The 45568-nt window shown below is 74.5% G+C and carries 35 protein-coding genes and 1 pseudogene; 19 read left to right on the forward strand and 17 right to left on the reverse strand.

Translation table 11 applies throughout. The annotated features are described in order from the left end of the window. Nucleotides 1–1027 (forward strand): annotated as a pseudogene (locus tag Sru01_RS16555) (hypothetical protein); the annotation flags it as partial. After that, complete coding sequence (locus Sru01_RS16560) at nucleotides 1024–1890, forward strand: hypothetical protein (RefSeq protein WP_203985712.1); 867 nt, start codon at nucleotides 1024–1026, stop codon at nucleotides 1888–1890. The pseudogene Sru01_RS16555 and the gene Sru01_RS16560, both read left to right, overlap by 4 nt. A 37-nt stretch (nucleotides 1891–1927) precedes the next feature. Here the strand turns inward: Sru01_RS16560 and Sru01_RS16565 are convergent, their stop codons facing one another. Together Sru01_RS16565 and eccD are read right to left on the reverse strand one after the other, a co-directional pair. Further along, nucleotides 1928–2371 (reverse strand): YbaB/EbfC family nucleoid-associated protein, encoded by a 444-nt coding sequence (locus Sru01_RS16565; protein ID WP_203985715.1) that lies wholly within the window; start codon nucleotides 2369–2371, stop codon nucleotides 1928–1930. A gap of 106 nt (nucleotides 2372–2477) precedes the next feature. Next, complete coding sequence (gene eccD / locus Sru01_RS16570; RefSeq protein ID WP_203985718.1) at nucleotides 2478–3950, reverse strand: type VII secretion integral membrane protein EccD; 1473 nt, start codon at nucleotides 3948–3950, stop codon at nucleotides 2478–2480. A 244-nt stretch (nucleotides 3951–4194) separates the two neighbouring features. Between eccD and eccCa the strand changes: the two genes are divergently transcribed. From eccCa to Sru01_RS16615, 9 genes are all read left to right on the forward strand, one after another. Next, nucleotides 4195–8178 (forward strand): type VII secretion protein EccCa, encoded by a 3984-nt coding sequence (eccCa, locus tag Sru01_RS16575; RefSeq protein ID WP_203985721.1) that lies wholly within the window; start codon nucleotides 4195–4197, stop codon nucleotides 8176–8178. Between the two features lie 141 nt (nucleotides 8179–8319). Beyond that, nucleotides 8320–8646 carry a hypothetical protein gene (locus Sru01_RS16580; RefSeq protein ID WP_203985724.1) on the forward strand — a complete coding sequence of 109 codons (327 nt, stop codon included), beginning with the start codon at nucleotides 8320–8322 and terminating at the stop codon, nucleotides 8644–8646. Then, on the forward strand, nucleotides 8643–9776 hold the full coding sequence (locus Sru01_RS16585; RefSeq protein WP_203985727.1) for a bifunctional WXG100 family type VII secretion target/C40 family peptidase: 1134 nt from the start codon (nucleotides 8643–8645) through the stop codon (nucleotides 9774–9776). The genes Sru01_RS16580 and Sru01_RS16585 overlap by 4 nt, the downstream gene beginning before the upstream one ends. Before the next feature lie 225 nt (nucleotides 9777–10001). Continuing rightward, nucleotides 10002–10370, forward strand: coding sequence for a hypothetical protein (locus tag Sru01_RS16590; protein WP_203985729.1), 369 nt, complete (start codon nucleotides 10002–10004; stop codon nucleotides 10368–10370). Next, a complete protein-coding gene (locus Sru01_RS16595) occupies nucleotides 10367–11332 on the forward strand; it encodes a WXG100-like domain-containing protein (RefSeq protein WP_203985732.1) in 966 nt (321 codons plus the stop codon). The genes Sru01_RS16590 and Sru01_RS16595 overlap by 4 nt, the downstream gene beginning before the upstream one ends. Before the next feature lie 1123 nt (nucleotides 11333–12455). Continuing rightward, nucleotides 12456–12740, forward strand: coding sequence for a WXG100 family type VII secretion target (locus Sru01_RS36590; protein WP_203985735.1), 285 nt, complete (start codon nucleotides 12456–12458; stop codon nucleotides 12738–12740). Nucleotides 12741–12980: 240 nt separating this feature from the next. Continuing rightward, nucleotides 12981–13697, forward strand: coding sequence for a hypothetical protein (locus tag Sru01_RS16605; protein ID WP_203985738.1), 717 nt, complete (start codon nucleotides 12981–12983; stop codon nucleotides 13695–13697). Between the two features lie 23 nt (nucleotides 13698–13720). Then, a complete protein-coding gene (locus Sru01_RS16610) occupies nucleotides 13721–14101 on the forward strand; it encodes a YbaB/EbfC family nucleoid-associated protein (RefSeq protein ID WP_203985741.1) in 381 nt (126 codons plus the stop codon). Nucleotides 14102–14103: 2 nt separating this feature from the next. Then, entirely contained in the window at nucleotides 14104–14658 is a 555-nt protein-coding gene (locus Sru01_RS16615; protein WP_203985744.1) for a YbaB/EbfC family nucleoid-associated protein, read from the forward strand. Here Sru01_RS16615 and Sru01_RS16620 read toward each other — a convergent pair. The 8 genes from Sru01_RS16620 to mycP all read right to left on the reverse strand — a co-directional run bounded on the left by Sru01_RS16620 (nucleotide 14637) and on the right by mycP (nucleotide 33069). Beyond that, nucleotides 14637–15260 carry a hypothetical protein gene (locus Sru01_RS16620; protein WP_203985747.1) on the reverse strand — a complete coding sequence of 208 codons (624 nt, stop codon included), beginning with the start codon at nucleotides 15258–15260 and terminating at the stop codon, nucleotides 14637–14639. The two genes, Sru01_RS16615 and Sru01_RS16620, sit on opposite strands and share 22 nt — an antisense overlap. Before the next feature lie 40 nt (nucleotides 15261–15300). After that, on the reverse strand, nucleotides 15301–15843 hold the full coding sequence (locus Sru01_RS16625; RefSeq protein ID WP_203985750.1) for a hypothetical protein: 543 nt from the start codon (nucleotides 15841–15843) through the stop codon (nucleotides 15301–15303). Continuing rightward, on the reverse strand, nucleotides 15840–26912 hold the full coding sequence (locus Sru01_RS16630) for a hypothetical protein (protein ID WP_203985753.1): 11073 nt from the start codon (nucleotides 26910–26912) through the stop codon (nucleotides 15840–15842). Before Sru01_RS16630 ends, Sru01_RS16625 begins: the two co-directional genes overlap by 4 nt. Nucleotides 26913–26978: 66 nt before the next feature. Next, entirely contained in the window at nucleotides 26979–27308 is a 330-nt protein-coding gene (locus Sru01_RS16635; protein ID WP_203985758.1) for a hypothetical protein, read from the reverse strand. Continuing rightward, on the reverse strand, nucleotides 27301–27723 hold the full coding sequence (locus tag Sru01_RS16640; protein ID WP_203985761.1) for a YbaB/EbfC family nucleoid-associated protein: 423 nt from the start codon (nucleotides 27721–27723) through the stop codon (nucleotides 27301–27303). Before Sru01_RS16640 ends, Sru01_RS16635 begins: the two co-directional genes overlap by 8 nt. 173 nt (nucleotides 27724–27896) lie before the next feature. Next, nucleotides 27897–29285: an SseB family protein gene (locus tag Sru01_RS35670; protein ID WP_239137491.1), complete on the reverse strand. Its 1389-nt coding sequence runs from the start codon at nucleotides 29283–29285 to the stop codon at nucleotides 27897–27899. A gap of 222 nt (nucleotides 29286–29507) precedes the next feature. Continuing rightward, nucleotides 29508–31691, reverse strand: coding sequence for a serine/threonine protein kinase (locus tag Sru01_RS16655; protein WP_239137492.1), 2184 nt, complete (start codon nucleotides 31689–31691; stop codon nucleotides 29508–29510). Nucleotides 31692–31890: 199 nt separating this feature from the next. Beyond that, a complete protein-coding gene (mycP, locus tag Sru01_RS16660; protein WP_203985767.1) occupies nucleotides 31891–33069 on the reverse strand; it encodes a type VII secretion-associated serine protease mycosin in 1179 nt (392 codons plus the stop codon). A 277-nt stretch (nucleotides 33070–33346) separates the two neighbouring features. Between mycP and Sru01_RS16665 the strand changes: the two genes are divergently transcribed. From Sru01_RS16665 to era, 3 genes are all read left to right on the forward strand, one after another. Beyond that, nucleotides 33347–34000 carry a hypothetical protein gene (locus tag Sru01_RS16665; protein WP_203985770.1) on the forward strand — a complete coding sequence of 218 codons (654 nt, stop codon included), beginning with the start codon at nucleotides 33347–33349 and terminating at the stop codon, nucleotides 33998–34000. Between the two features lie 100 nt (nucleotides 34001–34100). Beyond that, nucleotides 34101–34439: a cytidine deaminase-like protein gene (locus Sru01_RS16670; RefSeq protein WP_203985774.1), complete on the forward strand. Its 339-nt coding sequence runs from the start codon at nucleotides 34101–34103 to the stop codon at nucleotides 34437–34439. A 9-nt stretch (nucleotides 34440–34448) separates the two neighbouring features. Then, the gene (gene era / locus Sru01_RS16675) at nucleotides 34449–35369 is read left to right on the forward strand and encodes a GTPase Era (protein WP_203985777.1); all 921 of its coding nucleotides are present in this window, start codon (nucleotides 34449–34451) and stop codon (nucleotides 35367–35369) included. On the opposite strand, the gene Sru01_RS16680 is transcribed toward era, so the two are convergent. From Sru01_RS16680 to Sru01_RS16705, 6 genes are read right to left on the reverse strand one after another with little or no spacing between them, the layout of a single operon-like run. Continuing rightward, nucleotides 35360–36214: an urease accessory protein UreD gene (locus Sru01_RS16680; RefSeq protein ID WP_239137493.1), complete on the reverse strand. Its 855-nt coding sequence runs from the start codon at nucleotides 36212–36214 to the stop codon at nucleotides 35360–35362. The genes era and Sru01_RS16680 overlap by 10 nt on opposite strands. Nucleotides 36215–36224: 10 nt before the next feature. Further along, nucleotides 36225–36968: an urease accessory protein UreG gene (ureG, locus tag Sru01_RS16685; protein WP_203985780.1), complete on the reverse strand. Its 744-nt coding sequence runs from the start codon at nucleotides 36966–36968 to the stop codon at nucleotides 36225–36227. After that, entirely contained in the window at nucleotides 36958–37635 is a 678-nt protein-coding gene (locus Sru01_RS16690) for an urease accessory protein UreF (RefSeq protein WP_203985784.1), read from the reverse strand. The genes ureG and Sru01_RS16690 overlap by 11 nt, the downstream gene beginning before the upstream one ends. Beyond that, nucleotides 37635–39359 carry an urease subunit alpha gene (locus Sru01_RS16695; protein WP_203985787.1) on the reverse strand — a complete coding sequence of 575 codons (1725 nt, stop codon included), beginning with the start codon at nucleotides 39357–39359 and terminating at the stop codon, nucleotides 37635–37637. Before Sru01_RS16695 ends, Sru01_RS16690 begins: the two co-directional genes overlap by 1 nt. Next, a complete protein-coding gene (locus tag Sru01_RS16700; RefSeq protein WP_307812037.1) occupies nucleotides 39352–39756 on the reverse strand; it encodes an urease subunit beta in 405 nt (134 codons plus the stop codon). Before Sru01_RS16700 ends, Sru01_RS16695 begins: the two co-directional genes overlap by 8 nt. Next, on the reverse strand, nucleotides 39753–40055 hold the full coding sequence (locus tag Sru01_RS16705) for an urease subunit gamma (protein ID WP_203985790.1): 303 nt from the start codon (nucleotides 40053–40055) through the stop codon (nucleotides 39753–39755). The genes Sru01_RS16700 and Sru01_RS16705 overlap by 4 nt, the downstream gene beginning before the upstream one ends. 265 nt (nucleotides 40056–40320) lie before the next feature. On the opposite strand from Sru01_RS16705, the gene urtA reads away from it, so the two are divergent. The 5 genes from urtA (at nucleotide 40321) to urtE (ending at nucleotide 45124) form a co-directional block, all read left to right on the forward strand. Continuing rightward, nucleotides 40321–41553: an urea ABC transporter substrate-binding protein gene (gene urtA / locus Sru01_RS16710; protein ID WP_203985793.1), complete on the forward strand. Its 1233-nt coding sequence runs from the start codon at nucleotides 40321–40323 to the stop codon at nucleotides 41551–41553. 76 nt (nucleotides 41554–41629) lie between these two features. Next, a complete protein-coding gene (gene urtB / locus Sru01_RS16715; protein WP_203985796.1) occupies nucleotides 41630–42496 on the forward strand; it encodes an urea ABC transporter permease subunit UrtB in 867 nt (288 codons plus the stop codon). Beyond that, nucleotides 42493–43614, forward strand: coding sequence for an urea ABC transporter permease subunit UrtC (gene urtC / locus Sru01_RS16720; RefSeq protein ID WP_203985798.1), 1122 nt, complete (start codon nucleotides 42493–42495; stop codon nucleotides 43612–43614). Before urtB ends, urtC begins: the two co-directional genes overlap by 4 nt. After that, the gene (urtD, locus tag Sru01_RS16725; protein ID WP_203985801.1) at nucleotides 43611–44432 is read left to right on the forward strand and encodes an urea ABC transporter ATP-binding protein UrtD; all 822 of its coding nucleotides are present in this window, start codon (nucleotides 43611–43613) and stop codon (nucleotides 44430–44432) included. Before urtC ends, urtD begins: the two co-directional genes overlap by 4 nt. Continuing rightward, a complete protein-coding gene (gene urtE, locus Sru01_RS16730; RefSeq protein WP_203985804.1) occupies nucleotides 44432–45124 on the forward strand; it encodes an urea ABC transporter ATP-binding subunit UrtE in 693 nt (230 codons plus the stop codon). Before urtD ends, urtE begins: the two co-directional genes overlap by 1 nt. A gap of 15 nt (nucleotides 45125–45139) precedes the next feature. Here urtE and Sru01_RS16735 read toward each other — a convergent pair. Next, a partial coding sequence (locus Sru01_RS16735) for a cbb3-type cytochrome c oxidase subunit I (RefSeq protein WP_203985806.1) occupies nucleotides 45140–45568 on the reverse strand: 429 nt, incomplete at its 5' end.

Genomic DNA, 45568 nt, shown 5'->3' on the forward strand with positions numbered 1-45568 from the left:
AGATCATCGGCCGGGGCCGGAGGGGAATGTCGAGCCGATGGGACCGCCCGACCCGTTCTCCGGCGGGCCGTTCGTGGTGCCCGACAACCGGCCGTGGCCGGACGGCGGCGCCGATCCGACGTTCCCGGTGGCCGGGCCGCCGCCGGTCATGACCGAGCCGGTGGTCCCGGAGCCTGACCGGCCGGAGCCCGACGTCCCGCCGCATCCCACGCCCACCGTGCCGGAGTCGCCGGATCCGACGACGCCGGACATTCCCGAGATCCCGCCCGTGGGCCCGGTCCAGCCGACCCCGGTTCCGACGCCACCGGTGGACCCGTATCCGGATCCGACGGTCCCGTCTCCGGATCCGTCCGGCGGGCTCCCGACGGTCCCGTCTCCGGATCCGTCCGGCGGGCTCCCGACGATCCCCTCGCCGGGGCCGTCCGGCCCGGCGACCCCGATCCCCGATCCGTCCGGGCAGTTGCCCACCACGCCGCCCGGTTCGGCGGTGCCGGCCCCCGGAATGGGACTGCCGGCCTCCCCGGCCGTCCCGGCCCCGTCGTTCCCGCCGGCGCCCGGCCCCGCGACTCCGAGTCCCGCTCTGCCGTCCCTCCCGTCCGTCTCGCCCTCGAACTCCGGCGCCGGGTCGCCCACCTACTCCGGCGGCGATGCCGGGCAGCGCGGCGGCACCATCGCACAGCCCCCGGCCGCCCCACCGTCGCAGCCGCGGAAGACCCGCGAGGTGAAGCACGACGCGGTCCTCAAGCTGGGCAACGACATCGAGATCGGACCCGGGACGCGGGCGGAGCGACTGAAGCAGATGCCGGGTGAGAACCGGCTCGAGTGGGGGGTCTGCGGAATCGTCGGGCTCGGTATCCCGGGGGCGAACAACCAGGTCTGCACCTCCTCCGCGAGTTACCTTGCCGCGCTACGGGACAGGTGCAGCGCCCTGTCCGGCCTGGTGAGGACAGCCGGCGAAAAGTGGAAGCTCACCGAGGGTGACATGGTGGAACAGGCCAACGGCATCGGAGCGAGGGTGCCGCGATGAGTTACGAAAGTGGCCCGTGGCTGTACGCGGGGGGTTATGCGGGCGCGTCGTTCTTCGCCATCACCGTCAATCCGGTGCTCGGGATGGCCATTCTGGGCGCGATCGCCAGCATCACGTCCCGGCCCGACCACATGCACGAAGCCGGTGAGAAATGGCAGGCGATCGCCAATGAGATCGACGGTGTCACCGCGGATTTCGCCAAGCTGACCCGCGAGTTCCCGCTGAGCAACTGGACGGCGGAGGACAAGCAAGCACTGGACGCGACACTCGAGGCGCTCAAGCAGAACACCGCCGAAGGGCGGAACCTGCATACCGATGCGGCCGGCACGATGCACGGGCTGGCCAAGCTCTCTTACGTCGGCGCCGTGGTGTCCGCCTCGATCGGCGGCGTGCTGGGCGCGCTGGCGGTGGCCGCTCTTGTCCCGTACACCCGGCCTGCGGCGCAGGCGGCGGGCGTGACCATCGGCCAGGCGGTCCAGCGGGTCATGCTGACCATCGTCAAGAGGAAGGTTGTGGCGGCGGGTGCCGCTGCGGCCGTGCTCGGACTGGTCTACACGTGGAACCAGAGCAAGCAGGGCGAACTTACCGGCCCCGGCACGCAGGTCAAGACCGCCGCGACCGGTCTTCAGCAGGTGGGCCTGCAGTTGTCCAACCTGCCGGCGACCGGAGCTGCGGCGCCTCCGGTGACCAGCGACCCGGGCGGGACGGCCAACCCCGCAGGCGGCGCCACGCCGACCCCGGGCGCCACGCCTGCCCCGGGCACCACGCCGACTCCGGGCAGTACGCCTGCCCCGGGCACCACGCCGAGTCCTGGCCTTGGGCCGGGTTCGAGCCCTTCACCGACCCCCGCCGCGGAGGCCTGACCGCCGGCTGCTCGGTCCGGCGGTTCAGGCCCGCGGGTCAGAGTTCCAGGCGGCGGCGGATGCGGTCCAGGTCGGCCATCACCTCGTCGTAGGTGCGGTCGTAGGCCGCCTCGGCCTGCTTGACCTGGGCGAGCGCGGCCTCGGGGTCGTTGAGCAGCTTCATCGGGTTGTCCTCGGCGCCGAACATCTCGTCCATGAGCGCGCTGGTCTGGTTCGTCAGGTCGGCGGCGGCGTCCTGGACGACGGTCTTGATCAGCTCGGCGAGGTCGGTGGAGGCCATCCGCATGACCCGGGGGTTGAGTTCCAGCTCGTGCAGACCCTGGCCGGTGTACTCCACCTTGACCATGCCGTCCTTGTCCTCGGCCCGGCCGATGAGCTCGCCGGTGCGCTGCTGGAGCTCCTCCACCCGGGCGAGCTGTCGCTGGGCGTTCTCCATCAGCTTTTCCACGTCGAATTCGGCGAACTCGCCGTACTGCGTCATGTGCCTTGTCCCCCTTCGCGCCCCACCGATGACGATCAGCACTCTAATATCCCGCCGCAGCCGGCGACGGCCACTGAATCGGGAAAGGCGCGATTTATCCGGCGAGTTACCCGGCGAGCCCGCGGACCCACGAGTAGACGTCCAGCACGCCCAGGGCCAGCGGGAACAGGCCCACGATCAGCAGGAACTCCAGGATGTCCCCGGCGCGCCCCCAGAACGGCGTCGGCGTGCTCTGCGGCAGGGAGACGGCCAGCCCGGCGGCCACCGCGGCGAGCGCGGCGAGCGCGGCGGCGGCCACCAGCGCGATCGCCGGGCCGGTCAGGGCCAGCGCGACCAGGAAGGCGGCCAGCCCGGCGACCCCGGCGCCGGTCAGCCACAGCCGCTGGCCGACACCGAGGAAGACCCGGGCGCGCAGCAGCAGCGCCAGGGCCAGCACGATCTGCAGCGCGACGCCTACCGGGCCGCGCGCGCCGAGCAGGAACAACTCGGCCCCCACCGCGACCAGCCCGACCGCGGCGGCCAGCCCGGTGGCGAACCGCTCGGCGACCAGGGCCCGCTGCTTGATCTCGTCTCCGTTGATCTGCTGCTCGTCGGCGCGCAGCTCCTCGGCGCTGCGCGGGGCGGACGGCAGCGGCAGCCGGGCCAGCCGGAAGGACAGCATCGGCACCAGCGGGGTGCAGGAGAGCACGATCGCGATGACCAGGCCGGCGACCCCGGCGGGCGGCGCTCCCCAGATCATGACGCCGGCCGCGCCGGCCGCGCCGGCCATGGACGCGACCATGACCCCGAAGAAGTTCGGCAGTCCCTCGGCGATGGTCCAGCCGGCCACCGTGGCGGCCATCGCGGTCATGGCGAACCCGGCGAGCAGGCCGGGCGCCCCGAAGCCGGTCACCCAGGTGTCCTTGGCGGGGGCCAGCAGCCCGCACAGGAAGGCGAAGGGCAGCGCGGCGTACCCCAGGGCCGCGCCGGCACCGGCGTCGCCGAAGGCGCGCGACAGCGCGGCGCCGGCCGACAGCACGATCAGGGCGAGCAGCCCGGCGACGATGGTGGCCGCCCGCCACGGCGGTCCGGCGACGGCGATCGCCACCGCGCCGGCGGCGAGCAGCGCGACCGCCGCCCCGAGGCCGGCCGCCCGGGTGTGCCGGGCCGCCCAGCGGCCCTTGGCCTCCTTGATCCCGGTGGCGATGGTGTCGGCCACGTCGTCGAAGACGGCCTCGGGCAGCTCGGAGGGGCGCGGCAGCAGGTAGAGCACCTCGCCGTCGCGTACGTCGAGGGCGTTCAGCCCGGCGTCCAGGTCCAGCGCCCGGCCGCCCACGCGCTGCAGCGACCAGCCGGTGGTGAACACCGCCTCGTCGCCGCTCTCCCCGGCCGCCGCGAGCAGGTTGGGCAGCACGTGGGAGAGCGGCAGGTCGGAGGGGATGGCGAGGTCGATCCGCTTGTGCGGGGTGACGATGGTGACGCGGGTCATCGCCACGGCGGCGCCCGGGGAGCGCAGGATCGCGGTCCGCGGGGCGCCGCCGGCCGGGTCCAGGGCCGCGCCCGGACCGGCCGCGCGCGGGCCCGCCGGGTTCAGGGTCACGCCGCCTCCTGGTGTGGTCACGCGGGTATCACGCGAATACCGTAGCGGCCGCCGATCGGGCAGGCGCGCGGCGATGTCGAGATGACGAGAAGAATTTCGCTTTCGCGTAGTTCCTCCCGACCGGTGATCGGCTTCGCTACGGTGGGGGCATCGGTGCGGTTCCTCCGGACCGGGGGCCGTGGCCAGGGGACCGCGGGACGCAATGGGGGAGCCGTGTGCACGACATCTGCGTGATGGAGCGACGGTGGGCATAGTCGTGGTCCGGCGGCCCGAGCGGCGGCCGCCTCCGGCACCGCCGCGCGGCGAGATCCTCCTGGAGTCGCCGCCGGAGATCCCGGAGACCACATCTGGGGGGTTCACCCAGATCCTTACCTTCATGCCCATGGTGGCGGGCGGGGCCGCGATGGGCCTGATGTTCACCGCGGGCGGCAATACCAACCCGATCATGTACGTGGCCAGCGGCATGTTCGCCTTCTCCATGGTCGGCATGAGCCTCAGCCAGCTCGGCCGGGCGGCCGGGGAACGCAAGACGCGGCTGAACGGCCAGCGCCGTGACTACTTCCGCTACCTGTCCCAGACCCGCCGCAAGGTGCGCCGGGCGGCCCGCCAGCAGCGGGAGGCGCTGCACTGGAACGGCCCCGACCCCGAGACGCTGTGGTCGGTCGTCCCCGGCCCGCGCCTGTGGGAACGGCGCCCGCGCGACGGCGACTTCGCCACCGTCCGGGTCGGCACCGGCACCCAGCGCCTGGCGGTGCAGCTCATCCCGCCGGAGTCCAAGCCGGTGGAGGACCTGGACGCCATGTCCGCCGCGGCGCTGCGCAGGTTCGTCCGCGCCCACTCGACGGTGGACGACCTGCCCATCGCCATGGCGCTGCACGCCTTCGCCCGGGTACTGCCGGCCGGCGATCCGGTCGCCGTCCGCGACCTGGTGCGCTCGCTGGTCGCCCAGCTCGCGGTGTTCCATTCGCCGGAGGACATGCGGATCGCGGTCTGCGCGAGCAAGGAGTGGATGGCCCACTGGGAATGGGTCAAGTGGCTGCCGCACGCCCTGCATCCGGAGGAGACCGACGCCGCCGGGCAGGTGCGCCTGATGACCGAGGACCTGAGCGAGCTGGACCGGCTGCTCGGCGGCGAGCTCAAGGACCGCGGCCGCTTCCGCGCCGGCCCGTCGGTGGAGTCGCTGCCCTACCACGTGGTGATCGTGGACGGCGGCTACGTCCCCGCCGACTCCACCCTGGGGATGGACGCCATCCAGGGCGTCACCGTCATCGACCTCGGCGGGACGGTCACCACGGTCGAGGAGGCCACCACGCTCCGGCTGGAGGTGCTGCCCGACCGGTTCAACCGGGTCCAGCACGACCATGCCGGCAAGGAGATCGTGACCGGTCTCGGCCGGCCGGACCGGCTGTCGTTCCTGCAGGCGGACGGGCTGGCCCGCCAGCTCGCGCCGCTGCGCGCCTCTCCGGCCAAGAGCGGCGAGGGCCAGGACGTGCTGGCGGCCAACATGACCCTGACCGAGCTGCTCGGTGTCGGCGACCCGGAACGGGTGGACGTGCCGGCCCTGTGGCGCCCTCGTGCACCGCGTAACCGATTGCGGGTGCCGATCGGCCTCGGCGCCGACGGCCGGGTCGTGGAGCTGGACATCAAGGAGTCCGCCCAGGGCGGCATGGGCCCGCACGGCCTGGTCATCGGTGCCACCGGCTCCGGCAAGAGCGAGCTGCTGCGCACCCTGGTGCTCGGACTGGCGACGACCCACTCCTCGGAGATCCTCAACCTGGTGCTGGTCGACTTCAAGGGCGGAGCCACCTTCCTCGGCCTGGACACGCTGCCGCACGTCTCCGCGGTGATCACCAACCTGGAGGACGAGCTGCCGCTGGTCGACCGCATGTACGACGCCCTGCACGGCGAGATGGTCCGCCGCCAGGAGCTGCTGCGCGCGGCCGGCAACTACGCCTCGCTGCGCGACTACGAGCGCGCCCGCGAGCAGGGCGCCGACCTGCGGCCGATGCCCACCCTGTTCGTCGTGCTGGACGAGTTCAGCGAGCTGCTGTCGGCCAAGCCGGAGTTCATCGAACTGTTCGTCATGATCGGCCGGCTCGGCCGGTCGCTCGGCGTCCACCTGCTGCTGGCCTCGCAGCGCCTGGAGGAGGGCCGGCTGCGCGGCCTGGACACCCACCTGTCCTACCGGATCGGCCTGCGGACCTTCTCGGCGATGGAGAGCCGGGTCGTCCTCGGCGTCGCCGACGCCTACGAGCTGCCGCCGGCACCGGGCAACGGCTACCTGAAGTACGACACGACCGGCATGACCCGGTTCAAGGCCGCCTACGTGTCCGGGCCGTTCGCCCCCGATACCCGCCCGCAGCGCCGCGCCGCCACCGACCAGCGGCAGGTCGTGCCCTACGGGCCGGAGTACGTGGCGCCGCCGGTCGCCCCCGAGGAGCCGGAGTCCGAGCCGCAGACGGCGGTGACCGGCCGGGACAGCCTGCTGGACATCATGGTCCGGCAGTTCGGCGGGTACGGGCCGCCCGCGCACCGGATCTGGCTGCCGCCGCTGGCCGAGCCGCTGACCCTCAGCCATCTGCTCCCGCCGCTGAGCATCACCCCCGAGTACGGGCTGACCACCGCCGGCTGGTCGGGCCGCGGCCGGCTGCGGGCGGTGCTCGGCATCGTCGACCGGCCGTTCGAGCAGCGGCGCGACCCGCTCGGCGTCGACCTGTCCGGCGCGGCCGGCCACCTGGCGATCGTCGGGTCGCCGCAGAGCGGCAAGAGCACCATCCTGCGCACGCTCATCTGCGGGATGGCGCTCACCCACACCCCGCGCGAGGCGCAGTTCTACTGCCTGGACTTCGGCGGCGGCACCCTCACATCGCTGGAGGACCTGCCGCACGTCGGCGGGGTCGCCAACCGGCTGGACGGCGACCGGGTGCGCCGTACCGTCGCCGAGGTGACCGGCCTGCTGCAGGAACGGGAGCGCGAGTTCGCCGAGCGGGGCATCGACTCGTTCGCCACCTACCGCCGGCAGGTCGCCGAGGGCGCCATCACCGGCAACGCCCACGGTGACGTCTTCCTGGTGGTGGACGGCTGGCTCACCGTGCGCCAGGAGTTCGACTCGCTGGAGCCGACGATCACCGACCTGGCCGCCCGCGGCCTGGGCTACGGCATCCACGTGGTCGCCGCCACCAACAAGTGGTCGGAGTTCCGCCCCGGCATCCGCGACCTGTTCGGCTCCCGGCTGGAGCTGCGGCTCGGCGACGCCTACGAGTCGGAGGTGAACCGCAAGACCGCGCTGCTGGTGCCCGAGGGCGTTCCCGGCCGGGGACTCACCCGCGACGGCCACCACTTCCTCAGCGGGCTGCCGCGCATCGACGGCGTCCGGCAGGCCGACGACCTCGCGGTGGGGGTGCGGGCCCTGGTGGACGCGGTCCGCGAGGCGTGGCCGGGCGAGCCGGCGCCGCGGGTGCGGCTGCTGCCCGCCGTGCTGCCGGTCACGGCCCTGCCCACCGCGGAGCAGACCGGTCCGCGCGTCCCGATCGGCATCGACGAGGCCACCCTGTCCCCGGTGTCGGCCGACTTCGCCACCGACCCGCACCTGGTGGTGATCGGCGACACCGAGAGCGGCAAGTCCAACCTGCTGCGCCTGGTGGCCGAGGGCGTCGTCGCCCGGCACGAACCGGCGCGGGCGCGGCTCATCGTCATCGACTACCGCCGCTCGCTGCTGGACGCCGCCTACACCGAGCACCGCATCGGCTACGCCGCCTCCAGCACCACGGCGGCGGAGATGGTCGCCGAGGCCAGGGAGGCACTGGTCAAGCGGCTGCCGCCCGCCGACCTCACCCCCGACCAGCTACGCGCGCGCGACTGGTGGAAGGGTGCCGACCTGTACTTCGTCGTGGACGACTACGACCTGGTGGCCACCGGCAACAACCCGCTGGCCCCGCTGCTCGACCTGCTGCCGCAGGCCCGCGACATCGGCCTGCACCTGGTGCTCGCCCGCGCGATGGGCGGAGCCGGCCGGGCGATGTTCGACCCGGTCCTGCAGCGCCTGAAGGACATGGCGACCCCGGCGGTCATCATGTCCGGCGACCGGGACGAGGGCGTGCTGTTCGGGGTGCGCCCGCACGCGCTGCCGCCGGGCCGGGCCTACCTGGTGGACCGCAGGTACGGCTCGCGGCTGGTGCAGACCGCCTTCCTGCCGGTCGGTGCGCCGGCGGGCGGAGAGGGCGGGTGAACGGCGGCGGAATTACGGCCAGTCCCGGCCACCGGGACGGTACGACAGATATGATCATTTCGGTTGTTCCGGGCGATCGGCCGGCCGGGGGCGGCGCCGTTCCGCCCGCGGGCGGAACGGCGGGGACGGAGGGATTCGGTCATGACGTTCGAGCTCCAGCGCGGGACGCTCATCAAGCTGGGAGAGATCGTCGCCGACCAGGGGCGCAAGCTGGCCGGCATCGGCGACCGGTTCACCCCGGTCCAGGGCACTCCTCCCGCGATGTTCGGTGCGCTCCCGGCGACCAGCGAGATCACCGCCGCGGTCGGCGCGCTGGAGGCGCACGTCCACGAGGACCTGTCCACCTACGCCAAGCTGCGCTGCGACCAGGTGGACCGCGCCCTGGACACCATCGAGGCCAACGTGCGCAAGGCCGAAGACGCCAGCAGCCCGCGGCGCGGCGGCGGGAACGGGACCGGCGGGCGATGACCGACTGGGGACACGTGAGCGCGCTGCCCGGCGGCGCGGAACTGGCGGCGGTGGCGGCCCGGGTGGACGGGGACCCCGCCGCGATCCGGGCGGTGGCGGAGCGGTGGAAGACCGCCGCGGGGGACATCGCCCGGGCGGCCGGTGAGATCGGTGACGGCGTCACCTGGATGGACGCCGACTGGAACGGCGACTCCGCCGACGCGTTCGGCGCCTACATCAGGCGGCTCGGCAAGGCGGGCGGTGACCTGCAGGTCATGCTGGCCGGCGGCGTCGAGCCGCTCAGCGAGGCGGCCGCCGCCCTGGAGAAGGCCGGCACCGAGATCGACGAGCTCGGCGCGCACCTGCTGGACTACGCGGCCGAGGTGCGCCGGATGAACCCGGACGCCCCCCGGGATCAGCAAGATCAGATCATCCGGCAGGAGGCGGCCGCGGCGGCCGGACTGGCGCGTGGCCACGCCGACACCGCCAACGCCAAGCTGGCGCAGGCCGGTGCCGCCATCAAGAGGCTGGCCGGGGCGAACCCGCGGACCTTCCGCGCCGTCCCCGAGCCGGACCGGCAGCCGTTCGTCCCGCAGCCGGGGCACACCGTCCAGTGGATCCCGGTGTCCCGGGAGGAGTCGCGGGCCACCGAGCTCAGCGGTGGCGCGGCCGGGCCGGGCGCCGGCCCGGTGGGCGGTCACGGCGGCGGCGCGGGCGACGGCCGGCCCGGCAGCCCCGGCCTGGCCATGCCTCCCGTCTACGCGACCGGACGCGCGAAGGCGATCATCGATGCCGCGGAGAGCAAGCTCGGCCGCCCGTACGTCTGGGGCGCCGACGGGCCGAACGCCTTCGACTGCAGCGGGCTGGTGCACTGGAGCCTCAACCAGGCGAGGTACGGCATCGGCGACAACACCGCGGCCGGCTACCAGTCGAGCTTCGCCCGGCTGGCCCCGGAGGACGTGAAACCCGGAGACATCGTGTTCTTCGGGAATCCGGCCTATCACTGCGGCATCGTCGTCGAGACCGACGGGAACGGCCATCCGACGAAGATGATCGCCGCCCCGCACTCCGGTGATGTGGTCAAGGTGCAGAATATCGCCGATGTCGGCAAGAACGTCAGCTACGGCCGGCCCCCCGCCCCCGGCGCCTGACGGCCGGCCTGGGCGCTGCGCCCGGCTCCAGCCAATTTCCGGCCGCATCGGTCCCGATTCGCACCGAATATGGCATGCTCCTATCACCGACCGATAGACGATCCGTAAGTATTTCCGGTACCAGGCCGCAACGGGCAATTAACTATCGGGAAATCCGCCGTATTTAGTGTTCTCGCCATCGAAGATCATGATGGGGGGTTCGGGGTGGAACCAGGGGCCGGAGTGGTGACCGATGTCGTGCCCGACTATCTGCGGCGGCGGGCGGAGGACCTGCACGTGCAAGGGGAGGCGGTCCGCCGGGCACTGAGCGCCGCGCAATCGGCTCTGGACGCCCTTGGTCGTTTCTGGGGGACCGACGAGTACGGTCACGCCTTCTATGACGGCGCCGGCGGCCGCAAAGGGTACGGGACCGCGCTGCCCGAACTGGTGGATCACTGCGGCACGGTCGCAGGCGTGTTCGGCGCGGTGGGCGACAAACTGGCCCAAGCCGGGGCGAATGTCACCGCCGCCGAGTGGGTGAGCGTCGCCGCCATGGTCAAGGCGGTCGACGAAACCTCGATGTCCGTGCCCACCACCAAAGCCGAGCGGAGGTGAACCCTCTCTCCCAGCTGAAGACGCTGCGTCTACTGGCGAAGGAACACCCGTTCGCCGCGACCGCCGGCGCTGGCGCCCTCGTCCACTCTACCTTCGCAGTGACCGTGCTCGCCGTCGAGTGGCCGGAAGGCGATCCGCACAAGTTGCGTCAGGCGGCGGACATCCTGGACCGGCTGGCCGCCGACCTCGATACGGCGCACGACGCGGCCGACATGGCCGCCGCCCAGGTGTGGAAGGGCGCCTCCGGGCCCGGCATCGACGCTTTTCGCGGCATGTGGCTGCAGGGCTCCGCCGCGGCGCCGGGCGGCGTCACCGCCTACCCGCCGCGGGTCGCCGAGTACGCCCGCCGGATGGCCGCGGCGTGCCGAGGCTACGCCTCATGCCTGGACACCATCCGGCGCGTCTTGAACACGCTGGCGATGCAGGCATTCGCCAACATGCTCATGACATCGTTGTACGGCTGGCCCACCAGCTGGGTGGCGGGTGAGGTGAAAGATAAGATCATCCAGCGCTTCTTCCAGAACCTCGCCCGGATCCAGCTCAGGCTCTTCGGCAGGAACGTCGCGAACATCGTCGCCAATTGCTTCTACTACCCGCTGGACAGCCTCCTCTATGCTGGCCTGCAGCAGGGGCTCCAGTACGGCATCTTCGCCTGGAGAGGCGTCCGCCGTGACATGGACGGCACCGAGGTGCTGTCGCGCGGCGTCAACGCCAAGCAGTTCGCCACGGGGTTCACGGCCAACGTCGCCTTCGACGGGGTCTGGGACCTCACCAAGGTGCTCGGGGTCCCCCGCAACAGCCGCGTCGGCGACTTCGCCAGCCGGATGAGCGGTTCGGCGGCGTACAGCATCGTGTCCAATCTGTTGCAGGACCCGACCGGCAACCCCGTCCCAACGGACTGGCAGACATGGCTCGGCAAGTTCCTCACCCATGGCGTCCGGTCCATCAAGCCCTCCGGGTGACCTCCGATGCCACAACGGGTGGACGCCCGGCTGGGACGGGCGGCAAGAGGCGGGGTCACCCGTGAGTGCTGGTTGAACCCGAGGTGAACGGAAGAGGTGTTGGCCGCCCCCGGCGATCGAGAACCCGGTGAACATCGGCCCGACAGAGATCGGCACGGCACTTCCGGCTGGTAGGTATTGGGAAGGCATATGACCAGAAAGGACGCCTTCCATGACCAGCTCCGCCCCATGGGCACCCGGCTCACCAGCCGAGCCGCCGGTGCGGACCGGCCTCGGTACCCCAGAGACCGGATTCGACTGGTCGACGCTCACCGAGCTGCCCCGACCGGCGGGGGCCGGCGGGAGCGAGGCGTCCCGGCTCTCCGGTGATCTCGTCACCGATATCACCCCGTCGGTCCCGCGCACCGAGGGCATCCTCCGGCACCTCGGCCCGCCGGACGGCGGCGATGTCGGTGCACCCACCTGGGTGCCGCCCGTCCCTCCCTCCGGCCCGGGTGGCGGGGATCCCGCGCCGCCGGTCGGACCGGTCGGGCCTGGCCCGGTCGAGACGCCGCCGCACACCGGCCCGTGGCAGGTGGAGCCGCAGGACCCGCTCACCGGACCGGACGGGGCACCGTGGGCGCAGATCACGCCGCCGGTCGTGCAGCCGTCTCCACCACCGGCATCTCCGGTGCAGATCCAGCCGGCGCCGCCGGACCCCATGCCTGTTCCGCCGCCGGGTTCGGTGCATCCGACGCCGACGCCGGTTCCGGTGGGGCCGACGCCCACGCCGCCGCCGGGTTCGGTGGATCCATGGCCGACGCCGACGCCGAGCCCGGTGAATCCGACGCCGTATCCGACCTTTCCGCCGGTTGCCTACCCGACGGCTCCCCCTGCTGCGTGTCCCCAGCACCCGGCGCCGGCGGATCCGGCGCCCGCTCCGATGCCCGTTCCGCCACCGGCTCAGCCAGGTCGGCCGCTGGCCACCAAGCCGCCGCCGGCGGATCCAGGCCCGGCGCGGCCGTCTCCTCCGGCAGATCCCTCGCCCGCGCCGGCACACCCCAAGAAGAAGCCGCCGGCCGGGTCCGGCGCGGGACGGCCCGCCGGATCGCACTGGCCGGGGTACGAGGTGGTCACCCAGTCGGTGAACGAGTTCGCGGACGCGATGGGCGGCGCCGGCGACCGCACGAACCGCGCCGGCCAGGCGGCACCACGCATCGACGCGAGCATGGGCCCGCTCGGCGGGGTCCCGCTGGTGGGCCTGTTCTACTACCGGCGGGTCAACGCGGTGGCCGAGACGTTCGGCAAGGCGACCGGCACCCTGGGTGGTGCGCTGACCGGGAGCCGTGACGACCTCAAGGTGGCCGCGGCCCGTTACGAGCAGGTCGAGCAGGCGAACGCCGACGCGGTTCGCAAGGCGGGGCGGTAACCCGCCCGGCCCGCCGGCGGCGGTCCGTCCTGCGGGCACCGCCGGTCCGTCCGGCCACAGGCCGCCGGTCCGTCGGGTGCGGGCACCGCCGGTCCGTCCGGCGACAGGCTGCCGGTCCGTCCGGTGCGGGCACCGCCGGTCCGTCCGGCGACAGGCTGCCGGTCCGTCCGGCACAGAACATCGAAGGGCCGTCCGGCGCGGTACCGGTGGTCCGTCCAGTGAGGAGAGAGGTGGTCGGTGATGGTGGCGGCCGGTTCGCACACCAGGCTGCTCGCGCAGATCGCGCTGCCCCGCCAAGCGGTACGCGCCGGAATGACCCGCTCCGGGATCGGGGCGCTCGGCCTGGCGCTCGACGTGGCGGCCGTCGCGAACATCGGCAGCGTCTCGTTGTTCGGTGACCTCCGCGACGACTGGAAGAAGATCGTCGCCGAGCTGGACGTGAGCAACTCCGACGTGTGGCGCAGCTTCTTCGACGGCGTGTCACCGAACTGGAACGGCGAGGCCAAGGCCTTGATGGAACGGTTCGTCCGGCACACCACCGACAAGATCTATCCGATGGCCAAGGACATCGCGGCCAAGATGAGCTCGATGATGCAGAGCCAGCGGAAGGAGATCTTCGAGTACGACGTGTCGGTGGCGCTGCTCTACCTGACCTCGGGACCCATCTTCCTCACCTTGATGGCGGCGTCGGCGACGCCGGCCGGGCAGTTCGCGCTCGCGTCCTTCACGCTGGCGTTCATCGCCGCGCTGGGCAACCTGCTCAAGCAGTTCGCCGACGTCATCGCCGCCTACGAGTCGGGGCTGAACGGCGTGGAAATGGCGGTGAACACGATGAACTCGATGGTCTTCACCGGCGGTGACCCGGAGAAGGGCGGCCGGGACCTCAAGATGTACCGCACCGTGACCGACCCGGCGCAGGTCGACAGCGGCTTCTGGGACCCGGCCGGCGCCAAGTGACCGGTGCGGAAGGAAGGAGTGGCATGGGGGAGCAACTCGACGCGTTCGCCCGGCACGCGGACGGCGACGTTCCCGGCCTGCTGGCCGAGGTGGAGCAAGGCATCGAGCGGGTCGCCGCGGTGCTGCGCGACCAGGAGAGCCGCGGTGTCGAGGTGGTGCGGCCGGACGGGGTCGCGGTGACGGTCACCGGGACCGGTGCGCTGCTCACCGTGACGATCAGCGCCCGGGCGATGCGCGACCTGGACCACGTGGCGCTCGCCGACGCGGTCCGCGCGGCGATCGGCGAAGCGCGGGAGCGGGCGGGGCAGGCGTTCGGCGCCGCGGTGACGGAGGCGGCCGGTCCGGTCGGCGCGGTCGCCGATCCGCTCGAACCCTACTTCCGCGCGCTGGGCTTGAGGGAGTGACGATGATCGGGGACAAGGGTAGGGGCAGGGCCGTCGACGGGTACGCCTACGGGGACGAGGACGGGCCGGACGACGCGGACCACGACCGGTTCGTCGAAGGTCTGCCGGCCCTGGCCGCGCGAGCGGCCGAGGCGGCCCGCGACTGGGCGGCGCGCGAGTTCACCGGCCCGGCCGCCGACGGGCAGGTGGTGGCGACGGTGGACGCCTTCGGCACGCTGCGCGGCCTGGAGATCCACGTGCTCGCCCGGCGCCGGCTGGACAACGTGACGCTGGGCGAGGCGATCGTCGCGGCGGTGCGCGCCGCCGAGTCGGCGGCCGCCACGGCCCACCGCGACCTGCTCGGCACCCTGCGCCCGCCCGGCCCCGGCCCCGCCCTCGCCGACCTGCTCGCCGCCGGGCCCGGACCGGCCCGGACCGGCACCTGGCTGAGATCACCCGGCCGGGGAACCGGCCGCGAAACGGCGACCGTGCCGCCGGACGAACCCGTCCACGCTCTTCCGGCACGACCCGGCGTCGTGCCGGATGGCGCGGCGGGTCAGGAACGACCGCCGGTGTGATCGAGGATGACGTCGGCACGGGCGCGCTCGTAGGCGGCGATGTCGCGCTCCAGTGCCTCGCGGGTGAACAGCTCTGGCTGCTTCTGGCGCACCGCCTTGCCCATCGGGGTCCAGAACGCCGAGAGGGGCACCTCGGCCGCGCCGGCCGGCAGGAACCGGGCCGCCTCGGCGGCCGAGTCGCGGGCCGCCTCCCAGCCGAGCATGACGCCGCGCACCCGTTCGGCCGGCCCCGCGCCATCAGGAACGGGGTCGCCCGCGTCGAGGCGTAGTTCGTCCCGCAGGGCGGCGCGCGCGTAGCCGCCGCTCACGGCACGCCACTGGCCGGCGTCGATGATCGGTGAGGCGCCGGGCCCGTACGGCAGACCGTCCCGGCGCGCCGCGGCCTCCGCGCGGTAGGAGACGACGATCTCGAACACCAGCGGAAGCCCGAGCGGGCGGCCATCGAAGCCCACGGTCCAGGCGTCGGGCCCCTCCGCGCGCGTGGTCCGCGCGTCGTAGTCGCCCGCGGTCCGCACCGGGGCGTCGTCGCCCGCCGCCTGGCTCGCGGTGAGCGTGACGTACAGGTACGCCTCCTGCAGCGTCCTGGCGCGCAGCGGTGCCATGCCGCTCCTCGGGCTCGGGGCCACCGACCTGCTTCCGACCCTACCGCCCGGCGCCGGGCCGGTAGCGGCCGGCGATCCTCCGGTAGGTGTCCCGGACGACCAGCAGGCGGTCGAGGTCGAACCGGCCGGGGTCGGTGCCCCGCACCTCCCGCCCGCGGGTGGACCAGAAGGCGGAGTCCGGTACCGCCCGCTCGCCCGGCGGGACGAACTTCACCACCTCCTCCATCGCGGCCGTCGCGATGTCCAGCGCCTGCCGCGCGGCGGCGTCATCGCCGGTGGGAACGTTGCCGGCGGTGAGGTCGGCCACTAACAGCCACTCGCCCGCGTCCAGGAGCTGGGACGGCTCGGTTCCGCCGAAAACCGGGAAGCCGGGGGCGGTGACCTCGTGCTCGGGCAGGGCGAACAGGTATTGCCGCCGGGCTCCGCAGCCCGCGCACCGGCCGGAGTAGCGGACGGCGGCGCCGCCGCCCGCGTCGACCAATGCGTGCTCCCAGGTGGTGTCGACCGAGCCGCAGTTCTCGCAGGGGTTCAGGTCGAAGTAGAGGTGGGCCTCGTCCCTGGTTCGGGCGACGGGGAGCGTCATCCGGCTTCCTTCCTGATGGCGGCACGCGGTGGCGCGACAAGTACCTGACCAGGCCGGATCAGGTCCGGATCCGGGCCGATCGTGCGGCGGTTGGCGCGATGCCAGGCACGCACCCCGTCCCCGATCTCACGCTCACTGGCATCGGGTCCCAGCCACTTCTCCACGATTTCCCGCAGCCGATCGCCCTGGGACACCCTCACCCGGTAGGGCGGCGGTCCGGTGGCCGGTCCGCCCGGCGGCGTGGACCGCCCGGATGGCGTGCCCGGTGATGTGGACGGTGGTGTGGACGGCCGGCCGGGCGTGGACGGCGAGTCCGAGGGCATGGCGGGCGGAGCCGGCCGACGTCCGCATACGCAAGGCCCGTCCGGCACGCACGCGCATCCCGGCTCCTCCGGCGGGAACCAGCCCGTCGAGTTGGCGATGCGGCGCATCCGCGCCCAATCCACCGGCTCGCGCCGGCGCGGCTCGGGGAAGGCCGGCCCGCCGCCGGGCGGTGGCCCCGGCGGCGGCACCGCCGGGCGCAGCGGCGGTCCGGCCGCGTCGCCGTTGAGCAGCGCGGCGATGCCCAGCCTGGCCCGCCCGTCAGGCGGGTCCGCGGCCGGTTCCGGCGCGGCGGGCCCGGCGGCCGGCGGGCCGGCGGCGCGCGCCGGATCGGCGGCCGGTGCCCCGGGCGAGGTCGAGGCGGGTGGTGCCGCCGGTGACGCTGAGGCGGCGGGCGGCGCCGCTGAGGGGTCGCCCAGTAGTGCCGCGATGCCGAGCGCGCCACCGCCCGGTGCGGCGTCCGGCGCGCGCGCGGCCTGCCACGGGGGAGTGGGCGCGACCCGCCCGCCCGCCGTGATGCGCCGGGCCAGTCCCTCCAGCTGGGCGCGCAGCGCGGGACGGTCCGCCGGGTCGGCCGCCGTCCACCTGGCGGCCACCATGACGTACTCGTCGCCGCGGGCCTCCAGGCAGAAGTCCTCCGTCGGGGGCGGCGTGGCCGCGGGGTCGGCCAGGGCCAGCGGGCGGCGGATGATCCCCTGAGCGGAGCCCTGCCGTCGGGCGGCGAGCTCCCGCAGTGAATGGCCCGCCTCGTGCCGCATGGCCCGCGGGACCATGGCCGGCGGGATGTTCTCGTCCAGGATCATGATGTGCGGGTTCTCGGCACTGCCGGCCGGCGGCCCGCTCGGCTGCCCGGTTCGCGGCTCGGGCGCGAGCACGGTCTGTGCCATCCGGCCGGGCGGCAGCGAGCCGAACTCCACCCGGTAGTGCTGGTCGGTGAGCGGGCCGCTGCTCAAGATCAGCGGCGAGCCCGCCGGCCAGTCGGAGCGAAGCCCGCCGTCGAGGTCCGCGAAGTCCTGGACGATCTTCCAGGCCCGGCGGGCCTCGGCCTCGTCCAGCGGGCCGTCGGCGGGCGTGCGGCCCTTGGCGAACCCGGAGCCGGGATCCACCGGCGCGGCGATGCCACCGATACCGACACCGCCGTGTTCGGAGCCTTGCTGGCGCATCGGCCCCGGACCCCATAGCGCGCCCGGCTGGAACTCCGGCTGTGGCCTGGCCGGGATGTCCAGCCCGAGGGCGGCGAACCGCTCGATGACGAGCTGGTTGAGATTGTTCGGCGCGCCGGCTTGGTTGAACAACACTCGTAGGTCGATCCGGGCGGCCACCGCGCCGAGCAGCAGCTCCGGGCGCAGTGCGGCCAGCCGGTCGGTGTACCCGCCGTCGTCGGCCCCCCACCGCGGCCGCGCCGTGGCCCGCCCGTCGGCCGCCATCAGCCTCCCCTCCGGGGTGGCCAGGTAGCCGTCCGCCCGGCCGGTGGGCCGGCCGTCCGGTCCGAGCCGGTCCACCCGGAGCAGGACGTCCCGGCCCAGCGCCCGGGAGACCAGCCGCGCCCAGTGCGGCGGCAGCGACTCGGTGTACCGGTCGGCCGACGCGCCGAGCAGGACCGTCGTACCGGGCTCCGCGATCTCCGGCAGCCGGACGCGCAGTTCCTCGACCACCGCCGCGACCGAGTTCGCGTCCACCCGGCCCGGCTGGACGCCCACGGCGGCCAGCACCTCCGACAGGTCCGGCCGCGCCGGGCCGGCCGGCCGGCCGAGCATCGCGTGCCCCAGTTCCTGCAGCACCTGCCCGGCCTGCCGGCCGATGGCCGAGCGCCACCCGTCCCGCTCCGCCTCGGGAGCCGAGCCGAGACCGTGGCCGGTGCCGGTGTCCAGCGCTTCCTGGGTTTCGTCGAAGTCCGGGCCGTGCATCTGGAGGTAGATCTCCCCGGCCACCGGTTGCGGAACCGGTGACGAGTAGAGCAGCCGCTCGGTCCCGTTCCGCCGGGTCCGGTGGACTTCGACGGACGCGTGGAACATGCCGGTGAACCCGGCGGTCAGCCTCTTCTGCGAGGTGAACATACTGATCTCGCGGCGGATGCCGCCGTTCTGCGAGACCCGGTCGGACCCTTGCTCGCCGACCTGGACACCCTCGCCGGTCCCGGTGTGGTCCTGGCCGGTGGAGACGGAACCGGTCGGCGGCGTCAGCCGGCCGCGCTCGGTCGCCGTGGTGTAGGTGTCCTCCTGGCGGCGGATATCCCCTAGCTCGCCCTCTTTCTCCGCCAGGCCGACGGCCAGGTCGGTGTCGGACAGCCGGAGCTGTACCCGCACCTTGACCATGTGGTGGGGCTTGCCGGGTACGGGGAACGGAAGCGTCACATATCCCGCGTCGTCGGCCAGGTTGCGGAGCTGGGCGGTCAGCGCCGTCCGGGACAGGGCCGCCTGGACGAGCGGCAGGAGCTCCTGCTCGGGGGCGTCCGGCGGCAGCTCGGCCGGCGGGATCTCGGCCCGGGCGCCGAACAGCACCCTGCGCACATGCTGGAAGACCTGGTCGGCCAGGTCGTCGGCGCGCACGTCGGCGTAGAAGACGTCGGGGGGCGTGGCGGGCCGCGGGTCGAGGGCCGGATCGGGCCGGTCCGGCGACGGGTCGTCGATCGGCCGGGTATACCCGTCCGGTATCAGGCGGTCGGCCGTACCGACGAGGGTGACCGTCGCCGGGGCGGGCGCCGGCTGCGGAGCCTCCTCCGCCGGGGCCGGCACCGGATCCGCGCCGCGCAGCCAGGCCAGCAGGCCCAGCGGCTTGGGAACCCGGAGCCACGGGTGGTTGCGGGGCAGCGGAAGCAGTTCGGCGGTGAACGTGAACCGGATGTCGTGACGGATCAAGTCGGCGCCGTCGAAGCTGCCGGTCCGCTTGATGCGGGTGCCCTGCTTGCTCCTGGTCAGCGACCGGAGGTGGGCGCGGTCGGTGCCCAGGCCGCTCCCGAGGCCTCCGCCGCCCAGACCGGACCACATTCCCCGGAGCGATGCGCCGCCCCCGGTGGTCCAGCCCTTCATGCTGTTCCACACCTCCTGCAGGTAGTGGTAGATCTGCCGGAGCATGACCACGGTGTCGTTACGGCCCACCAACCAGAAGCGCTGCCCGAACCGCGCATTGGCGGTGACCCGCACCATCTTCCACGTGCCGTCCGGCATCCGGACCGTCATCTCCAGGGGGTACCCCTGGCGGGATAGCATGTCGCGCAGCTTGCCCCGCCAGTTGTCACCGGTATCACCGGCGAAGTCGTGGGTGATGGCGCGCTCGAGCTCGACGTTGTGCCGCAGCGCCCCCGGTGCCGCCCGCTCGACGGCCTCCAGCACCGCCTCCACCGGGCGCATGCGCGCGCCGTCCCCGCCCTCGCGGTGGACGTCGATGTGCTGCATGTTGGACTCGCCCATGCCGTCCCGCATGGCCCGCGGGATCTGCACCTCGCGATACCGGGCGGCCGGGGTCGCGTCCAGCACCTGGTCCAGCCGGACCCGCTGGCCGGTGGACTCGACCCCGGGCAGCAGGGCGGAGAGCAGGTACTCGTCGTCGTGCTTCGTCACCAGGCGGCTCACCCGCAGGTCGGCGTCCGGGTCGAGCGCGCCGGACTCGACCGCCGCCCGCGCGTCCTGGCGGTAACGCCGGACCAGGCGGCGGGCCACGTCCGGGACGAGCTTCAGGACGCCGGTGGACTGCCGCTCCACCGCGTCGGCCACCACGGCGAGCGGCAGGTCGATCTCGTCGTCGACGTACATCTGCAGCAGGTCGTGCTCCGGCGTGAGATATGTCATCGTCCGGCCGGGCAGCGAGAACGGGGGGGCCGCCTCCTGCTCGGGCACGCCGACCTTCCTGACCCTGATCTGGTAGGTCACGTCCGCGCCGGACACCGCCTGCAGGCCGGTCTTGATCACCATCGGCTCGTCGCCCTGGATCAGGGTCATGGTGTGCGCATCGGTCCTGGAGCCGGACACCGCCCCGCTGACGCCCCCCTTTCCGTGATCGCCGTCGGTGTGCAGCACGCCGTCGGTGGACCCGTTCCCCCCGCCGGAGCGGGACACCGACGTGCCGGCCGAGACGCTGTTCAGGCCGAGGATGATGTCACCGGTGGTCGGGTGGATCATCACTTCGATCCGCGACCGCCCGACCTTCACCTCCACGCTGATCTCGTAGCCGGCCACGTTGAGCGGGTGCGGCGTCGACATCGAGCAGGGATTGGCGATCGTGGTGAGGTTGCTCGCGAACTGCGCCACCGCGTGGAACTCCGGCGAGCCGGGCCCGAACCGGTCGGGCAGCAGCCGGAGCAGCGCCTCGCGGACACCGCGCGTGTCCAGGCGCAGCAGCTGCGAGCGGTCCAGGAGTTCACGCGGCGTGTCATGCGGCTTGTCCGACAGGGGTTCGTCCATGGGCAGCAGGTCCGTCTGCACGTTCATCCGGGCCCGCACCGGCCGGCCGCTCAGTTCACCGGTCAGCAGCGCCGCGGACCGTCCGCCCCGCTGGTGCAAGGTGACGCTCATGGCGTACTCGCCCCGGAACCCGGCCATCGGCTTGGTGCTCTCCAGGAGCTTGACCGCGTTCAGCGTGCTGCCCCTGCTCCAGCCGGCCCCGAACCCCCGGCCGGCGCCGCCGCCCACCGAGAACCCCGTCCAGCGGAACAGGGCTCCGGTCGCCTTGGCGGTCAGGGTGAGCAGCAGGTCGAAGGTCAGGCTGCGCGACCGGTTCCGCGAGCGGACCGTGGTGTTGGACCCGATGGGCAACCCGACGTAAGGGTCACCGGCACCCCAGGCGCGGTACTTCCAGCGGCCGATGTGCTCGAACCGCACCTCCAGGGTGTAGTGCTGGATGCCGCGGCCGGTGTCGAGCCCCATCAGGTGCAGGAAGATCCCGTCCTGGCCGACCCGGGTCTGCAGCGCGTTCACCTGGAACTGGTCGTGGATCTCCCGTTCGTTGTGCTGCTGGGCCTCCCGGCGGCGCGGGTCCAGCGAGTAACGCGGCCGCCCCGCCCGGTCGAGGTCCGGCAGCAGGTTCCTGCGGCGCAGCTCCGTCTCCACCTGCTTGCGGCGCTGGATCACGTCCGCCCGGTTCAGATAGATCACAGAGGGCGCGGCGCCACCGGCTTGGAGGAAGTCGGGCGGCCGGATCTCCTTGTCTCCGGCGAACCGGGGTCCGGGCGGCCGGCCGGTGCGCATGTCGTCCGCGAACAGCCGCCGGCCGTCCTCGTCGCGGAGCGGAGTGCCCTCGTCGTCGCGGAGCACGCCGGCGTCGTCCACCTCCCAGCCGTACCGTGCGGCGTCGCGCAGCGGCGTCTGCAGGATGTGCGTGGTCGCCGCGCGCACCGGTTCCGGCGCCGGGCCGTGGTCGGGGTGGAAGGTGACGTCGTGGTCGAACACCACCTCGTGCGCGTTGGTGTTCCCCAGCCGGCGCACCAGTGCCAGGATCGCCGTTCCGCCGGAGCTGAGGCCGTCGGTCACCGACCAGCCGTACCGCACGCCGGCGACCAGCCGGCCGAGCATCCCGCCCGGACCGTGGCCCGTCGGATCGGCGTCGGTCACCCCGGCGCTCAGCTTGAGCCCGGCCGATCGGGACACCGAGAAGGCCGAGGTCGCGCCGGAGAACAGGACGCCGAGATCCTCCATCAGCTGCTTGGGGGCCAGCCGGGTCAGCAGCCGCGGCCGCGGCCGGGGGGTGCTGCGGATCTCCAGCTCGCCGACCCGCCGGCCGCCGTCATAGACGACCCGGCGCATGACGCCGGGGTCGCCCAGCTGCGGATCGCCCACCGCTTCGTGCAGCCGAGACGGCAGCTCGTCGACGATGATCGTGCGGATGTGCTCGCGCGCCCGATCGCCGACCTCGGCGTGCGGTCCGAGGCCGATCACCGTCCGCTGCGCCATGTCCTCCATGCCGGTCGCCGCCAGGCTCACGTACCGCGGGAACGGCGCGTCCCCGACCTCGCTCTCCGGCAGCCGGAAGGTCCGCTCCGGCGGCGGCTCGGTGTGCGCGTGCGACAGCCAGATCCGCACCGCGTCGTCGCGTCCTTCACCGATGCGGGTCACCGGCGACCACTCCAGCGCGGGCGGCGTCGCGTCCGGCGGCCGGGTCTCGTCCACCGCCGCGGCGATCCGGGCGCCGAGCGGAACCCGGCCGCCGCGCGATGACACCTTGTACACGATGCGGGCCCGGTACATCCGTGCGTCACCGCGGTTGTCGGCGACCTGGCCAGGCTGCACGTACTCCGCCGAGCTCGTGGTGGAGGAGCGCCCGAGACCGATGTCCGGTGCGACCCCGAGCACCACGTACTTCATCCACGCCTTGACCATCATCCACACCGGGCGGTCGTCCAGCAGCAACTCGGCGGCCCTGGCCAGATTCGACTCGGCGTTGAACCCGAAGGCGCGGTTGACGGTGGCCGCCACCCAGCCGCCGCCCTGGGTCAGCCGGCCCTGCATCATCTGCGACGACCGCCGCCCCGGGTCCGCCACCTCGACCGGCTCGCCGAGTTCGGCGTGGACGAGCACCTCCACCTGGGTGTGCCCGGCGCCGGCCCGCAGGATCACCCCGTCGCCGGCCAGCTGGTCGAGCCGGGCGCCGAGCTCCCACAGCAGTTCCTGGACGGTGTACCGCCGGGTGGACCCGCGCTCGGCGAACCGCCGGTTCACCTCTTCGGTCAGCTCGGCGGCGTGCGCGAGCCTGCTCACCGCGATGCCGGCGGCCAGCAGCTCCTGCTGCGGGCGGGCCAGTTCGGCCGCCTGCCGGTAACGGGCGAACGCCTGGCCGGCCGACTCCGCCGCCGCGGCGACGCCGGCGGCCAGGGCCGCGGCTGCCGCTAGATCGTCGGCGGCGGCGACCTGGTCCACCGCGGCGGCCACGGCCTGGTACGACGCGCCGACCTCGATGATCGCCCGCAGCGCCTGTCCATGCCTGATGGCGGCGCGGCGGTAGCGGGCCGCGACGGTGCGCTGGTAGGCCGCGTCGGCGGCGTACGTGCGGCTCCGGTCGTCGGCCCACCTGTCGTCCTGGCCCTTCGCGACGCGGGCGTTCTCCTCGGCGGCGCGGGCCGCGGCCAGTGCTTTGGCCATCTCGTCGCGGTTGGCCCGCATCAGCGCGCGCCGCGCGGCCGCCGCCCGGTCGGCCGACTCGACCATCCGCCGCACGTCGTCGGCCAGCGCGGCCACGGCGGGCGCCGGCGCCGCCTCCCGGGCGGGAGCCGCCGCGGCGGCGGTCGCCTGGTCCGGTGCCCGCGTGGCCGCGTCACCCGCCGGTTGAGCCGCCGGGGCGCCGGCCGGTGCCGGTCCCGGCTCGGCGGCGGGGGAGGGCGCCGCCGCGTGCACGCGGGTGGCGTCCCAGGGTGGGACGGGGCGCGGGTCACCGTGCTGCAACATCTCCAGGCCCAGCGCACCGATCTGCCGCTGGACGGCCTGGCGGTCACCGGGCGCGGCCGCGGCCCACCGGGCGACCAGCCGCCGGTATTCGGCGAGCCGCGCCTCGGTGCGCGCGTGGCGCTCGGCCCGACCCGTCGCGCCGGTCGGATCGGCCAGGAACATCCGGATCACGCCCTGGGCCGGCCGGCCGTCCGGCACCGGCCGCCCGGCTTCGGGGGCCGTGCCCTCCGGGGAGCCGTTCGTGTCCCCGGTATCAGGAGCGGCGCCGGCCGGGGTGGCGGAGGTACCGGCGAGATGTCCGGGCAGCCCGGCCACCCGGCGGTCGATCTCGCCCCGGATCCCGTCCAGGACTTCGGTGCGCACCTCGTACAGGCCGGCGGACGACCGCCCTGACGACTCGACCATCGTCACCTCGGCCAGCCGGGCGCCGGCGTCCTCCAGCCGGCCGGCCCGGATCTGCCGCCACCGGCCGCCCACCACCTGGCGTGCCATGTCGGAGGCGACCGCCACCGCTCCGGGGCGCGCCTCGGCGAAGCGGCCGAGCGCGTTCAGCGCACCCTCCATCGGTGACACCAGGTGCGCGGCGCGCGCGATCGCCTGGCCCAGCCGGGCGGCGGCCGTGGCGGCCAGCGCGTCGCCGTGCGCGCCGTCCGCCGCCCGCTCTCGCAGGTGCCGGTCGATCCGGCGCACCTCGTCCGCGGGGATGTGGTGGACCCGGCCGTCCGGGCCGGTGAACCGGACGGTGCCGTCCTGCAGCGGCAGCGCGTCGGAGGCCACCACCGGCAGCATCTCGCTGATCGCCGCGGTGGCCCGCCGACGCACCTCGGGGTCCGCCACGTCCATCCGTCCGGCGTCCGCCGCCGGGGCCTGCGCTGCCGGTCGCCCGGTGCCGGGCGGGCCCTCGGGGGTACCTGTCTGGACCGCCGAAGGGGCACTGGACGACGCCGTCCCCGGAGCGATCGCGGCGCCGGGGCCGGCGGCGACGCCGGTCGCCGGATCGGGAACCGCGCCCGGATCGGGCGCGGCGCCGGCCGGGACCGGGCCCGGCGCGGCGACCGGGCCGCCGGGGGACACGCCGGCGGAGGCGTTTCCGGCCGTACCGTCCGGCACGCTTCCGGCCGGAGCGGCCAGTGGGTCGCCTGGGGCGCCGGCCGGTGCCGGTCCCGCCGCAGGGGAACCGCCCGCCACGGTGCTCGCCACCTGGGCGGGGCCGGGCGTGCCGGCGGCCCCGGCCGGAACCGCCGGCGCGGATGCCGGTCCGCCGGCCGCCGGGGTCACCGGCGATGCCGCGCCCCCGGGCGCACTCCCGGACGGCGGCGTGGCGCCGGGCTGAGATCCGCTTGCCGGTTGGGGCACGGCGCCGGCGCTTCCGGAGGCACCCCCGCCCGGTGTCGCACCGGCGGCCTGGGCGGCGGCACCGGCCGGCGCGGCGACGGGAGCGGCGCCACCCGGTTGCCCGGCGGACGCCGGGCCGGGCTGGGCCGGGCCGGCGGCATGCGGCGCGGTGCCGGCCGGGCCGGTCGCGGCGCCCGCCGGAGTGGTCCCGGGAGCCGGTCCGCCGGCGTTGTCGGCCCGGCCGGCCTCGGGCACGGCCGGGACGGTGGCCGGTGCCGAGCCGCCGGGGGTGTGCTGTGGTCCGGCGCCGGAGTCGGCCCCGGCCAGGGCCGGGCCGCCGCCGGCCCCGGCCAGGGCCGGGCCGCCGCCGGCGCCACCGTGGCCGGAGCCGGCCGTGCCCGGCTGAGCGGCGGCGGCCGCGCTTCCTTGATCAGGCCCGGGCGTGCCCGCCTGGGCCGGACCGGCCGCGGCTCCCGGGCCGGAGCCGGCGCTACCGCCGTCCGGCCCTGGCGCGGCCGGAGCACCGGCCATCGGGCCGGCACCCGCCGGTGCCGCGTTCTGCGGGGCACCGCCACCGGCCGTGGCGGCGGACGCCGGGCCGGTCCCGGTCGCCGGGCTGGAGCCCTGCGCTCCCGGCGGGCCGGTACCGGCGGCCGGAGATGCCGGATCGCCGCCGGGCGCGGGCGCGGGGTCGGTACCCGGGGCGGGGCCGGCCGCGGGTCCGTTCGCGGCACCAGTACCACCGCCCGGGACCGCCGCCGGGGCACCGGGCGCCGGCTGAGGCGCGGGGGCGGGGGCGTTCTGGGTGGCGAACGCCGCGTTCTTGTCGGCGACGATCTGGTCGGCGTGCTGCAGCGCGCCCATCGGGTTGATGAACACCGCGTTCAGCACTTCGGGGCTCACCGGGCTGATGGTGCCGGCGCGGCCGGCGCCGCCGAGGAAGGCGCCGCCGATACCGTCCAGGCTCACCGCGTGCAGCGGGTTGAAGTCGCCGTAGACGGCGTTGCCCGCGTAGTTGGCCAGCGGGGAGATCGCCACGTTGACCGCGCCGGTGTTGATGGCCTTGCCGGGCCAGCGCTGCACGGCGGCCAGCGTGCCGTCGGCCGTGCCTCCCCAGTCGGCCACCCGGCGCAGGCCGGGGGCCGCGTTGACGAACCGGGAGACCGGCGCGGCCATCTTCACGCCGACGGCGCCGCCCACCGCGCCGCCCACGCCGGCGGCGGCGAACTCGCGCAGATCCCAGCCGGACCGGGTGCCTTCCGACCGTTCCTGCCACTGGGTGAGCCCGACGGTGAGCAGCTCCTCCAGTGACTCCTCGATGACCTCCTCGGTGAGGCGCCGGACCGCCGGGCGGGCCGCCAGTGCCGCCAGCCGGGTGCCGGCGGCGGAGGCGCCGAACCGGGTGGCCGCGAACCGGGCGGCCACCCCTCCGCGGGCCGCCTGTATGCCGAGTTGCCGGAGCACGGCGCCGATGAAGGAGCGCAATGACGCGCCCGCGGCGGCGGCCAGCGGGCTGGTGGCTCCAGCGGTGAGGCAGGCGCTGATGAGCGAGATGGCGATCGCGGTGACGGTCACCCAGAACGCCATGTTGATGGAGATCTTGGCGTGCCGGGTCTGCCGGGCGAACGCGTCCACCTGCAGGGCCAGGCCGTGGTTCCACTGGGCCAGCCCCAGCAGGCCGGACTCCTTGCTGCGGTACAGGGCCTTCCCCTGCTCGCGCATCAGCGTGGTGGCGTTCTCGTGCCACAGCGAGGGGTCGATGACCGCGTCGTAGGCAGCCGCCCCTTTGCCCGCCGCCGCGGCCATCCGGCGGCATTGGTCCATGTGTTCGCAGGCCAGCGCCCACAGGCCGGTCTCGGTGCCGGCCGGCCAGTTCTGCCCGGCGGCGAGCATGGAGATCAGCGTGTCGAGCCAGGCCGGCAGTGATTCCCCCCAGGCCGGGGTGATGTCACTGCCGGCCATCCCGCCCAGCGCGGGCAGGCCGGTCGCCCCGGTGGAGTTGGGATCGACGCCGCCGGCGCCGGCCGCCCTGCCGCTCACTTCTCCGTGTTCTCGGTTCTCACGCGTTCACCGGCCGGGCCGCGCCGCCGGACGCCAGTGCGGCGGTCATGCGCTCAGCCGCCTGGTCCGCTCCGCCTGGTCGAGGTCGGTCTGCCGGGTCTCGATGGCGGCCCGCCGGGTCCGGACGGTGTGATCGCGGCACTGCCGGGCCATGCTCCGCTGGACCTCGATGAGCTGGTTCACGCCGCCGCTCTTGGCGTAGGCCTCGCGGAAGGTGGCCCCGGCGGAGTCGTCGCCCCACGGGCACGAGCCGGCTCGCGCCGCCAGGCGGGAGTTCCCGCCCTGGATCTCGGCGTCCAGCTCGTCGTGGTAGGCGTCGGCGCGGCCGAGCGCGTTCAGCACCTCGGCCGGCTGCAGGAGGAGGAACTCAGGCACCAGGGATCGCCCCGCCTTCGCGCAACTGGGTCGCCATCTGCGTCATCACCCGGTCCAGGTCGCCGTCGAGGTGCGCTTCCATCTGCTCGCGTGGAATCAGCGGCTCGAAGATCTCGACGACCTGCCTCCGGGCCTGGTCGGCGGCCCGGTGGATGGTCTCGGTGACGCTGTCGGCCAGGTGGCGGGCGTCCGGGCGCCGGTAGACGCGCGGGTCGATGTCCAGCCGGATGAGGTCGCCGCGGGCGCCGACGGTCGCGGAGATGAGGCCGTCCGCCGACTTCTCGGTCACCTGGAGGTTCTTGGCCCGCTCGTGCAGTGCGGGCCCCTCGTCCTGAACGCGCTGGAACGTCGCCCGTAGTTCCTCGACGTACGCCTCCATGCCGGCCAGGCCGGCCGGGTCGTACGGCGATTCCATGCGGCCCTCCACCTGCTACCCCCGAAGGCACCTCGGCTGAACGAAACCGTAATCCCACGCTAACTTTGCGGAAACATGGCGACCAGCGATCAGTTTGGCACTTCAGAACGATGTTCGGCAAGAAGATGTTCACCCGCGTTCCACCGCGGTCCGCGATCGTTACGGGGGAGCGGTCACAGGTCCAGCGGGACCACGTCGGTCCGCACGTTCCGGACCTCGTGCCTGGGCACCCGGCGGCGGTGCACCCCGCGTCCGGCGCGGTCCAGCCCGAGCTCGCGCGCGACCAGGACCGACCCGCCGGTGTACTCCAGCAGCAGCTCCCCGGCACGCTCGCCGAGCACGGCGAACGGCGCGCCCCGCCACTCGGCGACGGTCGGGGTGAAGGACACCGCGGCGCACTCGGCGGCCGGCACCGGCCGGACGTGATGTCCCGGGCGCACCTGGGTGAAACCGGCGGCCGGCTCGGCGCTCCACAGCCGCAGCCACAGGCCGTCCGCCCGCTGGTCGGGGACCGCCGGGTGGTCGGCGCCTCGCCAGCGCGCCTGGTACAGCGCGGTGCCGGGCGGGCCCGGCAGCGCCCCGGACCTCTGGCCGAACCCCGCCGGCGGCGTCCCCGTGGCGACGGGAGTACCCGGAACGTCCGCACCGCCGGGAAGGCCGTCGCCGGTCACCGGGGCGGCGGCCCGGCGTACCAGCATCCAGCGGCCGGTGTCGCCGTCGTAGAAGGCCCGCCGCCGCTCGGTGCCGTCGTCCGCCAGCTCCCAGATCTCCGACCCGTGCGGCAGCCCGACCGCGGCCGGCTTGTACTCGCGGACCAGCCGGTCAGGATGCGGCGCGAGTCCCAGGCCGGTGAACGGGGGCTCCTCGACGACCCATCCGTCCACCGCGGCGCGGCCCGCCTCGTCGACCCCGCCATAGGGCGTCGGGTAGAGGTTCAGGCCGACGGCGTACCAGCGCAGGATGAACACCGACCCGTGGTCGCTGAGGAGCTCGGCGCAGTCCGGCCGCCCGGCGGTGTCGGCGAGCACGGCGGGGGTCGCGATGTGCGCCACGTCCAGGGCGTGGTGGCAGTAGCCGGACACCCGGGTCTCGCCGGCGCCGAGGAACGCCCGCAGATCGGCGCGGCGCAGCAGCTTCTGCAGGACCGGGACGCCGGAGTCCGGGGCCGCCGCCCGATCCTGCGCCAGCGTGGGCACCGCGAGCCGCGCCACCGCGCCGGGTGCCAGGAAGAAGTGCGCCGGCAGCCCGGCGTTGACGGCCAGCCCCCACCGCGGGTCCGGCCAGCAGGCGGCCATCTCGGCGAGCGACATGGGCCGGAAGTGCTCGGTCCCCCCGGTGGCCGCGCGCATGGCCGGCACCGAGGTGTAGGCGAGGATCCAGGTGCGCTCGTCGTCGGCGGCGACCGGCCAGCCCGCCGGCTCCCGGCCGGCCGCCGCGGCCGGGGTGACCGGGACCGCGAGGTCGGCGTGCGCGAGCAGCGCCAGGCACAGTGTGGTGTCACCGGCCGCGAACGCCGCCGACAGCCGCTCCTCGAACGGGCCCTCGGGTTCCCACGCACGCATGGCGGTCAATCTAACCCGGCCGGTGCCGCGACCCGGGCACCGGCCTCCGGATACCCGGCCGGTGCGCGCGGCCGGTGTGCACGGCCACCCGGGGTCGTGCGGGGCCGGTGCGCCCCGCGGCGCCGGAGCCGGCCCGCCCGGCCGCGAACGTACCAGGGCCGGATGACGTCCGGTACGGCGATGGCCCGCCTCCCGGGGGAGGCGGGCCATCGGGGAGCGGGGTCAGCCGCAGGCGGAGCTGGTGGTGGCGGAGCCGGCGCCGCCGCCGAACCGCACGCACCGGCCCTTGCCGTCCAGGATCACCGGCCCGGCGTAGTGCTTGAAGGCACCGGAGTCGGAGGCCGGCGCGGCACCCGACACCTCCAGGGTGGCCGAGACGCTGGTGGGCACGCCCACGTACTGCGTCTTCATGGTGACCACGCAGTAGGCGCCGGCGCCGTTGCCGAGCTGGTAGACGACGCCGCCGCTGAAGGCGCTGGACCGCTGCACGGTGAAGCCGCCCCGGCCACCGCTGTTGCAGACCTGCTGCGGGGTGTAGGGGTTGCCCGCCGAGGCGGTCGGCCGCGGGGTCACCGTCCGGGTGACGGTCGGGCGGGGGCTCGCGGTCCGGGTAGGCCGCGGTGACCAGGTGCGGGTCACCGTGGGCCGGGGGGTCGCCGTGCGGGTGACGGTCGGCTGCGGCGTGGCGGTGCGCGTGACGCCCGGCGTCGGCGTGGGGGCCGGCGTCACCGGCCCGGTGACGGTGGGAGTGGGTGAGGGGGTCACCGGGCCGGAGGGCGCCGGGGTCGCGGAGGGGGACGGCGCCGGCGTCCCGCTCCCGGTCGGCTGCGGCGTCTCGGTCGGAGCCGGGGTCGGGTCGATGGCCGTGGGCGACGGAGTCGCGGTGACGGTGACCGTGGGCGCCGGGGTGGGGGAGGCCGGGGTGGGAGAGGCCGGCGCGCCGGGCGTGGCGGGCCGGGACGTGGTGGGGATCGCCGGCGGGGTGAACTGCTGTCCCGGCGGCAGGGTGGGCACGGTGACCGGCGGGCTCGGCGTGTCGAGTCGCATCGGGTAGACGCCGGTCTGCCGCGGGTCGGGCGAGGCCGCCCACGGGACGGTCACCTCGGGACGTTCCCCGGTGCCGGCCTGGCCGGTGTCGGTGCCGGTCCCCTGCGCGGCGTCGGCTCCGACCCCGGCCGGGGCGCCCTCGGCGGCCACCTTGATCTCGGGGTTCTTCGCGTAGTTGCCGGCACCCCACAGGCCCACCCCGGCCAGGCCGAAGACGACGCCGACTCCGGCGACCAGCCCGACCGGGAAGCGGGCGCCCGGTCGCTTGCCCGGGGCCGGGGCGCCGGCCGGTTCCGGCGTGGCGCCGCGGATGGCGGGCGGGAGCGAGGACGGCGGCTCGCCCGGCGGAAGCGCGGGGGCGTTCCACACCTTGGGCGCGGGGGCCGGCGGCTGTGCGGGCACCGTCCACACCGCGGCGGGCGCGGCGCTATCCGGACGCTGGGCCGGCATGACCGGCGGACGGGCCGGCCCGTCCGGTACGGGGGAGCCACCGGCCGGCGCGTTCAGCACCGGCCGGCCGTCGGGCGCGGCGGGTGCCCCGGGCGGCGGGGTCACGGCGGCCGGGGCGGCGGGCCGCAGCGGCGGTGCCGGCTGGACCGGCGCGACCGGCGGCAGCGGTACCGCCGGGCCGGAGTCGCCGAGCAGCCACAGCACGGCGCCCTGCGAGGTGGGGCGCACGCCCGGGATCCGGGCCAGGCAGGCGGCGACCACCTCGCGCAGCGGCTCGGGCAGCGCCCCGAGGTCGGGCCGTGCGCGGCCGACGGCCGCGGCGTCGTCGAACGGCTCGGTGCCGGTCGCGGCGAACAGGACGGTGCTCGCCCAGGCGAACAGGTCGGCGGCCGGGCCGGCGACCTCACCCCGCACCTGCTCGGGGGAGCGGTAGCCGGTCTCGCCCAGGCCGAAGTCGGCCACCAGCGGCCCGTCCGCGCCGAGGAAGACGTTGTCCGGGGTGAGACCGCGGTGCGAGATCCCCGCGTGGTGCACGGCGGTGAGCGCGGTGAGGATCCCGGCGGCGATGTCCTGGAGTTCGTCCCCGGCGGGCGGGCCGTCCGCCTCGACGGCCTCGCGCAGCGAGCGTCCCTCGACGTATTCGCGCACGATGTAGGCGCGGTCGCCGGACCAGCCGGCCTCGACGGTGGCGGCCACGTTGCGGCCGGTGACCCGGCGGCCGGCGGACAGGTCGGCCAGGACCCGCTCCCGCGCCTGGTCATCGGCGTCCGGCCAGGGCGGCAGCAGCTTGACGACGTACTTCGGCGCGGGCGCTCCGGGCGCCTCCTCCGGCGCCGGCTCGGCCGCCCCGTCGCTCGCTTCGTCGGCCTTATGTCCGATATATGTCGTTCCGCGAGGTCCTTGGGTCAAGCGGGCGATAAGTCGGTAATTAGCGATTTCCCGAGGGTCGTCGGGTAGCAATTCGTGCATGTCCCCTGAGAGCCTTCCCCTGTGCCCCGATGCTGTGAATCATGACATCACATGATCTTGTGGGACATAATGGGGTCTGGTCACTCCAGTAGCAGTTGTTACGGTTTTGTTGATCTTCTCGCCGGGAATGATCAACGGTTCAGTCGCCGCGGACCGGCACCCGCCCCGGCCGCCAGCCCCGCCGCCGGCCGGCCGGGATGATCAGTGCGGCCGCCGTGACCAGCGCGGCCACTGCCAGCGCGGCCACCGCGACGGCGGTGGAGACCTCGATCGCCGCCCGGTCCGGCGGCCGGGGACGGCTCACCGCGTCCGCGGGCAGCGCGGACGGGTCGCGCGGGGCGAGGGCCACCTCCTCCGACGGCAGGATCGCCGACACCGCCAGCAGCGGGTTCACCATCCCGGCCCCGGTGCCGCCGCCGGAGCCGCCGTCGGCGGTGATCTCGATGCGCCTGCGCACCTGCGCGGCGGACAGGCCCGGATGGCGGGCGCGCACCAGCGCGGCCACCCCGGCCACGAACGGCGCCGCGTAGCTCGTGCCGCTGAGGTCGCGATGGTAGGCGCCGCCGGGCCAAGTACTGGTCACCGCCTCGCCCGGCGCCAGCACCGACACCTGGGCGCCGGTGCTGGAGTAGTCGGCGCGGCCCCCGTCCGGGCCGGCGGCCCCGACCGACAGTACGCCGGGATAGGCCGCCGGATAATACGCCGGCGAGGAGGCGTCCTGCTGGCGGGTGTTCCCGGCCGCCGCGACGATCAGGACGTCCTGCGCCACGGCGGCCTCCACCGCCTGCCGCAGGTCGGGAACGTCGGCGGCCTGGATCGAGACGTTGATGACCCGCGCGCCGAGCCGGGTGGCCTCGGTGATGCCCCGGGCGAGCAGGCCCACCTCACCCTCCTGGGCGTCGTTGGTCTGCTTGATCGAGATGAGTTTCACGTCCGGGGCGACGCCGGAGAACGGCACGCCCTTCATCTTCGCGCCCGCGATGATCCCGGCCACCGCCGTCCCGTGCCCCACGCAGTCCAGCTCGCCGGTGCCGGTCAGGTCCACCCGCCGGACCCCGCGGAGCTGGGGATGGCCGGGGTCGACGCCGCTGTCGATCAGTGCCACCGTGACGCCCGCCCCCCGGGTCAGCGGCCACACCGAGGTGAACGCCAGCCGCCGCTGGGCCCACGACTCCACCAGCTGCACGGTGCCGCGCCCCGGATCGCACCGCGCCGGCGCCCGTGCCGCCGCCGTCGCCGCCGCTGCCGCCGCCGGTGCGCCGCCCGGTCCGAGCGCCAATGCCACCGCCAGCACCGCGCCGACCGTCCGTCGCCCCACCGGCACCTCCATCCCCACCCCGTGCCTGACCCGGCAGCCTAGCCAATTCTGTGGAATATCAGAGATTGGCCCGCTATGTGGCTGTATCTCACTGATCACGGTACGCGTCCGAAGAATTCCCCGGTGTAGTCGAAAGCGCGTCCAATCCCCGCTTCGAGTCATCTATCTCGGAGAACCACCACAACTCCCCATGAGATTGTCGGTTTGCCGCGACGGGCAGGAATTCCGCAGATGGTGGCCGGTGCTGTCCGGCCGACGGGGATTTCGGGGGAGCGTCATGCGTATCACCGGGGCGGTCGTGGCCTGCGCGCTGCTCGCCACGGCCTGCGGCGCCGGCGGGGAGCCCGGTGACGAGCCGGCCCCGCCCGGCCTGTCCCTGGCCCGGCGGGCACTGACCGGCATCGAGGATCCGTCGGTCGACTTCTCCGAGCCGGTCGGCGGCGCCTGGCGGCCGCCGTTCGAACCGGCGAACGAGCGCTGCGCCACGCTGTTCGACCTGGCCGAGGGCAAGCCGTGGCGCTCGCCCGCCGAAGTGGCCGAGATCGCCACCTACCACGGTTACCACCTCGGCGAGACCGCCGGCGTGGTCGTCACCGCCTACCCCGCCGGCGAGGCCCGCCGCGCGCTGCGCGAGGCCGCCGGGCTGATGCGCGGCTGCCCGGTCGCCGCGGTGAAGGCCGCGGTGAAGAAGGCGGGCGGCGGGGATCGGCTGGTCGCCTCGCCGCTCACCGTCAAGGCCGGGGACGGCGCCGAGGCCCGCCGGTTCCGCGGCCGGGTCGGCGGCTACCCCTATGAGATGCACCTGGTGGTGATGCGCTCGGGTGACATGCTGGTCTCCCTGGTGCACACCGGGCTGGCCCGGCTGGACGCGGGCCGCACCCAGAAGCTCGCCGCCGCGGTGGCCGCCCGGGTCCGCGCGGACGGCCAGTAAACGGACGGCCGGTAAACGGACGGCCGGTAAACGGACGGCCGGTGAGCGGACGGCCGGTGAGCGGACGGCCGGTGAGCGGACGGCCGGTAATCTGGGCTGCGTGACCGACACCACCCTGGACCCCGAGGACAGCAAGATCATCACGCTGGCGCGCGCCGCCCGCGCCCGCAACGGGACGGCCGAGGGTGCCGCGGTGCGCGACGAGACGGGGCGCACCTACACCGCCACCGAGGTCGCGCTGCCCTCGCTGGCGCTGTCGGCCGTGCAGGTCGCGGTGGCGATGGCCGCCTCCAGCGGCGCCGCCTCCCTGGAGGCCGCCGCTCTGGTGACCGAGCGCGACGAGCCGGCCGAAGGCGACCTCGCGGCGGCCCGAGACCTCGGCGCCGGCACCCTGTTCCTGGCCGGCCCGGACGGCGCGGTGAAGGGGCGGTACGCCTGATCGGGGACAATGGGTGGCGTGAGTTCCTCTGCCACTGAGTTCCGCGCCGGATTCGCCTGCTTCGTCGGACGGCCCAACGTCGGCAAGTCGACCCTGATGAACGCGCTGGTCGGATCGAAGGTGGCGATCACCTCCACCAAGCCGCAGACCACCCGCCGGGCGATCCGCGGCATCGTCAACCGGCCGGACGCCCAGCTCGTCGTGGTCGACACCCCCGGGCTGCACCGCCCGCGCACCCTGCTCGGCGAGCGCCTGGACAGTCTGGTGCTGTCCACGCTGACCGAGGTGGACGTCATCGGCTTCTGCCTGCCCGCCGACGAGGCCATCGGCAAGGGCGACCGGTTCATCGCCGAGAAGCTCGCCGCGGTGAAGAAGACCCCGGTGATCGCGATCGTCACCAAATGCGACCTGGCCGGCCGCGAGCGCGTCGCCGAGCAGTTGCTCGCCGTGTCGCGGCTGGGGGAGTTCGCGGAGATCATCCCGGTGTCCGCCGCGGCCGGCGAGCAGCTCGACGTGCTCGCCCGCGAGCTGATCGCCCGGCTCCCGGTCTCCCCGCCGCTGTACCCGGGGGGTGAGCTGACCGACGAGCCCGAGCAGGTGCTGGTCGGCGAGCTGATCCGCGAGGCCGCGCTGGAAGGGGTCCGCGACGAGCTGCCGCACTCCATCGCGGTGGTGGTCGAGGAGATGGCGCCCCGCGAGGGCCGTGACGACCTGCTCGACGTCTACGCCCAGATGTTCGTCGAGCGCCCCTCGCAGAAGGCCATCGTCATCGGCCCCAAGGGCGCCCGGCTGAAGGACGTCGGCAGCCGGGCCCGCGCGCAGATCGAGGCGCTGCTCGGCACGCACGTCTACCTCGACCTGCGGGTCAAGGTGGCCAAGGACTGGCAGCGCGACCCCAAGCAGCTGCGCCGCCTCGGCTTCTACGACTGATCATCGCCGGCGGCGGCCTCGCCCCAGGCCAGCCGGCGGCGCAGCTCCGGGGCGTCGGCGGCCAGCGCGGACACCAGCGTGCCCGGGCCGGCCAGCGGGAGCACCGCGCACCCGCCGGCCAGGTGGGTCGAGGCGGCGCGGTGGCCGGCCAGCAGCACGCTGCCCACGCATCGCGCGCCGCCGTACACCGCCGCGCTGTCCCCGACCGCCGGGTCGCCGGCGACCAGGTCCTGGCGCAGCAGCGGCGCCCCGGCGTAGGTGGCGTCGAAGCGCGCGTGGCAGGACCCGGGGCGCTCGCCGTGCCGGCCGAAGACGAGCTCCTCCCGCCACACCGCCCGCCCGCCCTCGGCGACCGCCAGCCGGGTCACCGTCCGGTGCGCGCACCCGGCGGCGAGCACGGCCGGCTCCGGCGCGTACCGCAGCGACCCGCCCTCGCCGACCCGGGCGTCCACCACCAGCAGCGACGGCTCGGCCGTGCGGCCGGGCAGCACCAGGGTGCCGCCCACCGACGCGATCGTGAGGCGGGTGCCCGGCGCCACCTCGATGTCCAGCTCCAGGCGGTCGCCGGCCAGCGGCCCGGCCGCGGTGGCGACCAGGTGCACGGTGTGCGGGCCGGTCTGCCGCAGGGTGAGCGGCGGATCCGAGCGCATCGTGCGCAGCACGGTCCGCCCGCCGGACAGCGCGGTGGCGAGCACCGCCCGCGCCCGCAGCGCGGACCGCCCGGCCGCCGGGCCGGGGCCCGCGACCGGGGATGTCCCGCCGGTCGCGACGCCCGTCCCCGCCGGCCCGTCCGCACCCGCCGCGCCGCCCGGGACGCCGGCGCCGGCCGGGAGGGTCGTGGTCACCGGGCCGCGGTCACCGGTCATCCGGCCGGGGGACCGGAGCCGGTCGTGGCGCCGCGACCCCGGCGGGGCGCGGGGCGACCTGCGGGTGCTGGTGGTCGCGGTCGTGCGCCCAGGCCTCCACCACGCCGCGCACCCAGGCCGCCACCGCGTACACCTCCGGCACCTGCCGGACGGAGGTGAAGATCACCGGCCGGCCCTCGCGCACCGCCGCGGCGTCCCGCGACATGACGGTCAGGTCGGCGCCCACGTGCTCGGCCAGGTCGGTCTTATTGATCACCAGCAGGTCGGCGCCGGTCACCCCCGGCCCGCCCTTGCGCGGCACCTTGTCACCGCCGGACACGTCCAGCACGAAGATCTGCCGGTCGGCCAGCCCGCGGCTGAAGGTCGCCGTCAGGTTGTCCCCGCCGCTCTCCACGATGACCAGGTCCAGCGGGCCGAGCCGCTCCTCCAGCTCCTCGACCGCGTCCAGGTTGGCCGCGATGTCGTCGCGGATCGCGGTGTGCGGGCAGCAGCCCGTCTGCACCGCGGCGATCCGGTCGGGGGCCAGGACGCCGGCCGCGCGCAGGAAGTCGGCGTCCTCGGTGGTGTAGATGTCGTTGGTGACGACGCCCAGGCGCAGCACCGGGCCGAGGGTGCGGCACAGCGCGGCGACCAGCGCCGTCTTGCCGCTCCCGACCGGGCCGCCGACGCCGAGGCGCAGGGCCCGGCCGGCGGGCGGGCTCGGGTCGTGGTGGTCGTCGTGGTCAGCTGACAAAGAGCCGTACCTCCGTGCGTAGGTGCTGTTCGGCCAGCAGGTCCAGTGCGGGGGCGGTGTGCGCGGGCAGTGCCGCCCACGCCGCCGGGGAGCCCGCGGCACGCGCCACGTCCTCCATGGCGGGCGCCAGGCCGGCGAGCAGCCGGTGCACGCCGACCGGGTCGAGCCCGAGCAGCCGGACGGCCGCGGTGGCCGGTCCGGTGATCGAGGCGTACGCGGCGGCCAGCGCCGCCTCGCCGCCGGAGCATCCCGCGGCGGCGGACACCGCGCCGAGGGCGATCGGGTGGTGGGCGCCGCGCGGCAGCGCCGCGGCGAGCCCGTCCAGCACCGGGGCCGGCCAGATGCGCCGGGCCCCGCGCAGCAGCAGCCGGCCCTGCGCGCGGGCGGCCTCGCGCTGGGCCGGGGAGGCGGTCCGCGCGTCCGCCTCGGCGTCCAGCTCCCGCCACGCCGCCGCGTCCGCGGCGGGGCCGGCGGCCAGCTCGCGGGCGGCGGCGGCCAGTGCGGCGGCGGCCAGCCCGGCGGTGGCCAGCCGCCCGCGCAGGAAGGCGGCCAGGTCGGCCAGGCCGGTGACCGCGCCGGTCCGCACGGCCTGCTCGGCGCCGCCGGAGTGCCCGTGGCCGCCGGCCGGCAGCCGCGAGTCGGCGAGCAGCAGCAGCGCGGCGTTCATCAGAACAGGAAGTAACGCTGGGCCATCGGCAGCTCCTCGGCCGGGGCGGGCTCGATCACCTCTCCGTCGACGCGCACCGCGAAGGTGTCCGGATCGACCTCGATGTCCGGCAGCGCGTCGTTGCCCGGCATCGACTCCTTCCCCCGGCCGCGCACGTCGGCGACCGCCGCCAGCCGCCGGTGCACCCGCAGCCGGCCGGCCAGCCCGTCCTCCAGCGCCGCCGCCGAGACGAAATGCAGCGAGGTGGCCGCGGCGGCGATCGGCGCGGCGCCGAACATCGGGCGCGGCAGCACCGGCTGCGGGGTGGGAATGGAGGCGTTGGCGTCGCCCATCTGCGCGTAGGCGATCATGCCGCCCTTGACGACGAGCTGCGGTTTCACCCCGAAGAACGCCGGCTCCCACAGCACCAGGTCGGCGAGCTTGCCCACTTCGACCGAGCCGACGTGCTCGTCCAGGCCGTGGGCCACCGCCGGGCAGATGGTGTACTTGGCGACGTACCGCCGGGCGCGCAGGTTGTCGGCCGGGCCGTCGCCCGGCAGCGCGCCGCGCCGCCGCTTCATCACGTGCGCCGTCTGCCAGGTACGGATGATCGTCTCGCCGACCCGGCCCATCGCCTGGGAGTCCGAGCCGATCATCGAGATGGCGCCGATGTCGTGCAGCACGTCCTCGGCGGCCATCGTGCTCGGCCGGATCCGCGACTCGGCGAAGGCCAGGTCCTCGGGCACCGACGGGTTGAGGTGGTGGCACACCATCAACATGTCGAGGTGCTCGTCGAGGGTGTTGACCGTGTGCGGCCGGGTCGGGTTCGTCGAGGACGGCAGCACGTTCGGCTGCCCGGCCACCCGGATGATGTCCGGCGCGTGCCCGCCGCCGGCGCCCTCAGTGTGGTAGGCGTGGATGGACCGCCCGCCGATCGCGCGCAGCGTCGACTCCACGAAGCCGGCCTCGTTCAGCGTGTCGGTGTGGATCGCCACCTGCACGCCGGTGGCGTCGGCGACCCGCAGGCAGGCGTCGATGGCGGCCGGCGTCGTCCCCCAGTCCTCGTGCAGCTTGAACCCCGACGCACCGGCCCGCAGCTGCTCCATCAGCCCCTCGGCGGAGACGGTGTTGCCCTTGCCGAGCAGCGCGACGTTCACCGGCAGGCCGTCCATCGCCTCCAGCATGCGGGGCAGGTACCAGGTGCCGGTCACGGTGGTCGCCTTGGTGCCCTCGGCCGGCCCGGTGCCGCCGCCGACCAGGGTGGTCACCCCGGCGGCCAGCGCCTCGTCCACGATCTGCGGGCAGATCAGGTGCACGTGCGAGTCGACCGCCCCGGCGGTGACGATGCGGCCGTTGCCGGCCAGGATCTCGGTGGACGGGCCGATCACCAGGCCGGGGTGGACGCCGTCCATGGTGTCGGGGTTGCCGGCCTTGCCGATGGCGGAGATCCGCCCGTCGCGCACCCCGATGTCGGCCTTCACCACGCCCCAGTGGTCCAGGATCACCGCGCCGGTGATCACCAGGTCGGGGGCGCCCTCGGCGCGGGTGGTCCGAGCCTGGCCCATGGACTCCCGGATCACCTTGCCGCCGCCGAACACCGCCTCGTCGCCGGCCCCGCGCGGGCCCATGCTCCGGTCCTCGGTCACCTCGATGAACAGGTCTGTGTCGGCCAGCCGGATCCGGTCGCCGGCCGTCGGGCCGTACAGGGCCGCGTAGCGGGCACGGTCGATCGACGGCTCAGCCATCGGACCCCTCCGGCGTCGCGGCGGCACCCGGGCCGTCCAGCGGCCCGGCGTGCTCGGGCCGCAGCCCCGGGACGATCCGGCGGCCGGCGATCGGCACCAGCGTCACGTCCCGCTCGATGCCCGGCTCGAACCGGACGGCGGTGCCGGCCGGCACGTCCAGCCGGCGACCCCACGCGGCCTCCCGGTCGAAGGCCAGCCCGGGGTTGGCGGCCGCGAAGTGGTAGTGCGAGCCGACCTGTACCGGCCGGTCGGCGGTGTTCACCACCCGCACGGTCAGCCGATCGCGGCCGGGATTGAGCGGGACGGCCCCCGCGCCGGGCGCGATCTCACCTGGTATGAGCACCGGCGGCCCGGCCGGCTCGTCCCGCTCGCCCGCCTCGCCCGGCCCGCCGGTCACGGGATCGGCCGATGGACGGTGACCAGCTTGGTGCCGTCCGGAAAGGTGGCCTCCACCTGCACCGAGTCCAGCATCTCGGGTATCCCCTCCATGACGTCGTCGCGGCCGAGCACCGCGCGCCCGGCGGCCATCAGGTCGGCGACCGTCCGGCCGTCGCGGGCGCCCTCCAGCAGGAAGGCGGCGATCACCGCCGTCGCCTCGGGGTGGTTGAGCCGCAGCCCGCGGGCCCGGCGGTCCCGGGCGAGCCCGGCCGCGACGTGGATGAGCAGGCGTTCCTGTTCGTGTGGCGTGAGCCGCATGGCCGGACCCTAGGCAACCGCCGTTTCCGCCAGGTGACGGTGCCATTTCCGCGGTGTGACCTCGATCGCCGGCCGCCCGCCGTCCCCGGCCGCCGCGCGGGCCGGACCGGTCCCGGCCAGGCCGGACCTGGCGGGCGAACCGAGCGTGTTGTCACGGTGAACCCTCCGTAATCCGCAATTAACCGAAGGGATGTTGCCGGGAAACGAACCGGGATCACCGTGACGGCAGGTACGTCGGCCCGGGGGCCTGCAAGAGGAGGACCAGTTGCGGAAATCGGCTTGGCGGATCGGCGCGGCGATCGCCCTGATCTCGGCCGGGATCACCGGCTGCGGCGCGAGCCCGGCGGGCACCGCCGGCGACGCGGCGAGCGTCGCGGGCGGCGCGGACACCATCAAGGTCGGACTGCTGCACTCGCTGAGCGGCACCATGGCGATCAGCGAGGTCACCGTCCGGGACGCCGAGATGCTGGCGGTGGAGGAGATCAACGCCGCGGGCGGCGTGCTGGGCAAGAAGCTGGTCCCGGTGGTCGAGGACGGCGCGTCGGACTGGCCGACCTTCGCCGAGAAGGCCACCAAGCTCATCGCCCGGGACCGGGTGGCCACCGTCTTCGGCGGCTGGACCTCGGCCAGCCGCAAGGCGATGCTCCCGGTCTTCGAGAAGCGCAAGGCGCTGCTGTGGTACCCGGTGCAGTACGAAGGGCTGGAGAGCTCGCCGAACATCTTCTACACCGGCGCCACGACCAACCAGCAGATCGTCCCGGCGCTGGACTACCTGAAGGAGCAGGGCAAGAAGAGCGTCTTCCTGGTCGGCAGCGACTACGTCTTCCCGCGCACCGCCAACAAGATCATCAAGGCGTACGCGGCGGCCAACGGCATGAAGGTGCTCGGCGAGGAGTACACCCCGCTCGGGCACACCGAGTACGGCACCCTGGTCAACAAGGTCGTCCAGGCCAGGCCGGACGCCGTCTTCAACACCCTCAACGGCGACAGCAACGTGGCCTTCTTCAAGCAGCTCAAGAGCGCCGGCGTCACCGCCAAGGACATGCCGGTGATGTCGGTGAGCGTCGCCGAGGAGGAGGTCAAGGGCATCGGCGTGGACAACATCGCCGGCCACCTGGTCGCCTGGAACTACTACCAGACCACCAAGAACGCGGCCAACGACAAGTTCGTCGCCGCCTTCAAGGCCCGCTACGGCGCCGATCGGGTGACCTCCGACCCGATGGAGGCCGGCTACAACGCGGTGTACCTGTGGGCCGAGGCGGTCAAGAAGGCCGGCAGCACCGACGTCGAGGCGGTCAAGAAGGCCGCCGGCGGCATCGCCCTGGACCGGCCGGAGGGCCAGGTCACCATCGACGGCGACAACCAGCACATGTTCAAGACCGCCCGCATCGGCGAGGTCGAGCCGGACGGCCAGATCAAGGAGGTGTGGAACTCCGGCAAGCCCATCAAGCCCGACCCCTACCTGCGCACCTATTCCTGGGCCGGCGGCCTGGTCTGACGGGCACCGCCATGAACGCGAGGAGGCACCCCATCGACACGCGGCCGACCGGCGCCGGTACGGGAGAGGACGGGCCATGGGAGCGGTGATCAACCAGCTGCCGATCGGGCTGTCCATCGCCGCGGTGCTGCTGCTGATCGCCCTCGGCCTGACCTTCACCTTCGGCCAGATGGGCGTCATCAACATGGCGCACGGCGAGTTCATCATGGCCGGCGCCTACACCGCCTACCTGCTGCAGGATTGGGCCGGACGCCAGGCGGTGCCGGTCGCGCTGCCGGTGGCGTTCGTGGTGGCCGGGCTGATGGGCCTGGTGCTGGAGCGCACGCTCATCCGGCGGTTCTACGGCCGCCCGCTGGACACCCTGCTGCTCACCTGGGGCGTCAGCCTGCTGCTCCAGCAGCTCGCCCGCGACCTGTTCGGCGCGCCGAACGTCCAGGTGCGGGCCCCGGAGTTCCTGGAGGGCGGGCTCGGCGTGCTGCCCTACAACCGGCTGTTCATCATGGCGCTCGCCGCCGGCGGCGTGCTGGCGATCTGGATCTACCTCAACCGCACCGCCCAGGGGCGGCGGATGCAGGCGGTCATGCAGAACCGGCAGCTCGCCGCGGTGATGGGCATCGACACCGGGCGGGTCGACATGCGGACCTTCTTCATCGGGTCCGGCCTGGCCGGCGTCGCCGGGGTGGCGCTCACCCTGGTCGGCCCGGTCGGCCCGGCCCTCGGCACCTACTACATCGTGGACGCCTTCCTGGTCGTGGTGGCCGGCGGGCTCGGCGCGCTGCGCGGCGCGGTCGCCGCCGCGCTGGCGCTCGGCCTGCTCAACTCCTACGCGGAGTTCTGGACCGACGCCAGCCTGGCCAAGGTGGTCGTCTTCGCCGCCGTCATCGCCTTCCTGCAGGTCCGCCCGCGCGGCCTGTTCGTGCTGCGGTCCAGGGCGCTGACATGACGGCCACCACCCCGCAGACCCCGGCGACCCCGGCGACGGCGCCCCGGTTCGCCGCGCCGCCGCCCGCCCCGCCATGGTGGGCCCGGCTCGGCGGGCCGGCCGCGTTCACCGCGGTCGCGCTGCTCGCGCTGGTCGCCGCGCCGCTGCTGCTGGAGCCGTTCCGGCTCAACCTGCTGGCCAAGTACCTGTGCTACGCCATCGTCGGCCTCGGCATCGGGCTGGCCTGGGGCCAGGGCGGCATGCTGGTCATCGGCCAGGGGGTGTTCTTCGGCCTCGGCGGCTACGCGATGGGCATGTACCTCAAGCTGCACGAGGCCGGCGGCGACCTGCCGGACTTCATGGTGTGGAGCGGGGTGGAACGGCTGCCCGCGCTGTGGGCGCCGTTCGCCAGCCCCGCCTTCTCGCTGGTCTTCGCGGTCGCCGGGCCGATGGCGCTGGCCGGGTTGCTCGGCACCCTGGTGTTCCGGCGCCGGGTCCGCGGCGCCTACTTCGCCATCCTCACCCAGGCGCTGGCCGCCGCCACGGTCATCCTGCTGGTCGGCCGGCAGGGGCTGACCGGCGGCACCAACGGGCTGACCAACTTCTTCGAGCTGTTCGGCCAGGACCTGGCCGCCGACGGCACCCAGCGCGGGCTGTACCTGGTGGTGGCCGTGGTGCTCGGCGTGCTGTACCTCGGCGCCCGGCAGCTGCTGCGCAGCAGGTTCGGCCGGCTGCTCATCGCGGTGCGCGACGGCGAGGACCGGGTGCGCTTCCTCGGCTACGACCCGGCCACCGTCAAGACCCTGACCTTCGCGGTCTCGGCCGGCATGGCCGGGCTGGCCGGCGCGCTGTTCGTCCCGGTCGTCGGCATCATCTCGCCCGCGCTGCTCGGCGTGGTGCCGTCCCTGGAGCTGGTCGTCGCGGTCGCGGTCGGCGGCCGGTTCTCGCTGGCCGGCGCGATCCTCGGCGCGGTCGTCATGGGCCAGGCGCGCACGACCTTCAGCGAGCAGTTCGCCGACGGCTGGCTCTACCTGCAAGGAGCGCTGTTCATCGTGGTCATGACGCTGGCGCCGCGCGGGCTGGCCGGGCTGGCCGGTACCGCCCGCGAGATGTGGTCGTCGAGGAGGGCACGGGCATGAACGGCGCGCTTTTGGAGGTACGCGACCTGTCGGTCGTCTTCGACGGCTACCGGGCGCTGGCCGGCGTGGACCTGACCGTCCAGCCGGGGGAGCTGCGCTTCCTCATCGGCCCGAACGGCGCCGGTAAGACCACGCTGGTGGACGCCATCACCGGGCTCACCCGGCCGGCCGGCGGCACCGTCCGCTTCGAGGGGCGCGACCTGGCCGGGCGGGCCGAGCACGAGATCGTCCGGCTCGGGGTGGGCCGGACGTTCCAGACCTCGGTGGTGTTCGAAGGGCTCACCGTGGTGGAGAACCTCGACCTGGCCGCGTCGTTCCGCCGCCCGCTGTGGGCGCTGGTCCGCCGGCGGCGCGGGGTGTCGGACCAGGTGGCCGGGGCGCTGGAGATCATCGGGCTGGCGGAGCTGGCCGACCGGCCGGCCGGCGTGCTGTCCCACGGCCAGCGGCAGTGGCTGGAGATCGGCATGCTCATCGTGCAGGCGCCCCGGCTGCTGCTGCTGGACGAGCCGGTCGCCGGCATGTCCGCGGCCGAGCGGGAGCGCACCGGCGAGCTGCTCACCCGGATCGCCGCCGACCACACGGTGATCGTCATCGAGCACGACATGGAGTTCCTGCGGCGGTACGCGTCCGCGGTCACCGTGCTGCACGAGGGCCGGGTGCTGGTCGAAGGACCGGTGGACCAGGTACGCGACGACCCGCGCGTGCAGGAGGTGTACCTCGGCCGGCCCCGGGAGGGTGCGGCCGGCGGGGCCACCGGCGGTCCGGTGGCGGCGGTGACGGCGGCGGCCGCGCCGCCCGGCGGTGGAGGGACGGAGTGATGCTGCGGGTCCGGGAGCTTTGCGCGGGATACGGCAGGGCGCGGGTGCTGTTCGGCGTGTCGCTGGAGGTGGCACCGGGCAGCCTGGTCTGCGTCATGGGACGCAACGGCGTCGGCAAGACGACGCTGCTCAACACGATCATGGGGGTGCTGCCCGCCACCGGGGGCGAGGTCGTCTTCGACGGCCAGGAGATCACCAGGCTGGCGCCGCACGAGCGGGTACGGCGCGGGCTGGGCTACGTCCCGCAGGGGCACGAGACGTTCCCCCAGCTCAGCGTGATGGGGAACCTGCTGGTCACCCTGGAGGCGTCCCCGCACCGCGACCCGGCTGCGGTCGAGGAGGCCCTGGAGGTCTTCCCGCGGCTGAAACCGCTGGTGAAGAAACGGGCGGGCTTCCTGTCCGGTGGCCAGCAGCAGCAGCTCGCCATCGCCCGGGCGCTGGTCACCCGGCCCCGGCTGCTGGTCCTGGACGAGCCGACCGAGGGCGTCCAGCCGTCCATCGTGCAGGAGATCGAGGAGGCGGTGGAACGGCTGCACGCCGGCGGGCTCGCGGTGCTGCTGGTCGAGCAGTACCTGGACCTGGCCGTCCGGCTCGCCGACCGGTTCGTGATCCTGGACGCCGGCCGGGTGGTGCACGCCGGGGAGGCCGCCGAGCTGGGCGGCGAGGAGGTGCACCGGCTGCTGGCGGTCTGACCGGGGCCGGCGTTCTCAGTCCTTGCGCGCGCGCTCGACCGCCTGCGGGCGCAGCGCGTAGTGCGCGTCGAACGCCGGCCGCTCGGAGCGGATCGGCGGCAGCCGGGTGAAGTTGTGCCGGGGCGGCGGGCAGGACGTCGCCCATTCCAGCGAGTTGCCGAAGCCCCACGGGTCGTCCACCGTCACCTTGGGCGCCCGGCGGGTGGTGACCCACACGTTGTACAGGAACGGCAACGTGGAGGCGCCGAGGACGAACGCGCCGATCGAGGAGACCGCGTTGAGGTCGGTGAAACCGTCGGCGGGCCGGTAGTCGGCGTACCGGCGCGGCATGCCCTCGGCGCCCAGCCAGTGCTGCACCAGGAAGGTGGTGTGGAAGCCGGCGAACAGCAGCCAGAAGTGCCACTTGCCCAGCCGGTCGTTCAGCATCCGCCCGGTGAGCTTCGG

Source organism: Sphaerisporangium rufum, from assembly GCF_016863395.1.
Classification (GTDB): Bacteria; Actinomycetota; Actinomycetes; order Streptosporangiales; family Streptosporangiaceae; genus Sphaerisporangium; species Sphaerisporangium rufum.

Bases quoted from the DNA above. Each gene is read 5' to 3' on its own strand.
- urtE (WP_203985804.1), top strand. From the start codon at position 44,432: ATGCTGCGGGTCCGGGAGCTTTGCGCGGGATACGGCAGGGCGCGGGTG.
- Sru01_RS16665 (WP_203985770.1), top strand. From the start codon at position 33,347: ATGCGTATCACCGGGGCGGTCGTGGCCTGCGCGCTGCTCGCCACGGCC.
- Sru01_RS16705 (WP_203985790.1), bottom strand. From the start codon at position 40,055: ATGCGGCTCACGCCACACGAACAGGAACGCCTGCTCATCCACGTCGCG.
- Sru01_RS16560 (WP_203985712.1), top strand. From the start codon at position 1,024: ATGAGTTACGAAAGTGGCCCGTGGCTGTACGCGGGGGGTTATGCGGGC.
- Sru01_RS16605 (WP_203985738.1), top strand. From the start codon at position 12,981: ATGGTGGCGGCCGGTTCGCACACCAGGCTGCTCGCGCAGATCGCGCTG.
- Sru01_RS16610 (WP_203985741.1), top strand. From the start codon at position 13,721: ATGGGGGAGCAACTCGACGCGTTCGCCCGGCACGCGGACGGCGACGTT.
- Sru01_RS16690 (WP_203985784.1), bottom strand. From the start codon at position 37,635: ATGAACGCCGCGCTGCTGCTGCTCGCCGACTCGCGGCTGCCGGCCGGC.
- Sru01_RS16620 (WP_203985747.1), bottom strand. From the start codon at position 15,260: ATGGCACCGCTGCGCGCCAGGACGCTGCAGGAGGCGTACCTGTACGTC.
- era (WP_203985777.1), top strand. From the start codon at position 34,449: ATGGGTGGCGTGAGTTCCTCTGCCACTGAGTTCCGCGCCGGATTCGCC.
- Sru01_RS16615 (WP_203985744.1), top strand. From the start codon at position 14,104: ATGATCGGGGACAAGGGTAGGGGCAGGGCCGTCGACGGGTACGCCTAC.
- Sru01_RS16625 (WP_203985750.1), bottom strand. From the start codon at position 15,843: ATGACGCTCCCCGTCGCCCGAACCAGGGACGAGGCCCACCTCTACTTC.
- Sru01_RS16580 (WP_203985724.1), top strand. From the start codon at position 8,320: ATGACGTTCGAGCTCCAGCGCGGGACGCTCATCAAGCTGGGAGAGATC.
- urtB (WP_203985796.1), top strand. From the start codon at position 41,630: ATGGGAGCGGTGATCAACCAGCTGCCGATCGGGCTGTCCATCGCCGCG.
- urtD (WP_203985801.1), top strand. From the start codon at position 43,611: ATGAACGGCGCGCTTTTGGAGGTACGCGACCTGTCGGTCGTCTTCGAC.
- urtC (WP_203985798.1), top strand. From the start codon at position 42,493: ATGACGGCCACCACCCCGCAGACCCCGGCGACCCCGGCGACGGCGCCC.
- Sru01_RS16640 (WP_203985761.1), bottom strand. From the start codon at position 27,723: ATGGAATCGCCGTACGACCCGGCCGGCCTGGCCGGCATGGAGGCGTAC.
- Sru01_RS35670 (WP_239137491.1), bottom strand. From the start codon at position 29,285: ATGCGTGCGTGGGAACCCGAGGGCCCGTTCGAGGAGCGGCTGTCGGCG.
- Sru01_RS16565 (WP_203985715.1), bottom strand. From the start codon at position 2,371: ATGACGCAGTACGGCGAGTTCGCCGAATTCGACGTGGAAAAGCTGATG.
- Sru01_RS16585 (WP_203985727.1), top strand. From the start codon at position 8,643: ATGACCGACTGGGGACACGTGAGCGCGCTGCCCGGCGGCGCGGAACTG.
- Sru01_RS16695 (WP_203985787.1), bottom strand. From the start codon at position 39,359: ATGGCTGAGCCGTCGATCGACCGTGCCCGCTACGCGGCCCTGTACGGC.